The sequence below is a fragment of the Belliella aquatica genome (genome assembly GCF_014637795.1).
GTDB classification, from domain to species: domain Bacteria; phylum Bacteroidota; class Bacteroidia; order Cytophagales; family Cyclobacteriaceae; genus Belliella; species Belliella aquatica.
Window position 1 is genome coordinate 434,339 of record NZ_BMFD01000002.1, and the last position, 45,930, is coordinate 480,268.

Sequence of the window (45,930 nt, forward strand, 5' to 3'; positions counted from 1 at the left end):
TCATAGCGCTGGGGAATAAAATCTTCTCTGACACTTGTCCTTTTTACTTGTTTTTTATCTCTGATGACCGCATTGATTTCTTCGATTTCAAAAGGAATATTAGACTGATTCTCCAAACCCAATTGAAAATAGAGCACGCCATCTTTTTGATAAATCCCAAATAGATGATAGGCCATACGGTGCTTGCGCTGCTTTTTGATCGATCGCATAGGATTGCCAATAATTTGATTGACACAATTGAGGAAATCTGCCTGATCATGTGGAAAATCCAAAGTCAGTTTTTCGCTCTGCATCAGATCGTAAGTTGTTTTCATCGGATAATCTGAATACTGAACCTCAAACTTGTAAACCAAACCCTGATCTGTAACAACATGAAGGTTAGTATTTTCAAAGTAGCGCTTCCCTCCTTTGAGTTTAAGGATATTGCTTGCTGCGGCATCCTTTTGAGCTAGCAATGCTTTGCTTCCTCTATCAACTGAAAGGATATTCCCATCTAAAACCAAAACAGTTGTCTTATCCCAAGCCACTTCAAGAGGAGTTGGATGGCTGATTATTTTAGATTGTTGTTGTCCAAATACCGCTAATGGGGCAAGTACCATCAAAAGCAACAAGAACATAATATTTATACTGTTTTTCATATTCAGGAATTAAGCTTGATCAACTAGAAGTAAAGGATGGCCTTGTTTGACATTCACTTTCTTGAGTCTAGTCTTTTTACTTAGAAATCCTCTTGCTGTTTCTACACTTGTTGAAGCTAATTGTGCTTCTAAAGTAAATCCAGGTTGCACAGGTGCATAGCCTTGAACACCTTGTCCCAAGCCTTCTTTTGCAGCATCCCTACCAATGGCTCCTGGTATGGCTACGCCTGGCAAGGCATCCATTCCAAAAACTTCCAGTTTAACAGGTATCAGGTGATTTTCATAGCGGATGTGATCAACTTTTATTTTGAGTCTCTCACCATCTAATTGACAAACTCCATGCACTGCAGCACCAGACTCAAAGGTCAAACCGTTGATTTCGACAGGTTCTGTTAATGTCATTTTGATGCTGCTTCCAGATACCAATTGTTTATCTTCACCAATTATCGCTGGAAAAGAAGCAGGGACTGGCACTACCATTTGTTCAAGACTTCCCAATCCAAAAAATCCATTTTCCTCCTCACCTACCACTTCATTTTCATTCTTTAATGCTTCAGTTTTTGTATGGACTGAGAAAAACGGCTTTTCTCCTACTCCTTCTGAAACTGGAGGCGCAAATCTATCTGGATATTGCAATGCAAGAACTTTATCCATCAACCCTTCCAATTGTAACAATTCCGGATCTGGTTCTAAATGTTTGTTATGAAGTTTTTCCATCAATGCTTCAAGTCGATCAATATCTCCTGCGGTTGAAGCTCGTTCCAAAGGAATGTTATGATTTAATTCATAAGCAGGATCAAAATGATTTGGTAAACTGATGTTTGGATTCTGCTTTTGATTCAGGGTCATTGTTTCCTGTTGGGAAGTCAGCTTAATCAAGCTTTGCAGCTTTTCCTCAAGTGCTATTTCTTGAGCTTTCAGCTTTTGATCCGAGGCATGCAACTCAGAATTAAAAAGGATATCCTGATTGGAGTCCTTCAAACTCAAGTCTGGCTCCTCAACAGTTTGGGCATAAGGATCCATTCTGATTTCTTCCTTAAGTTTTCTTTCTTTATCCAAAGCTATTTCATAAGTATTCCATTTGTTGGCTTGACTTTCTTCTAGCATCACCTCAGGAATATCAGCCTTCAAGCCTGTACTTTCCTCAATATGCTGAGCAGGTTCAAGTAGCGTAATCCCAAACAGAAGCAATGGTACTGCGAATAGTGGAAATACTAAAAGCAGTACTTTTTTTTGATCGAATTTTAATCGTTGATTTTCCATGATGTATTTGTTTTTGGTTGAAATTTATTTTCTAAAGAGTCTTGCCAAACAGGGAATAAACCCACCGGTTTCATATCCCCTGCACTGATTGAAATTGACTTAGGAGACTTGGGATTGCTAGAGATTGTGCTTTTAAATAAGCCTTGTACCAATAAGCCTGAGGACACAAATGCCAAAAGGAGGTAGGTGCAGATTCGCTGTTGAATGGAGAGTCTTACTTCCAATTGATGGAGATAATGCGCAACAGCCATTTTGATTTGCTTTTCCTTGTAAAAGAGCAATTCAGCTAAACTTACTTTTTCAGGAGTTATACCTTTATGAATTATGTTTTCCATGGTCTTAGCGTTTGGTTACTTTGATGTCTTCATTCAGTAAGGTTTCCCATCGTTCAATCAAAAATCCGTGGGGATTATGTGTTGATCGGGCGACTTCTCTTAGCCTTCCTCTGGTGATAAGGACTCTTATCACTTCTGAGGTAGTCCGTACAATCTTTTGTTTGCCGTAATAAGTGAATTCATAAGGATGGGCCTCTAGGCTAATTTGAATTGAATCCATTTCAATTTCTTGAGAGACATTCCCTGCCAGCAATTGATTGTAAAAACCTTTTTCTTTGAGGTTGTCATAAGCCCTTTTTGCTGATTGGTCAGCCAAATAGAGCGCAGCATTGATTTGGTTGGCTATCAGTTGTTCGTCAGGAGACAGTTCAAAAAAGTGCTGATGAAATCTATTGATATGACTATTTGCCTCCACTTCTACTTGAGCATCTCTACTGCTTGCAAAAGCTTCCAAGACCTGCCCATTTGCTAAGACATAGACCCTTTGATTGAGTGACTTCAATTCATGGCTGTGGTATATAAACACCGCTGCTGTCATCAGAAAAGCACCTCCAGCTATCAGCAATGCAAAACCTCTGACCATTTGAAAAGCAGTCTGAATGTTCTTGAGTTGTTTGATTGGTTGCATCATCTTTTTATTCTTTTCTAATTAGAAATCACTTGATCAATTTGGTAGCAACTATGGGAGCAGCCATCGCCATTCCTGTAGCTTTATGTAGGAGACTATCTCTTCCTCCTGGACTGATGATGTAATTGGCCACAGAAGGCACTGTGAAATAGCCAATGATGGCGATGACCATAAAAATGAGATAGGCAGTATCCGCCTGTGAGAAGAAGGTCTTTCCTTCATTCCCCAATTGAGCCAAGTCAATCCGCAGCATGTTTTCCTGTATTTTGGCGATGATAGCACCGAATATATTGGCTACAGGTAGCCACATAAAAACATTGATATATCTGGCAATCCAGTTATTGAGCGTTTGCTGAAATCCATCAAATACAGCAAGTCCAAAAACCAGCGGGCCAAGAATGGCCAAAACAATCAAATAAAAAGTGCGGATGGTATTGATTGCCAGACTTGCTGCCATAAATAAAACCTGAAGGATTTCACTCATCCATCTCTTGATACTGGTTTTGAATTCATGGGCAACTCTTTCCATGGTCATCCTAATGGATGAGCTAAACCTATCAATTATTGATGAATTATTAGATTCTTCTTCAGGGTTGGCATATTTATAATATAGGTCGCTTTCATCAACACCATCGTCAAAAGGATAAAGTTCTCCATAAAATCCAGTGTCTTGTATACGCTTCTTTTCTGCCAGCAATTCAGCTATAGAGCTGTTGGTTCCCACCACCATGGCATTGGTGACGTTAGCAACAGGTTGTAAAATCCCATTCATCAAGGCTAAAACAGAAGGAAAGAGGAGAATGGCTAAACCCAGAGCAAAGGGTCTCAGCAAGGGATAAAAATCAACAGTTTCAGCTTGTGCAATGTGTTTCCAAACCCTAGAACCAATATAAAATATAGCAGCAAAGCCAGCAATCGCTCTAGAAACTCCTATCAATTGGCTGCTTAGCGGAATCATGTCCATATAGAGGTTGTCCAATACTTGATGAAATCCACCTATTTGATTATTTCCTACCTGAGCGAAAAGATCAAAAGGACTCAGTAAGAACAAAAAGAAGAATGCAAGCCCATTTTGCCTGTTTACCAAAGGTTTCCACCTTACTAATTCTATTTTGAAAAGCTTAAATTGAGGTATCTTCATTTGCATATTTTTATTACTCATCGATTTATTTCTTCAAGTGTAGCCATTGAATTCTTGTCCTTTTGGCGCATCAGCCCAAGGGCTTTAACATTGTTATTAAAAGAAATTAGGAACTTAAACATGCTGTCCGACTCCGAGTGAATGCGATCAATGGCCTTGAGTCTTTGTTCATCAGACATGGTCAAACTTCCAGAAGTGATGATCATGATCACTTCATCCAGATTTCTGAGTGATAGCTTAAAAAGGTTTTGGTAAACAGCCATCAGGTAATCCAGCTCCTCCATGCGATACACCCCTGCATTTCTAAAACTGTTATAAGCCGCTCTATAAGTTTGAAGGATGAAAGCTTGGAATCTGATGATTTCCCCTACCCTTCTGTAATTGCTAATATTCGGATTAACCTCACTGAGACCATCCATAAACACTTTGTGCAAACTGAAATTTCCTTGACTTAAATCTCTTATTCCATTATATCCTCGAGTCAGAATTTGATAACCATTGAGCATATTTGAATAGATTCCTCTGAATTGCTCTAGCTTTTCGACATTGAGCAGGAGTTGAACCACTTCTTGTTCTTGTGCTTTAGACTTTGAGGAGTTCAAAGTCAAAAAGAATAGCAGAAGTATAGCATAGGTATATGATTTCATCTGAGTAGGATGTTTTGTAAAACTTGATTTTCTCTTTTGATCTTAGAGCCATAAGCTTGATGGAAATCCAGCATTCTATTCAGCGCAAAAAGATCATTGTTGATGGCTTCTAGTTCCTCTTGCATGGATTTGATTAAGGTTAATCTCTGTTCAGGTTCCATTTGATAGTTTCCCGGTCGAATGAACGCATCCATTTTAATCGTTGCTTCCAAAGTCTTTGCGAGCATTCCCGCATAGACCTCACCTAAAAACAGCCGTTCTTCCGTATCGAGATTCATCTTTTGCATGCGTTGTCTTGAACTTCTGATTGCTACCGCCAAACCTAGGTACTCTTGTGTCAGTTGAACTGCATTCGCTAAAGGTTCCAATTGAGGACTTAATCCCAGCATTGTATGAAGGTGGTTTGAGTGTAGGCTGAATTCTCCTGATTTGATTTCCCTGACCATCCCGCTCCCAGCCTGGAAAGTCTGATACCCTTTTTGCAAAAGATTTCCGTACACTTCTAAAGCAGCAATTTGGGTAATCAGATATTCCTTTTGTGTTCTCTTCTGCCTGAACCATTCATTGAAAGTTTGTGCAACAGACATTTGGCAAAAGAACAAGAGTACACCCATGATCAATAAGGCTTTTGCTTTCATTGTTGTATTGATTTTAGCGTATTCAATTCCTTTTTACTTTGCTTCCTATATTGAGAAATCAGCAGATTATGCGTGTTGTACCTTCGGAGCGCATCATAATTCACTTGGATTTTCATCCCCAATTCATGAATCCCATCTAGCCTGCCGGCATCACCTATGTTGGTCAGTTGATTTTTCATCAAAAAAGTAAGTTGATCCAAGTGAAGAAGACTTTCTTGAAGAATACCTGAATAGATCACCTGCTTTTTCTGTAATTCCTCGAAAGTAAAATCTCCACTTTGCGTAAGAAGCCTCCAAGTTTGCTGGTATTCATTGAGTAGCGCTGCTTGAATCTTGGCAATGTCCTTCACTCTTTGATATTGGCTAATCAGATTTTTTACTCTCCAAAGCCCTTGATAATAGTCTTCGTAAAGTGTTTTTTGCCTTCCTGTCCAATCTGCTATCTCTTCCAGTCTGAGTTTTGACAGTGCATTCTCAATAGTTTTCTGAGCATTCTGAAGCCAAATACTTTCATTTTGTAAGCGCTGTATTTGAAGATCTACTGCAATAATTACCTTTTTCACTCCTTGCCTGATAATCTCAGCAATAGCTATAGGAGCTGCCTCCACTGGTTTGGGTTGAGTGCAAACCATCAATCCCATCAAGAGACAAATCATGCTTTTGGCTATAATGGAAGACCATGAACACTTGAGTATTTTCATCATTGATTTAAGGTTTATTTTGAGATCTGATTTCAGCAGCCATGGCTTTGATGGCTTGTTTTCTATCCCCCTTGTATTGCTTGGTCAATTCCTCTAGTCTATGCTTTTCTGCTTCTTCGGTGCTGTAAGTGAGGTATTCCTCCAAGCTGACTTCTGTCCGATAGACTCTACCGACTGGCCCAAGACCGATAAAAACCTCTTTATATTTCCGCTTTGGATCATTGGCCTTATTGATCGAAAGGATTTGCATCTTTTCCTTTTCGGTAAGTCCAAGTAATTCTTGAATCTGATGGAATTTGTTTTGGTATTTGGACTGATCCAAAAGGATTTTACAATCTGAATTGTTGATGATTGCATCTTTGACTACAGGTGAACTGATAATATCATCCACCTCCTGAGTGACCACGATGGCTTCTCCGAAAAACTTCCTGACAGTCTTGAACAGGTATTTGATGTATTCTGCCATTCCCTCTTTGGCAATGGCCTTCCATGCTTCCTCTATCAAAATCATTTTCCTAATCCCCTTCAACTTTCTCATTTTGGAAATGAAAATCTCCATAATGATCAGTGTTACCACTGGGAAGAGAATTGGGTGATCTTTGATGTTATCTAATTCAAAGACAATAAACCTTTGGTTGAGCAGATCTAAGTTCTCTTTGGCATTCAGTAAATAATCAAATTCACCTCCCTTATAATAAGGTTTGAGGACATATAGGAAATTGGCTAAATCAAAATCTTTGGTACTCACCTTTTCCTTGCTCAAAGCCAAAGCAAAATCCGCTTGTAAAAATTCATAGAAAGTGTCAAAGCATGGAAAGCATTTTTGATTTGCATCCAAGTGGACATAATAAGCTTTCAAGGCATTGGAGATTGCCACATATTCACTTCTTGTAAATTTCTCATCATCCTTCTTCCAAAGTGCCAAAAGCAAAGTTTTGAGACTCTCTTTTTTCTCAGTATCCAGCACTTGATCTCCAAGGAAGAAAGGATTAAAATGAATGGGGTGTTTTTCTTCGTAAGTAAAATAATATCCACCAACCAAATCGCAGAGACCTTTATATGAATGACCCACATCCACCAAGACCACATGTGTTCCCTGTTCGTAATAACTTCTGACCATGTGGTTAGTAAAAAAGCTTTTCCCAGAGCCAGACGGACCCAAGACAAACTTATTCCTGTTGGTAATCCAGCCTTTTTTCATGGGCTCATCGGATAAATCCACTTGAATTGGAGAACCATAAATCCGTTCCCCCAATCTGATTCCAAACCTTCCTGGGGAAGAGCGGTATTGTGTTTCAGGTATCAGAAAGCAAGCAGCAGTTTCTGAAAAAGTCGTAAATGCTTCATTCATAGGAAATGCACCTTGATTCCCAGGTATTCCTGCCCAATAGATTTGAGGCGCACCAATTGTTTCCAATTTTGGAAGCAAATTCATCTTAGCTAATGCAGCAGCTGCACTATTTTTCAGCTCAGGAAGTTTTTGTCTGTCCTCCATCCAACAGAGTAAATTGAAATGGGCATGTACTGGTGTTCTCCCCTCTTTGATGGCTTCATTTAAATAATCTTGGATGGCATCGGCAGCTATGGCATTTTCTCTGCTGTAAGCAGAAAGAGAAAACATGCGCAATCGCTTCGCTTCCAATTCTTTGGTCATCTTCAACCTATCATCAATAAAAATATATTGATTGAAGCAATGATTACAGGGCAAAAGCACCCCAACCGGAGCTGTGTAAGCACTATGAAATGGGCTCTTATCTGTCGTATAAGGTTCATAAACCTGAACAGGAGCGCATAGATTAGGCATATCAGCCGTATCTGCCAAAGCATACAACAAGGGATAGTTTCCTCCAATATTCCAATCAGGAAAAAACTGAATATCTGCCAACTCCTTAGACTTGCCCAAACCAGTTTGCAATAAAATCGGGCTATTCAATCCCAACAAATCAGAATCTTTCAGTCTATTAACCCCAATTCCCCCATCAACCAGGACTTGTACAACCTGTCCCAAGGTGGTTTCCATATCAGGAATAAAAGAAGAATCAAGGAGTTCTTTGCTTACCAAATGGTTTCGCAGTAAATTAGATAAAGAAGAATCCAAAGGCTTCGTTTCAGGATTTTTCTTGGTCAGCATCAAAATGCTTTGGTGAGTCAATACCCGTCTTTCATGAAAGAAACTTTCACTGCATCTATCCAAAAAACCTTGATCAGCCTCAAAATCTGCTTGATGGCTTTGTTCTAAAAACCAATCCTGTTTATGAAAGATAAACCCAGAAGGCAGGAGCTTAATTGCTTTTACAAAAGCTTCATGAAGCGCTTCAAACCTCCCTTGAGAAAGCGTGAAAACTTCAGGAAGCTGCAATTCAAAGCAAGCCGTAATGTCAGCCTGCTTTGAAATAATCAGATCCTGTTCTATAGAAAGCAAAGGAAACAGTGCTTCCATTTCCTTGGCGGACTTTTGTGCAATCATAAATAGGTAGATTTTTTTAGATTCAATAAAAACCTTCTATCTCTCAACTTGATAGCCCTAGGGACTTGTCTTAAAGCCATTTGCTTCATCATTCCATAAGCGCCAAAGGTTCTATTAAGCGCATAAACCTTAGAATACAAAGTTGCAAATGCCAACCCGCAGATGATGGCATTTATCAGCATTGGCATGCCAGTCAGATAAAAGGTGGTGAACAGCACTAACACGCCTAATAGGCCAATTCCCATATAGGCAATGTATTGTGCTTGGAATCCTTTGAACTCCATGGGTTTGTTCACCCCTTTATTGATCGGATAAGTTTTAATCATTTTATCCAAAGAAGCTGGTCAACACTGTAGCCACAATTACCAAAAAGACACAGCTTCCAAACCATGCTGCTGCAACTTTTCCAGTATCCGGTTCTCCCGAATTCCATTTGTTAAATACTTTCACGGCTCCTATCAACCCGACTATAGCACCAATGGCATACATCAGATTTACCCCTGATTGAAAATAACTTCTTACCTGCTGTGTCGCTGCATTGATTCCTGAGTTCCCGTCCTGTGCATAGGCAAGGCAAATCAGACAGCAAAGTGATAAGGTGAGTGTCCATTTCTTGTTAAGATGCTTCATGATCATTGATTTTGGTTTTTGATTTGTTGTAAACGAAGACGTTCAAGATGTTCCTTCCAGATTTCATCCAGATCTAGCTGAGACTTAAAGGGAGTCTTATTAAGAAATTCAGCGTTTTCAAGTGCTTGGATAGCTTTGACCTTTTGATCAGGTCGAAGCCCTCGAACCATATCCAGCCACTCTCTATATTCTTTTAGGGCAGCGTTCATATCCACTTGAGGAGAAAGTAAAGCCGTCACAGAAGTAAAAAATCTAACCACATCCTTTTTAAAAAAGAGAGGGATTAGGAGTGCATAGTAGAGTATTGATAAGAGTATCAGTACATATAAAGTCAAGGAAAAAGAAAGATTCAGGTAAGTGTAAAGCATAAGTGCTGATTTCTTTGATTAACAGAGGATCAAAGATGATCAGCAGGCTAAAAATTTATTCAGTAGTTATTCCTAAGAGGGGTGAAAAAAAGTGTTTTTGAATTAAAAAAGCTGAGTATATTTTCAATACACTCAGCTTTTTCTTTGAAAGGTTTAGCAAACAGTCTCTTACGCTACATACTGAAATCTAAATGGACCAGCCATTTAGAGTCAATTTTGACTAGCATCAGTTTGTCCTTGTTGCCTTTATGATCAATAAAAGTGACCCAAGCCTGTTTTTGAACTATAGAATCCTTCACCATTTTGAATTTGAAATTAGGATCAATGGGTATTGCTCCTGTACTCAAACCTAAATCCAACATAAATACCGTGGATTCAGTCGCATACTTTTTAGCCTCTTCAATTTTCCCAGTAAATAAATTTTCTGTAAAATTCTTCGCAGCTTTTTCAGGACCACTTTTACAAGCACTAAACGCTAAAAAGGCGATTACAATAATTATTATTTTTGATTTCATGATCTTTTGTTTTTAATGATTAGGTACACTTCTTCAATTGAGCCCCTCCCCTTCTTCCATCCATTTCACGAGTCTTTCTTGCATGATATCCAAGAATACAGTTCTGCTTTTTTTCCTTCCTCTAATCTCTTGGAAAGTCCTGTAATAATCGGTCAGTTTTTTATCAAAAAGACATCCCAAAGCATTTGCAATCTGTTTGATATCCGCATTTCCATTGTTGAAAACTCCGGATGCTTTGAGTGCATAAATCAATTCGATCAGCTGTACTTTTGGGGCAGTCCATGTCAATCCTTGTTTTACTGAGGTACTGATTCCCTGTTGTCCATCAAGAATCAAAATCTCCTCCTGTATCTGCTCAATTACTTGGATCCAAGCGTAGATTTTACCTAAGTTATAGCTTTGTAAAGTGACATATTTTGTATCCATATACAGGAGCTCTCCTGCTGGTTGCTTCAAATTGTTTTCCGAACTTCTTAAAAAATAAAATCGATCGAGATTAGTCTTTTCAAGCTTGACATAATAGAATAAATCTTTATGGTCTTGCAATAGCTTATTGGTTCTCCTGATGACTTTACAATAGTAAGACTTCACTCTTTTACTACTCCCAAGAGGTTTTTTGGATTCTATTGCAAATAGCTCAGCATAATAAAATGCTTCTTTGAGCAAGAGCGGATTGATCAGTTTGAAAAAGGAGATTTCTTCTTCCTCAGATTGAAATTTATAGGTATCCAAATATGATCTTATGGACAATACTGCCTTTTCAGCTAAATGAAAGGCCTTTTCCAGTTGTTGTAATCTATTGCTGTCCTCTAATGTCAGCATACTAATTTCCTGTTCAAGATTTGAAATCAAATCTTTAGCATATTCCCTCAACATAACTTTCTGCTTTAAATTAAACCTGTTTATTTATTTTTTTGATCTTAAAATCAATCCCATTAGTGAGAGATTGAACCTGTACTAAAAACAAAATGCATATACCGGCTAAGCTAGCTTCTTTAATCTAGCTGGCTCTTGTACAATTTCTTTATCAGGGAGATAGCGCTTGGTATCTTCTACTGACCAAGTCACTGTTCCACTAATTTGAAATTTTATGTTTTTGATCATCGAAAGCATCAGTGCATCTTCCAGTTTGTAATTTTCTGTAAAAAGTTTGACTTTAGATTCAAATGTATGTAGCAGTTGATCATGCCTTTGAAGCAATTTATCCATTGCTTCATTTTTACTTAATCGCTGATGTTCCATCAAGAGTGCAATCCAATTGTGACAATCATTGATTTCAGCTTCTTTATGATAAGAAAGAATATCGTTGCTGATAAAAATCAATTCAGCTGCAAGCTTTCTAAGCATTTCCAATTTTTCCCAAGACCATTTTACCTCCTCGGGTTCTCCTCCTAAACATAAGGGAATCAATTCAAGAGCTATTCTTCCACCAGAAAAATAGGGTCTCTTAGCTAAATATTCTTCCAATGGAGGAATACGATCAAAATCTTTGTTATTAGCCTCCCAAAGATTGTTCACTAGATAGGCGAGCATTTCATTTCTAAAATGTGCCCTATACCACTCCGCATTCAAATTTGTAAAGGCTTTCCACAAATCTTCAAAAGCGCTTATAAATACATTCTCGTTTACTAACGGTGCTTGATAATAAGGATCCATGATATTCCCTACCTCGTCTCCCATTATCGCCCAGAAGTTTAACTTTTTCCCTTTAGGCAACTTGTCAGTATAATCATCCATTAAGAAAAGCCATGCATATAATTTTCCTATCCAAATACTTTTCTGAGGAGATGCCTCTGGATATAACCTAGCGGCGAGATAGGTCATCTTATTTTCTCTAAACTTCCTGATTTGATTGGAATTTGCCAGTAAACCCACTTTTTTGAGCCAGGCAATAACTTTATCAGTAATCAATCTTGCATCTAGATGCAAAGCAGAGAAGAAGTCATAGTTTAGTATCTCCCCCATTTTGACCTTCGCAATTGGATATTCTTTGATTTGATGTAAGTATTTATTGTGTCTGCTAATCGTTCTCTTGTCTAGGTTAAAGAGTTGTGCTAACTGACTGGGAGTAAGTTCTCTAAAAAATCCTTTAAAATACTTATTGAGCAATGTATAGGCATCTCGGTAATGTTTCTGAGAAATCAGAACCCAGAGGTCATCTGCATTTTTTGCTTTTTGCTGCAAAGCTTGAGATAATGCACTGAATTCAGGAAGTTTATTTAAGACCTCCAACTCAGCGTTATGCGAAAGTCTAGATAAAATACTATCCTTGAGTGCAACTATACTGTACTGACTTGGCATGCCCGATTGGTAGGCATTTAAATCAAAGACAACCTGATCTTCAAAAAATAGCCTTACCATCCTTTCGTTTTTCTCAAAAGCCAAGACTCCTTCAAAGAGATAGTAGGAATAATGTTCCTGTTCTCCTGCTTTCCGAATCAAGTCTCCTTTTTTGAAAGTTTTAAATTCTACGAATTCCATCAGCTTTTGATAAGCTTCAAGGTTTACTACAGCCAATCCATCCAATTTGGCTTTTAAATCAAGCATTAATTTTTCCTTCTCCATAATTTTTAAATTAAATAATTGAATAAAAGAACCTTAGTCTCATAAAAGAAGAGCAACTCCCTTCTCACCCTTTAAAGACTAGAAAAACAGAAGGCCTATTATAAATTTAGATTCAGGATTGTGAAAAAGTCAAATTATCTTCACTTTTTTTCAGTATATAAATCAAATAAGAGACATTAACCCTATATTTAGATAAGAAAAATTCAATAAAATATAAATTTAAAGCAAAAATAAATTATTTATAACCTAAATCAGGATTAAAAGACCAGTGATTAAGTTTTAGAACAAAATTTAATCCTTCCGCTTTCTCAGCCTTTTAAAAGTTGAAATACTGAAATTGAGTAGTTCAGCCATTTCTTGAACTTTGAGTGAGTTTGCAGTTTTTCTATAGTTACTCAAAAAAGCATTGTATTTCTCAAAGTTAGACATGCTTAGTAGTTTTGCAAAAGCTGCTTCCCTGCTATACATATATTGATTAATCAATATAGATAGTTGATTCATTTTAGGGTATTGTTTAAGCAAAAGATTTTCATTGTGATTAGTCAATTCTGCTAATCTCACTTTTGTATAAGCTTGAAACCTGATGACAGAAGGATTCCCTGACCTAAGGGAGTCCAGGTCCACCACAATATCTCCTTCTTCATAAACTCTGTACATTTTCCAATCCAGTTCGCTACTCATTTCATAAGCAACCACTAAACCTTCTAGGATCATTCTGCTTTTTATTTCCCTGACTAATGAAGGCTTGAGTTCCTCACCAGCGGGATAACTTTTATCAAACAGGTAGTTCTTCAAGTCATTCCAGGGTAGTTTATTAAATTTGACTCCATTGTAAGGAAAATGATTGGATATGATGGTACAGCATTTTTTAATTTCTTCCAAAAACTCCTTTTCCATTAAAGCATCCTTTTCTCATTTGGATGAAAAATTAGAGTCCTTATTTTAAAAATCCTATCTACAAAATCATTTTAGTCCAAATGAACCAAAATTAAAGACATTGAATAAGGGTTCATTTGGACTGTTTTAAGAGAATAGAAGATTCTAGCTTTGAGAAGATGAAAAGCAAATCTTTAAAATACCGAAACTTTATAAGTGAAATCTCCTCTTGGCTATTGATATTCCTATTTATGTATACCGCAGTGAGTAAGTTGATTGATTGGGAAGGGACTAGGTCTGCTTTGTACAATCAAGTATTCCCCGTTTGGATGGCTGATATTTTACTTTTCCTGATTCCAGCTGTAGAGTTATTTCTAGTCATCTTTCTGTTCTCTCCCTCAATCAGAAGATATGGATTTCTTTTCAGCATTTTTGTAATGGCCAGTTTTACAATATATGTAGGGCTGGTTCTTACAGGAATTTTTGGTCGTATCCCCTGTTCTTGTGGTGGAGTGATTTCAGAGTTAAGCTGGATGGAGCATTTGATATTTAATTTGGTTTTTTTAGGGATAGCTGTATTTGGATATTGGAGTGTTTATAGGAATGACCAGTAAAATACGGGAACATTAAATTGATTTTTTGGCGTATAGCGACTGGAGAAATTTAATAAGAGCTAATATTTGTTTGGGTTAACGTATGCCTCCACCTAACAGTGAGTCCTAGCAATGGGTTTATTATGAAGCAGAGGTATCCCTTTGGACAATAGGGAATTAATAGATTTGGAAAGGATGAAGGTTGAGCTTGGGTAGTGAGAGAAAGTATGGGAGCTAAGGCTTTAACCTACAAATAGGTGGAGATTGATTATGGTGAGAAAATAATTTTTTACCTTACTTTTTCTCCCGAAAGCCTTCGGGACAGGCTATTGATGATCCGCCACGGCGGACTTTTAAAGAATAGAAACAAAAAATCCAATTGATGCTTTTAAATTGGGAAGGCAGATATGTAAAGTATATCGGATCTATACCCAATTTAATTTTAAGCCAATTGCTCCAACCTAAAAATGGGTGGAGATTTTTTGTAGTGAGAGAAAGTATTGAAGCACTCTATGTTGTTTCCTCTTACTTTTTTGCTTGATCAAAAACGTAACAAAAAAATCAAGTTGGGAAAATCCTTCAACCCGCAAAGGGCCACCGCCCGCCCGGTTCCCCAACAGCCCGCCCGCATTAGACGGTTCGAGTGTGGTTTGAAGATTTCATTCTTAAAATCAGAAAAAACTAACCTGGTTCTTTAAGACTAGAAGTTGAAAAAAGTGGAAAAGGGAAAGGTAAACCCTTCGGCAGGACACCCCCCGCAATTCTGCGGGGCAAGCCAGAGGGAGGAAATCTCAGGGACCGATGAAGGAAGCAGGGTTGAATTTGATTAGTGAGAGAAAGTAAGGGAGGTAGACATTCCTTTGAGATACTAGGGGTTTTATGAAAAAGTAAAAAGGTTAGAAGGAAAAAATCCGACAGCTACACCTTGCATGTTGAGCTATCGGACTTTGTTAATTAAATAGGTCGTAGCCAAAGATACATAAAAAATCAAAGGATCAATTGACCCAATGTGCTGTAAATTATTTGATTAGCTCTTTTGGACTTTTCTAGGTAGGTAAAGATTAGGAAATTAGAGGAATGAAAGAAAGGAGGAATTATGAGGGATGAAGGATGAAAAAAAAGAGAAAGGGAAAAAGAGAAAGGTTAAAGGGGTTGTCGATCCGGAAAGCTTTTGAGAGAATTAAAAATGTTGAAAGATGAAATGATATGAAGGTGTAGATACAATCTACTCCTAGATGGGAAAGAAGAAGAAATGTACGGCTTGTGAAGCTACTAGGTGGTTGCCAAGCGAAAGTAGGGGGATAAAAAAACCGGCCGTCCCTCTCGGAAGGGTGTGTGGACCCAAAACGACCGGAATTATTATTAACAATTAATACATAAAATTATGAAAAATAATATCAAAAACCTCCTACGTGGAGGTGTAATGATGCTCGCTGCGGTATTTGCTTTTGCATTTACTCAGCCAAAAACAGATGCAAATCAAGTTAGATTCGTTCCAATAGTAGATGGGTCTGGCTTGATCGTGGGCGGCACTCCGGTACAAGCTGGTTATACTTGTGACAGTGCGCCGACAGAAGTATGTACTGCTCTCTTTTTAAATGATGATCCTAAGGAGGAAAACCTGATTGAAGAGAGTATTGAGCAAGGGCTATATCAGCCTCCAATGTAAAAGTTTACCCCGGCAAATAGCCGGGGTATTTTTTTATCTAGGGTTTTGAATCATTGAACTTCTATCTATTTCCTGAGGTGGAATGGGAAACACATAAGCAAGGCTGTTAGGAGTTAATGAATAAATACTTTCACCAAAATCCCTCTGAAGATTTATCTGGTATCCTTCAAAGTTTAACCTTTTTAGATCCATCCACCTTAATCCTCGAAAAGAAAGCTCCTTTCTTCGTTCTAACAGGATCACTTCTAATGCTTCTTCTTGGCTTGAAAAAGTTATCTCCTCAAAATCTTTGATTCTGAATTCAAGAAATGAATTTAATAATTCCGATGCCAAGGTGAGATCTTCAGCTCTTACAAGACATTCGATATAAGTCAATAATACTTCATTTGTGCCTATACCGCCAAACCAAGTAGCTCTTCCTGTATGAAAAGCTTTAAAATTCAATCCATTACCTCCTCTATTGATGAAAAACAAAGCCTTTCTTGCGTCATTATCATTATAAAGAGCCAATAAATTCTGATCAATAAATGTGAGCGGTGAATTATAAAATTGATAGAGCATTAACTGACTGTGAAATATCACTTCTTGATTGAATATTCCAAAAGGATTAGAGGTAGTCACTGGGAGCTGTGTATAGTCAATCAAGGTCAGCCCTTCATTGTGTAATTGTTGACCTAATTCTAAAGCAGAAGAATAATCCCCCTCCATGAAATAAACCCTCATCAATAGTGCTTTAGCAGCACTAATAGAAGGTCGGGTTTTTAAAGGTTCATTCAATGGTAATAATTCGATCGCCTTTTCTAAGTCAGCTTTAATTAAGGACTTTACCTCTGCTACTGAGGCTCTATTCGGATTTGGAGTTACAAGGGAGTTCATTCTTATGGGCAACCCAAATTCTGAATCTTCACCATCAAATCTGGTGTATGGCGTAAATAATTCCAATAATTGATGATAGGCAAATGCTCTGAAAAATAGCGCTATTCCTTCCAGTTGTTTGGCCCGATCGTTTTGATCTTGAGTAATTTCTATGGTCCCTAAGCCATCTAACACAACATTAGCATAGAATATTTGCTGAAATGGAACTGACCAATCAGGAAGCTCTCCATTTTGATTGACATCCTCAGCCCAGATATAGGCTTGTCTCTCCCACTCTAGCCTTAAACTTTGCCAATGTTGAAATGGAATATTGAAATCAGCTGATGCCACTTCCCCAATAGCGGGAGTTTGATTGAATATTTGCTGATCATTGCTAAGGAGGGCTTCGAAATCATCCAAGTTTGTTGGAACCACAAGTCCAAGGCTTGGTTTTTCTGAGAGGAAATCTTCGCAGGAAGTCAAGAGCATCCCTATTATTATGAATATGTAAGTGTATTTTTTCATTTCTGTCTTTATTTAAATTCTCCTAAAGTGTGATGTTGATGCCCATTGAGAAGTTTCTCAATTGCTTTGTCGTCCTAAAATCAGGATCTAAAGGATCATCAGATGCTTTCCATAGAATTCCCAAATTGTCTCCATAGAAAAAGACCTCTGCATTTTCGAATGGTAATTTCCTGCCTTGGATTGAATTAAGTCTATAGCTCAACCTGATATCTCTTAATCTAATGTGATCACCTTTTTCTACAAGGATATCGGAAAACCTGTAAACATTATCCCTGTTTGCACTTCCAACATTAGGCACTGAAGGTATTTGGGTAGTTAATTCATCTCCGCTTTGTTGCCATCTATTGGCATAATCCTCGTGTCCTCCTAAGCCCCTATTGGTTCCGTAAACAATGGACTCTCTTCTATAGTAATAGCCTCCTCTATAGGATATATTGAAGGAAAGATTTAGCCCACCATAGCTGAAATCATTTCTGATTGCACCAAAAACTGTTGGTCTTGAAGACCCCATGAACAAAAGATCCTCTGGATTTAGGGAAGATATAATAGCGTTGTAATTTTCACTCGGCTCTCCGTCTAATATTCCTCTTGGGTTACCGTTATCAGGATTTAATCCTCCCCAAGGCAGCGCATAAACAGCAAATAGTGGGTTTCCTTCTAGCGGTAAAGTCAAAGTACCCACTGAAGAAAAATTCAAATACTGTAATGCTGAAGCTTTCACCTCGTAGGAAGTAACTTTTTCATTTATTGCACTTAGAAAAAAGTTTGTGTTCCAGTTGAATTTACCTCTGATATTTTCTGTAGTTAATACGATGTCCATACCGCTCGCTCTAGTTTCGGCGATGTTGCCCCTAAATAGAGTAATCCCTGTTGATGGTGGATAAGGCTCCTGACCTATTAAGTCAGTACCATTTTTAAAGAAATATTCAACAGAACCATAAACCCTTCCATTTTTACCTTCAAAATCTAGGGCAAAGTTAGAAATGGAAACTCTCTCCCAACTTAAATTTGGGTTTGGGGGATTCTGAACCCTCGCAAAAGGTCTCCCAGTTAGAAAGCTATTCCCAAAAATTTCAGCAGTAGTAAAAGCAGATAAGCTTCTATCAACATTTCCATTATAACCTTGAGTCAATCTTAACTTCAAAAGCGGCAAATATTCAAAATTGTAAAAATTCTCTTGGGAAATAATCCAGCCCAATCCTGCTGACCATAGCGGTACTCCTCTCTGATTGGTTTCTACTCCAAGAATATTTGAAGCATCTTTTCTAGCACTGAATGATAACAAGTATTTCTTATTGAAAGTATAACCTGCATTTGTAAATGCTGATGTAAATCGTTCGACATTTCCTGAGAACCCTTGGACAAATGGAATCCTTGTCACTGATATAGGAAAGTGGAAGGGATTAAAAAAGGAATTGTAATCTACAGCAGAAGTTCTCCCAATGTTGGAATCAAAACCATAGAATCTGTTACTATTCCCATTGCCTTGAAGGTCTTTCAGTTCAGCACCTGCAATGATAGATAAATCATGTTTTTCTTTCCAGGTGTTTTTATAAGACAATAGACCTCTCAATTGATGGCTATTTGTCGAGGAGTTATTAATATCCATTATCGCCCCTCTTGGAATTGGGAAACTCAGCGATCCGTTAGGTTGAACTTGCGTAAGGCGGTTAATCAGGTTTCTAGAGAAATATGAATCAGCAGAATTAAGTTGATTCCTTTCACTATCATTTTGCCAGTATTGATAAGATATATTCAGATTCAAATTTTTGTGCAGCGCATAATCCAAACCAAGATTAAGTCTTACATCAGTGGAGTTGGTTCTATAGTCTCTTTCGGAGATTTCCTGCAAGGGTCTGTATTGCCAATCTAGTAACCCTTGACCTTGTGCGTCAAGTATAAAAGACCTTCTGTACTCATGATTGATTGGTATTGGATTACCCTCTGAATCAGCCAAAGCTGCATAAGGATAGAGCCTTTCATTCCCAGCTGCCTGCATGGATAAAGTGAGCGGATTTAAAGCATTGTTTGTAAAATTTGATTTTACTAGGTAAAGGCCAGTTGAGAGATTCAGTTTTCCATCAAAAAACTTATTGTCATTCTTGAAAGAAATGGTATATCTCTTTTGTCCGTTCCCTACCAATTCATCATTGCTTCTGTCAAACCCTGCTGAGATACCATATCGAGAGTTTTGCCCTCCCCCTTGAATATTTACAGCCTGCTGTATCAAAGTGGAAGGCTGATAGAGGTAATTATTGATGTCATTTCTAACATCCATCTGAGAAAATCTTCCTATAATTTCATCTGCTTCTCCTTGTGAAATCCTGCCTTCACGTGCATCTATCAAAGTTTCAATCACTGGACTCAAAGGGGCTCTCACAATGGAATTTTCTGTACCTGCATAGAATCCTCTACCAAAAAGATCCCTTTCGATACTGATGTAATCACTTGTCCCCATCAGTGGCCTATGGAAAGCGTCCTGCCTATCAGATATACTGAAATTTGAGGTGATAGACACTTTTACCGGCGAATTAAATCCACCTTGCTTTGTTTTGATTACGATTACTCCATTACCAGCTCTCGCTCCCCAAATAGAGGCTGCTGCCGCATCTCTTAATACAGTAATACTTTCTACATCATTGGGGTTTATGTTTTCAAGTGGTCCATCATAGGGAAAGTTATCAATGATCACCAAAGGACTGGTGTTTGCAAACAAGGTTCCTCGGCCTCTGATGTTGATTTGATCGGTTCCACTTCTATTAAATCTCAAACCAGGCGTAACATCCTCAAGCCTATCGATAAGATTTGTCGTAACCCGTCTTGAAACCAGTTCGTTGTCCACCTGCACAAATGAGCCAGTCGCCCTTTCTTTTGGTAATTGTTCATACCCAGTAGAGACAATTTCTACAGCTGAAAGTGAAAGTTCATCAGGCTTCAAGGAGATCAATAATACTTCTTCCCTTGGGATTTGAACTTGACTTTTGTCAGAATTAAATCCAATGAAAGAAGTAATGATTTCATATTTTCCTTCAGTCAACCTGATGATAAATTGGCCAGATTCATTGGTCACAACTGCCTGTTGAGAATCTGTAATTTTTATCAAAGCACCGGGTAAAGGTTCACCGGTCACCGAATCTCTTACTTCACCTTTGAGGGTATGAAGTTGCTGTGCTTGTGCATTCCTTCCAATCAATAGAAGTAGCAAAATGATCATGGTAAATGTTTGTTTCATAATTGATGATATTTGGTTTATATGGTCAAGTAGTCAGTCTTTCGACTAGATTGATTGCTGTGGGTTAGTATTTTGAAAGTTTGGTTAAATTTGAGTCTACAATTTTGAGCATATTGATTTCTACCAGCTCTTCTCTCAACTCAAGCGAGTAAGGTTCCAATGCTTTATTGATAGCTTCCAAATCACTTAGATTGGCTTCTATAGATATATTTACAAGCTCTGTGATTCCTGTTTTATTTAATATTGGCCCATCAAGGTGTTGTAGATATTTGCTGGAAAGGTTATTGACGATGTAGCCCATTGCGGCATTTCTGACTGTGAATCCTGAAAAGTCAAATTCTGAATACGATTCTCCACCATCTCCAATAAAATTAGGAGAATCGCCCATGAAATAGAGGGAGTAAGCTTTGCCTTCTGTTTTTTCAAGGACCGGCTTGGCATATGGGAACATCCTTTTTACTTCTTGTTGAAGGATCTCTTGTTCTTGGTCTTTTAAGGATGGAGGAAAATCTATTTGTAAACATTTGGCGTGTTGCATTTCCCATTGCAAGCCTCCTTCACCTGTTGCCTCTGTTGTGAACATCTCAGGATTCGATAGTTCCACCTTAATTTGACTATTCGGGAACATTTTCTTGGTGTTCGGATCTTTAAAAGCAATTCTGAAATACATGTATGGAGAAATGTTTGAGGCAATTATTCTCGAACCTCCATTCTCTGCTTTAGGAAAGTATCGGTAGATTGTTTTTCTAGACTCTTGGTAATCAGTCATGATTACTTTGTAGACAGCATCCTTTTCGTCCAGTGGCGTATCATCGGAAATAGTGACCACTTTTTTGGTTCTTTGAGTGGGCAATATTCCCGATTCAAGGTAATTTTGGATGCTTTCAAAATTCATCTGATCGCTTCCTACTTCTGCTAAAAGGGTTCCTTCTGGGCTGATCCACACATAATGAGGAAGTAACTGGTGGGGCAGAATAAAGCGTAAAAACTGATCCTCATAGATCATGGGTTTCCGGATTGTCTTAAGCTTAGGTAGTCGTGTGAACAGTTTTTCTACCTCTTCTTTCCCTTGATAGGTCACAGGAAGGATAGTCAGTTTATCTCCAAAGGCCCTATCTAAGCTATCGAGTTTGGGAAAACTGGCCACACAGGGTGCACACCAAGTTGCCCAGAAATCCAGGATCAGCAAGCCTCCTTTATAATCAGAGAGCATCAGCTCATCATCGGGGTGATACAATACCTTATCATAGATAAAATCAGGTAATGTGTCTCCTTGAGTAAGCGGTTTAAACTCCTCTTGACATATCGCCGAATAGGTCAAGAGATTAAATAACAAAAGCAAAATGGGTTTATTTTTCATAGGATTATGTTTTAATGGTTAATAGACTTATTTCTTAATGGTATCTGTCCACTATAATCAGGATGTTGATCAGTGGTGGTGGATTGGTTTCTGGTTCTGGTGGTTTGTCGGGTTGCATCGGGAAAGGGGTTGGAAAGTTGGAAGATTTGAAAATTGAAAGATTGGGTCTAAATGAGTTAATTGGTTAATTGAGTTGATTTAGGGAAAAGGTGAAAGGGAAAAGGTGAAAGGTTGGGTTAGTGGTTTAGATTTCGTTTTTTAGTCGTCATATCGAACAGAGTGAGATATCTCGACTTGGTTACTAGGTGTGGATTATTTAGAACCCCTCTTCTATTTTTGTCGAGATGAGATTTTCCCGCAATTCTGCGGGACAGGCTTTGTTTCTTATATCTTCCGCCGCGGCGGAAAAGCTGCTTCTTAAAGAAAAGGGAGGCCGGCGGGTTGAGTGGAATCGTGTTTGCCGGCCTGGGGAGCTATGGAGAGAACTCCCCCACTCCGCCGTCCAATAGTGTCGTCACCTTATGTGTCTCCGAACTATTTGGGTTACTATTTATCGATTAACCTAATTATGAGAAAAGGTGGACGAGGGAGGCCCGAGGGATTGGTGATTTGAGATTTTAGAATTTAGATTGGGGGTCTGATTGGTTTCATGGTTTTAGTGGATTAAGTGATTGGTTGAATGGGTTAATTGGTTAATTGAGTTGAGTTTGGTGGTAAGTTGAGTTTAAAGGTGAAAGGGAATAGGTTAAAGGTTGGGTTAGTGGTTGGGATTTCGTTTTTTGGTCGTCATATCGGGGTAGTTAATTGGTTATCAGTTGAATAGGTTAATTGAGTTGATCTCTTAGGTCTTGGTACTTAGTACTTTGTACTTCGTACATTTTACCCTCTTGATTCCCCGCAATTCTGCGGGACAGGCTTTGTTTCTTTCCTCTTGTTTCTGAAGAAACCCCAGCACAATGGGCAGGTATGTGGTCGCTGCAAACCAGTTTAGCATCACTTGTTTTTAGGTTAGACATAGATTCCACTGGCTGGGGGGTTGAGGTGAGGCAACTTTTCTTTTTATGCTTCGCATGTCTCACGCAGATTGCGCGGATTTCACAGATTTTATTTTACCACAGATGAACACAGGTGAACACTGTTGATTGGGTATGTGATGATGGTTGGTGGTCTGGTCAGATTCATGGGATTAGTTATTGGTTGAATTGAGTTATTAGGGGTTAGAAGGTTGGAAAGTTAGAAGATTATAAGGTTGAGTTTGTAGTTGTTTCATGGTTATCAGTTGATTAGGTTATTGGTGAATTGAGGTTAAAGGATAAAGGCAAAAGGATAAAGGTTTGGTTAGTGGTTTAAATGTCATTTTATAGTCGTCACATCGACCATAGGGAGATGTTCCCGCAATCCTGCGGGACAGGCATCGTCATGAAGAACTCTTACTGAATTCTTAAATAAACCTCTCCTGCTTTTGTCGAAATGACTGGTGAAAAGAACACATAGGGGTATCCTTCAATCATCATGTGGATGATTTGGGGCTGATACTTTTCGCTTCGTTCTGGGGCTAGGGGTCCTGATTATTTTCAGAAAAGGACATAGTTGTGTCAGGGAGAAAAAAACTTGAGTTTTTTCAACTGGACAGTGAACGCGGAAGAGTTCCTGATTGCTAAGAAGATTGATTTTGGGTCTTGCCTATCGGGGCTTCTGCAGGAGCGATATGATAGGAAGATTGGCGAGCGCATCCATGACGTATGTCTGTTGGAAAAGCGTATCTGAGTAGATGGCTCTTGGGAATAATAGGTTTAAATAGGGTTCTTTGGCTTGCGCTCAAAGAGGATTTCGAAGGCTGAAAGGCCATAATTGATAAGCAGTTTAGAATTAACCGCTTTATCAGACTGGTAATTATCTTTAACCGGAGAAAATGAACTCAATGCAAACAAATCAACACCTCCAAGTCCTCTTATTGGAGTTTTTGTAAATAAGTAATTTATTGAATATCTCGCTTTCATGGTTAAGTTTATAAAAACGAGTCTGGATTAGGTCGAAAAAAGAACACTATAGTGTGGGCTTCTATCAACCGCATCGCAAGGTTCCGACGCCCCATGAAACGGATATCGATAGGTTGCCCACAGCTATAGCTTTGCAAATATAACAAAAGCTAGCTATGAGCATGTACCTACCGTCTCGTTCATGATTACAATGGTCGGATTTTGCGATCGAGACTCTTAATGTACATGTATCAAAATCAAATTGACAAAACTCTAAAATTGACAATTCCTTAATTTGATGCTTTAAATATCTAAAGAAGAAATTTAAAAAACAATAAAAAGTTTACTTTTTACAGTAAACTTTTTTATCCCTTAGGGGATGGGAAAAATTAACTCAATAAAACCTCATCAAAAAAGAGATCGGCTTTTGAAGTTGATCGATTTAACTGGATTGACATTTTTGGGCTTCGAAGTTTTATTAGGATATAAGAGCGAAGGAAAATACATCCATCAGATTAAGAACAATAACAAAGAAGTGTCTAATCTAATGATTAAAAAGATTCAGCAGTCTCTTAAAATATCAGCTGAGATTTTTAATGATACTTCAATTGAATTTGATAAAAGTGAAATTCAAAGTCAAATTGAAGGTTTTAGAAATGATAACATCAACAGTTCTACTTACTTCCAAAAAGAGGATGATGTTTTATTGGTTATAAATAAATTAATCAGAAATGGCTTTTTTGATAGCGAAAAGTCAGGCGAGGAAATACTCAAGAAATTTATAGAATTTGGCTATTTATATTCAAGTGAATACCTCTCTGGTAAATTAGTGAACCTTTTAAAAAGAGGTGTACTTAAAGCTAATAAAAGAAGAATAATTCTTAAAAATGGGAAGCTTGGAAATAAAATGGTGAATTATTACCGAACTTAGGAAAAATATTTTTCCACAAAAATACCATGTAGAGGGCATTTTTTGTTTGTTGGATAATGGATACGTTTAGGAAAAACGAGACTTATTTCATAGAATTAGGAAGCTAGGTTTTTGTTTTTCAAACAGATATCAGTGCTGGGTGTCAAATTAAAGAAACCCGAAATGAATAAAATGACAAAATTGATTAACCTGATACTCTTATTGACTCAAAACTTTTCTTGTCCTGAAAGGAAATCAACAAAAGAAATTGCCAACTTGGATATGCGAAGTTCCTGTTTCGGATGGGACAGGTTGAAAGTCATTACTATCTAGTTTTATTAGCAATCAATTAATCCTATGAAAATCGATATTATCCCTTTATTGATACTCTTCACAATAGTTGTATTAATTATCAAATCTATTGTTGATTTATATCGAATGAAATCATCTTCAAATAAGTTTAAAGCAAATTGGCTGTTTGTGATTTGTGCATTCCCCTTAGTAGGTTCTTTACTCTTTTATTTATTTGGAATCAACTCTGGAAATAACTATAAAAAGAAAAATTTCAGTTTAAGAAGGACAACTGATAAGTATCCTTTAGACTAAGTGAAATACAATATATCCTACACTTTCTACTAGTAACAAATAGATGGCCGTGAGCTATAAGCTCACGGTGCTATTATGCTACAGCGGAAAACAGTCTCACACCACCTTACGTGCTGGTCTCCCCGAATCAAGCCTGCCTGCTGGCAAAGGCAAGTTCGGGGCAGGATGTAGCCATCCCTGCATCTTGGCCCCTCGCTAAAATTTTTTACTAGAAGATTTTTTAACGCTCAGTCCTAGTTCACTGGGTTGTAGGTTGTGATTTGAGGTAGTAGGAAAGCATTTATTCGTGCCAATTTTATTCTGGTATGTGGATACATTAAAAAATTAAGAATTAAATCAATAGATTCGGTCTGACTAATTAGGAATGGCAATCAGATTAAATTGAAGGATTTTATTTACTTTAGTCAAAATGCAAAAAAATTAGAACACTTTGTAAGAGTAGATTACATTTGGTAAAAGGCAAATTGAAGAATGATTGAAAAAAGTGATTTAGGGTCAGAAGCAGCTTTGTTTGATGAAATCAGTAACCTCATCGAACAAGGACATTCAAAGGTACTTTCCTATGTAAATAGTACAATGACATTGCTTTTTTGGCAAGTAGGGAAGCGGATAAATGATTTCATTTTAGAACATAGACGAGCCGAATATGGAAAAGAAATAGTCGTTACACTATCACGACAATTAGAGGAGCGTTTTGGACGGAACTTTGAAGAGAAGAATTTAAGAAGAATGCTTCAATTTGCTAATGTTTTTCCAGACACAGAAATAGTCGTTACACTGTCACGACATTTAAGTTGGTCTCATTTCTTAATTCTTATACCATTAAGATCAACTGAAAAAATCAATTATTATGCACAACGTGTAATAGAAGAACGCTTGGGTGTAAGAGGGCTTAGGACGCAAATAGAACAGAAAGCGTATGAAAGAACAGAAATAGCAAACATCCAACTGCCAGATAAAAAGCATGATCTATCTGGTAAGTTCAAAGATCCTTACTTACTCGATTTTTTAAACCTTCCTTATGGATATCTAGAAAAAGACCTAGAAACCGCAATCTTGAAAGAGCTTGAGAATTTTATTCTGGAAATAGGAAGAGGGTTTGCTTTTGTAGAACGGCAAAAAAGGATGATAATTGATGGGGATGATTATTATTTGGATCTTTTATTTTATCACCGAAAATTAAAAAGATTAGTCGCTATTGAATTGAAGATCGGAAAATTTCAAGCAAAATATAAGGGTCAAATGGAATTGTATCTGAAATGGCTCAATAAACATGAAAGAAGGGGAAAATGCACCTGTGGAACTTATTCTTTGTGCTGAGAGCAGTAAAGAACAGGTGGAACTTCTAGAAATGCATAAAGATGGAATTATGGTTGCTGAGTATTTGACAGAATTACCCCCTAAACATGAATTAGAGAAAAAATTACACCAAGCATATTTAGAAGCAAAGGAAGTTATAGAGAAACGCAAACTTATTTGACATAAAGAAAAGAATGCACAATGTATTAATCGAGATGGCCGAGAGCCATAAGCTCGCGGTGCGCCTATACCACGGCACGGGCTACCCATTAATGAAGCAAGCTCACACCGCCGTATCCCGATAATGGGACTGGAAGTAATCGTCTCCCTCCTAGCCCTGAATCCTGGTCCCTCGCTAAAATTTTTCACTGGAAGATTTTTAAACGCTCAGTCCCAGTTCACTGAGTTGTAGGTTGTATTGTGTAATAGAATAGCCTTTAACCTCTCCCCTTTTCCTCAAATTGCACTGATTCCAATTTTTTTGGCTTAGAAAAGTACAATCTTGGAATAATTATATATTTTCTTGGTTTTTCGCCAAAAGTCGGCGAATGGTCGGGAGGGATACGGGACACGGTCGGAACACGGACGGGAGGAAGACGGAAGAAAACGTGGTGTTTTTGAAAATAAATATGATTATTTTATACTAAATTGCATTATTTTAATAAAGAGGTTTTTTGGTTTATTGATGTTTTTGGAGGAAAAATACCCTGTAGTTGGTATTTTTTGTTTGGAGGGGATTGGGTAGGTTTGTTGGGAAATAAATTTATAGCTTGGCTTTGTTTCATTCAATACTCAAAACAAATTAAGTTATTTCTGCACTGAGAAGGAACATACGAACAAGATTAAGAATGTATATCAAAATCTTACAAGTAAAAATTGAATGTTAAATTTTAGTTAAGGACTTGTTCCCTTTAAATAACAGAGTTATCATTGGTTAATTATTAAACTTTTAATACATAAAATGAAAATTTTTTCTACCGTCCCCCAAGTATATGCTAAGCTTCGGCTAAGCTTTTTCAAAAAGATGTCCTTTTTGATATTATTTGTAGTTATTTTATTTGGTAATTCCTGTATTCCAGAAGAGGAGCACGCAACTATTCCTCACTCTCAGGACACTAAAGCAATTTAGGATGCCAAAAATTGGTTTTACTCATGAGGTTCTTGATATTTCTAGTCAAGAAAAATATTTTGCAAAAGGCAAAACCCAACTTAGAGAAATCATGTGGGAGAAGGCAGTCTATTATGAAGATAAAAATATAGTAGAAGTCCCAATTCTATATAATTTCCACCCAGTACCAAGCGGAATAGAAAAGACTAAAGAAAAAATTCAGCAAAAGCAGGAATCCTCTTTTTACCGACTAATATTAGTGCCAAACGGGGAAAATGGCTTTCATAAATTAATTCTAAAATTTTTCCCTGAAAATTCTTCTCCTTTTCATAGAGAATTAACGGAAAACAACTTTTTTAACTTAAGCAAAGAATTTTCAGGAGACGTACGTCAATTCAGTTGGGATGAAAAATTTAAAAAAGGCTGGAAAATTAAAAAAGGACAGATTATAGGATTTACTAAACCTTATTATGAAGTGGGTTCCAAATCTAATATTCAAACAGAAACCTTAAATCAAGACGGTTGCTACACATATATAGAAAACGAGTGTTTGGTGATTGATAATATTTTTGATTGTTATGACATTCCTGTTGTTCAATGCCCTGAAAAAGAAGAACCCAATGAAGACTTTGACGGTGGAATAAATTCTGGTCCTATATGGTCTCCAAATAACTGGCATGGGTTCTGGCCTGGTTTTGGTTACGGAAATTCCAATACATATTACAATAGTAATACCTATTGGAATAGTGTATACGCAACTCTCACGGACTATACTTATCAAGCAAATCCAGGTATAAAAGATCACAACTCTTTGAACAAGTCTCAGAGATTATTACATATTTTAAATCACATAGAGATTGCAAAGCAGCAAAACAGAAATGTAAGAATAAGAGATATCTTTACTAATCTCCCTTCATATGCATCAGGTGGCCCTTATTCTGCTCCAGGAGGGTCATATGAATCTGGCGATGCATTTTTAAAAATAAATGGTCAAAGTTCTGTAATAGGGTTTACTTATGGATTTGAACAAGGTTATGACTATATCAATATGCAGGTTTCTCCTGACTTTCATGATGCTTCATATAAAGATCAAGTGAATTATTACTTTGAAGAAGTTAACTACCCTGGCAGATCTGCTCTAGAAATTCGTTTACCTATACCTTTAAGAAACTGGTTTGAATCAAAATTCTTTTAAAATGAATAAATATTTTATCTTTCTAGTATTAGTAATCTTTTCCTGCTCAAAAAGGGATAAACTAACTCTTGAAAACTTTCCTTTGGACGAAGTAATTGCCATTGATACCTTTACAAATACACCTGATTTTTCAGAAAGATTTCAATCTTTTGACAATGAAAGTCCTATTTGGCAATTCAATAAAAATATTGTTCCCGAAGAATTGATTGAAAAAATCAATGAAGACAAACTTTTAATTAATGGTCAAAAATTGAATGATATTTCAGAAATCAAGACTTTTTTGGAAGCAAATGATTATGACGAAATTAGACAAGAAGTTTGGTTAAGAGATAGTAGCATTACAATAATTATTCAAAACTCTAAAATAAATTCGCTTAGTTTTACCAAAAGCTCTAATCTAAAATATGAAGACCTTGATTTATTTTCACTTACTCCATTGAGTTATAAAAAGAAATTTCCAGGTTCCTATAAAATGAGAAATTTTACAACACTTTCTAATGATGTTATTCGATATAGTGAAATAGATTCTGTCAAATCTTTAGACTTCACTTACCTACATACTAACTCAGGGAAATTAACGATTACATGGGTAAATGGAAAAGTTGAAAGAACATTCTATAAATATTTTCATTGATAGAATCTTTAAAACTTAAGTACCATTTCTTAAATGGTACTTAAGTTTTCCGAAGGTAGTAGCTATTATTTTTAGGTCTTTGACATGCCGTGGTATTATAATAAAATTCCTTGAAAATTTCAATAAGGAAAAAGCCCTCTTTTTTAGCCAAAAATCGGCGAATGGTCGGGAGGGATACGGGACACGGTCGGAACACGGACGGGAGGAAGACGGGAGAAAATGGGGTGTTTTTGGAAATAAATATGATTATTTTATAATAATTTGCATTATTTTAATATGAAGAGATCACTAAGTATAGAATGCATATTTTACCAAGTAGGCGATAAAAGAAAGTAAAAAGTTTGATGACTCTCATTTGTTACCAGTATTTAAATCAGGAAATTTTCCATATTAGAATGAAAATATCAAATATGATACGGGAAGTCTAATTTTTAAAGGGTAAAGTAAATGTTGTTATTTTAATGCTTTTGCTCCACCTATCAACGATAGTTGCAAGTGGAGTATCATATTTTTGGTTATAAAAAAGGTAATGAAAAAGTTAACCAATTAATAACTTGGCTCAATAAGATTCTATCAAGTCACCTCTCCAGTATTAGCTTCATGGATTTAATTGGGTAAATGTTGGTTAAAAAGTAAAATGGATATACTTATAATTTAAAAATATTTCCCATAACTAATTTTTGCGCATTGAAAATGCAACTTTGTCCATTTTGGGAGGATTACCTAAAGCATAATTAAAGGAAACACTATTTAAATAGGCAAAAACCTTAGCAATTTCTTCCTTGCTCATTCCCAAATAATGAATGATCTCTTCCTTCTTTTCAAAAAAGCTACAACAATTGATTAATGAAATTTAGACTTGAAATTCATGGGGAATTTCAATCACCCCCTCAGGTGCTGCCTAATTCTTAACGAATTTAAAGAAGAATATAGCATATTGTCACCTATTGTAAATCTACGGTTTGTTATACCCAGTTATTTTTTTCTTTTCTCAGGTACTTTATGATTATCCGCAATCATATAAGTAAGGATAATCTTAAAATTTAACTATCAAAAAGGACCAAAATCAACACGTGGATATCTTTCCTTCAAATTTACCCAGTCAATAGTGACAAAGTCAATAGATAAATATAAAAACGAACTTGTCTCCACTTTGAATTTAATTTCTCTCTTATCCACAGAATAATCTATTATAGTAATTTCATCACCATTTTTTAGCATCCTAGGATACGCATCAAAATATCCATCGGGATGGTTTAATTTAACGATCTGATTTTTCAATGCCTTCTCCAATGTAAAAGGAGTAGTTTCTATTTTTCTTGATGACATTGTATAATCATATTTATTATCAAAATATAAAGTATCATCCCCAACTAAAACCATGGCCCAATTGTCTCCCATCTCTTTCAGAAATATTAAAGAATCATTCATTTCTAATGTCTTAAAAGCCTGCCCAAATGGCTTATCCAATAAAATAAGCTCCTCAACATTTACGAAGTGCTTTTTATTTGTTGTGTCTGTTAAGACGACTATAAAAACAACAAATAAAATAAAGCCCAAGACGAAAATTAATATTCTTTTTGGCCTCAGGAATATCCAAAATAAGCTCCTCCATAGTGCTAAAGCAACACCTATTTCTCCGATTCTCCGAAATTGACCTCCTACACTCATAGCCCCTAATTTTTAATACAAGTGATTCTATTTTAATAAAAACTTACAGCTAAAAAAATTAAATCCTCCTAACTGATGTAAGTCAATTATCCTTTCTTTTTAAGATGTAATGATAAACATTTTGATTACCAAGCGTAATAGCATACGCATTGACAAATTCATATCCATTTTCACTAAGAAAATTTAAACTATCAATCATACTATTAAAAACTAGAAGTTTGCCACTTTCATCTTTTACCTGAGTATCCTTATTTGACCAATATTTATTTTCTTGTCCGAAATCAATTTGAATTGTTACTTTATTGCTGAGTAGTTTAGAAGTGCCAACAATCTGAATATATTCAACATCTATTTCATTTATTGGAATGTCGTTTACTGTTTGTGCATTCAGATTTGATAAGAGCAACCCAAATAAAATGATCGAAGAAAAGAGTATCTTTTTCATATAAGTAGTATTTTTTGTTTCCCCAAATTAAGTTCTAATATCAATCTAAATCAAAAAAATGTCAGTAGTTGTCAGGGAATTTGATGATTTAAAAAAGATACACTCTGTTTTATTAAAAACCATTCTTCAGATATAAGAGTATACAGGATATCTCAATATTAAAAAATCACATCGAGCGATTCCATTTATCAATCTTGATATACAAATTGTACCAGCCATACAGGCCTAGCGCTAATATGATGAGCTTTATTGTAAGGTAGTTTAAGTTTTTAAAAATCGGTGCAATTCCATAACACCAAGCAACATAGGCTACCGCCAAAATCACATAAGGCAAAATAAAACGAAGCGTGTTTTTATTTTTTTCCAATTTCAAACTCGATTGATAAAATATTGTAAACTACAATTAAAATAAGCAAACGGAATATTGGCCAATTCATTGTGTTGTGATCTGAAAAATAAAGATGCTAATTCCTTACCTCCTCCTTCTAGTCTGATTTTTCAAAAGTGACAAACCAACCAGAATATATATAATCGCTCCAAAAATGATTAATAAACCCATAATTTTAAAATTTTGATTCCCTTCAATTTCAGCAATTTTCAAATAAAATGCAAATGATGAATTCTGATGAATAGCAATAACATGAACACCTATTTTAACCATACTATTCAAGAGGTCGATTGTCAACTATCAATGGCAGGTAGATCAAAGTGGTGCTGTGTAGCGTCAGACTCCTAGCATAAAGTCACTTTAAAATTATCTGATCTTCAATTTTTGTAGGTGCTTCAAATTCATAATTTCTTTCAAAAGTACCTAAAATAAAAAAACTAAAATTCTTTAAATACACGTTAAAAAGACTCACTTGAAGCTTATAAGAGTAATTTAGATCTGTTTTTTCATTTTAACACATGTATAGCCTACAGCTATAAATATAGGCTATTGAATTGATTAAAGAATAAGGCATTTAAACCTCTCAATAGCACATTTGCAACCTTGCAAATCCCAGAATGATATCGATTTATTTTCCATTTTTGCAAAATAACTCAATGAAAATGGAAAATCTTACAACAACCAAGGCACCTCAATATGGCTTACAGAAGGATTGGGAAGGCTTAGGACGATTTTACATCATCAACGATAATAGCTTGTTGATGATCACTGCCACAGACGGCTGCTTTCCGCACTATCCTATAGAAGTTGCACTTGTAATAAGAGAGGATATCAATGACATTCTTCTACAAGACGTATTCTTAGAAGAGGGAGAGAGAAATAAAGCATTAAAGCCAATAGAGGTTAGTCGACATCCTAAATTTGCCAAAATTAGGCAAGAACAGCAGATGATGAGTTTTTGTATTGCAATTGAAAAAATCATAATAGAAAAAGCCCAAAAGAACATTATAGATTTTAATTTGGAGGTAGCCCCTGATATCCATTGGGACTTGCTCTACCGAATGAGTTCCGATCCACATGCAAAAATGGATCAAATTCAAGCCTGCAAAGAATCTATTACTTGGTTAGGAGATGATTGGAAAGATTTGATAGCCAATTATGCTCAAAGTGTGGAGGAAATGAAAAAAATTAATGTCCCTTTTGTGAGGGAAAAATTGATCTTAAGACTTCAAAGATTAATCGATGAAATGACTCCATTAGAAAGGATTACAGTAAGCTTCCTCTATCAGTTTTTTCAACAATATAGCATCACAATTCCTGTATTATGGGTAAAGGGCTTGATCAGTGGAGATGAATTAGAAAATGCCTACTATGCTCTTGCTTCTGACTTTTCTTTTGAGGAAATCATAAAGATGAAAAATGAAGAAAATGACTTTGTACAAAAAAGATTATACTATCTAAAACATTACCTCGAAGAAAAAAAACTTTGTGGAGAGTCTGACTTGTCTTCAGATTTCAGAATGTTGTAAATCTAAAAATTTAAATTCCTTCTCATGAAAAAGGCTGAAAATACAATCATCTACTCCCCTTCTGATCTTTCTAACTACATCAACTGTAAACACCTGACAAGTTTAGAAAAAGAAGCGATTCAAGGCAAGCGACAAAAACCCCAATATACAAATAAGGTGATGCTGGCGCTGCGTGAAAAAGGAAATGCTTTTGAAGCTGGAATACTCGCTAAATTTCACGAAGAGAGAAAGTCTATCTACAACCTTCAACCTGGAGATCCTTTGGCTTTTGAAAAAACGATAGAAGCCATGAAAAAGGGTTTTGACGTTATTTACCAAGCGAGATTGGGCAAAGAAAACGAGTGGCAGGGATGGGCTGATTTTTTAATTAAAGTTGCTAATCCATCTGAATTGGGAAATTTTTCTTATGAAGTAATGGATACAAAATTAGCGACCGAAACCAAAGCTGCCACAATCATTCAAATCAGCTTATACACAGAGGCTGTAGGTGAAATACAGGGAGTAGTGCCTGAATTTATGTGGGTCAAAACACCTGAGGAAGATATCTGCTATCGAACAGATGATTATATGGCCTATGTGAGGTTAGCAAAAAAGCGATTCAATGAAGCTATTCTTACAGAAGTAAATAGCACCTATCCAGACCCTGTGTCACATTGCGACATTTGTACCTGGTGGGAAGTGTGTAATAAGCAAAGAAGAGAGGATGATCACTTGAGTTTTGTGGCAGGAATGGGCAATTCACAAATTAAAGAGGTCAAGCAAAGGGAAATTAATACACTAGAAGATTTTGCTCAACTCCCAAGCCCCATCCCTTTCAAACCCAATAAAGGCGCAATTCATACCTATCAAAAACTTCGAGACCAAGCCAATATCCAATGGAGAAGTAGGAATGAAAATTATCGTCCTATTTATGAATTATTAGATCTTGAAGAAAATAAAGGTTTTTACAAACTCCCTGAACCTTCTGCACATGATATTTACCTCGATTTGGAAGGTGATCCAATGATCGAGCCTGGAGGATTGGAGTATATGATTGGATGGTATTATCAAGGAGAGTACCATGATCTTTGGGCAAAAGACGAAGTAGAAGAAAAACAGATCTTTGAACAGTTTATGACAATGACAATGGCTGTAAAAGCAGCTCATCCAGATATGCATATTTATCATTATGCCCCTTATGAAGTCACAGCCTTCAAAAGACTGATGGGAAAATACAGCACCTTCGAAGACGAAATGGATCAATTACTTCGCTCCAATACATTTGTAGACCTGTATGGCGTAGTAAGACAGGGGGTCAGAGCAAGTGTAGAAAGATATTCTATCAAAGACCTTGAAAAGTTTTTTGGTTACGAGCGTGAGATTGATTTGAGGGAAGTCAGTAGGCATAAAAGTATGTATGAATTCTTGCTTGGAACAAAAAAAACGGAAGAAGCAACCCCAGAAATGCTAGAGGCTATCCGACTTTACAATCAAGATGACTGTGTGAGTACGCATAGACTGCATGCATGGCTTGAAAAACTCAGGAAAGAGTGGATAGATCAAGGAGCAATCATCCCCAGGCTAGATTTAAAAGGTATGGAAGCTGGAGAAAAAACGAATGCACACCAAGAAAGAATCAAACCTCTTTTTGATGCTTTGATGGCTGACGTACCCATAATTCAAGAAGATCGCAGCACTTTACAACAAGGTAAATTCTTATTGGCCAATATGCTCGATTGGTACAGAAGGGAAAAAAAGTCATTCTGGTGGGAGTTTTTCAAACTTATGGAACTCTCGGAAGAAGATTTGCTAGAAGAAAAAAATGCACTTAGCAGATTGACTTACACAGGACATCGTGAGCCCGTCAAAAGATCAGTCATTGATAGCTACAAATTTGAAGATCAAGAAACAGATATACGAGTTGGGAAGAGAGTGAAAAATATTGATGGTAAAAATCTTGGTGAGGTCGTTCACCTTGATCGTAAAACTCAAACGATACGCATCAAAAAAGGCCCTACAACTATGAATATTCATCCTACTTCAATTTTGTTGCTTGAAGATTTCAATGCTCAGGTCAAAGAAGAGTCGATTATTAATCTTGCTTCTTGGGTCATAGAAAACGGTCTTGACTCCGTTGAAGCTCCTTTTAAAGCTGCAAGAGAATTGCTATTAAGAAGTAAGCCTGATGCGCAACCACAAGTACAAAGTGAAGACTTATTGCAAAAAGCCACCCAATGGGCAAGTAATCTTAATCACAGCTATCTTCCTATACAGGGACCTCCTGGTTCAGGAAAAAGCTACACCGCTAGTAGAATGATCATAGAACTGATCAAACAAGGTAAGAAAATAGGGGTCACTGCTTTGAGCCATAAGGTCATCACCAACCTACTGGAAAAAATATGGGAATATGCGGAAGCTTGTCAGTTTCCTGTAAGTATCAGTCAAAAAATAGATGTAGAAGACAATCAGTTGCCATGGTTTACCAGCAACGTCAATGAAGTAATTGAATCGAAGATTAGCTCAAGCCAAATTATCGCAGGAACTTCATTTTTATGGCCAAAAACCATTTATACTGATGCTCTAGACTACCTCTTTGTAGACGAAGCAGGACAATTATCTCTGATTGATACGCTAGCAGTAGCTCAATCTACCAAAAATCTAATCTTACTTGGTGATCCGCAACAACTCCAGCAACCACAGCAGGGTGTTCACCCTGAAGGAACTGAAGTTTCAGCTCTTGCTCATATTCTTCAGAAGCGACAAACCATTCGACCAGAACAAGGAGTTTTCTTAGATAAAACTTGGCGCATGCACCCTGAAATCTGCTCATTTGATGCAGAACAGTTTTATGAAGGCAAGCTTCATGCTGTCAAACACCTGGAAAATCAAACTATCAGTGGAAATACTCCAATGTTGGGCTCAGGTCTTCGATACTTAGCCATAGCACATGAAGGAAACACCAATAGTTCTGAAGAAGAAATCGAAGTGATCAAAAATATGATTGAAATGCTTTGCAAAGGAGATGTTACCTACACCAATGCCGAAGGTAAGAGTAAAATCATAGCCCATTCAGACATTAAAATTATCTCTCCTTACAATGCTCAGGTTAGTAAACTCAAAGAGGCAATACCACATATTGAAATTGGAACTGTAGATAAATTTCAGGGCCAAGAAGCTCCTATTGTGATCTATTCTGTTGCGACATCCTCACCTCAGGATGCTTCAAGAGGAATGGATTTCCTATATAGCCCACATCGCTTCAATGTGGCAGTATCTCGAGCACAAGCTTTATTTGTTCTTGTTGCTTCTCCTTCTATCCTAGAGCCAGACTGCAAGAGCCCGATGCAAATCAAACTTGCGAACCCCTATTGCCGCTTCGTGGAGGTAGCTCAGGCTTTATATCTTCAGCAATAGTTGAGCTTTAGTTTGACATTAACTTTTGCAACCTTGCAGATTTTAAAAGGATCATCCAAACTACTTAAATTTGACACTGTCCTTAATCATTATTAATAAATGGAGATCATAGTTCAACCAAAAATAGAAATCGAAGAAGCGCTTCTTGTTGCTGCACAAGATAGAACTCAAGAAGAAAATCAAGTCATCATCCATTTTCAAGTTAGCATTCAGAATCCTCCGCTTGGAATACGCATTTGGAAATCCACTTACCTAATCCCTCATTCTGGGAGTGAAAAAGCAGCCTTATTACATGTAGATGGAATCAGCAAAGCACCTAGGTGGACTAGAATAATGGGCAATCATCACACCTTTACCTTGATTTTTGAAGGACTTCCCAAAGACTGTGGTTCATTTGACTTGGTGGAGGACGTCCCCTCCCCTTACCGATTGACCTATATGGGAATCACAAGAAATCAATCAGATGTATATAATCTAATCATGCAAGCGTAACGCATAGCTCATGCAAAGAGTATTGGCTTTAAGCTTGAATCAACGTCCACATTAAAGAAAAACTCCTTAATAAATGAAAAACTTACTTTACGAATACTTTAACAAAAGGGTAGAGATTCTAAAAATTTGAAATTGAAATTTCTTTTGAGTCCTTCTGGGAATACTTATTAGAATTATTTTTCATAGGTCAAAATGCTACGCTATCTCAATTGCTTTGTGATCTATAACAGAATTTAACAAAAGTCTCAGAAGCTATTCTCAGCACTTTGAATAAAGATCAAGCTGTCAAAAGAAGGATTGTATTAGAACTTTATTATCTGCTCGCAAAAGAAGCGCTCAATCGCATCAAATAAGGTTAGAGAATAGCAAAAATAACCTTTTAGTCATTTTGAAGCGCAAGAATAAATCATTTACTCAACTATTTTTTAACTCAGTAGATTGCATGTATTAATCTACAAGAATAGAGCATTGTAAATCCAAAAACTTTTTGATTGTAAAAGACTAACACATCTTTTACTAAAATTTACTGATTATTTCATTTAGGCCTTAAGTAGGACAACTACTGTCACAGAATTGCCTAGGTTACCAAAATACCAATTTTAGAAATAAAATTTGTACTATCTTTGGAATATTAATTTTATAGATGGCAAAAGGTCATCTAGGCAGGTGTATAACCAAGGTCCGATCAGGGTTTTTTATTCAAGATTTATCATTCTAGCATCTTACCTTCACGTATGACTGTTCATCTTATCGCTGATCAAAAAACTGCAATGCTCGCAACGAGTATCATTCAATTTTTAACGCCCTATTTCAATCATATTGTAACTTTTCTTCAAGACGATCAGCTCGTTCCTACGAGACCCTATTGGACTTGGGATCAGCTTTTCGATGTTGGCAAAAGAAGAAAAATCATGAACAATCAAGAAAATCATTACTATGTCTTCTTATTTGAAGGAGAAAATGAGCATAATTGGTTTGCTTCACTAGACTATACTGATAGACAAGTAGCCTTTGTTCAATGCTCCTATTGGGAAGATTTTGATATTTCAAAACCAAAATATGCAATTGCGTACCACTTGATTACCATCATCACAGCGATGAAATATTTCAAACATGAGAAAATTCCTAGCAAGATATACCACAATAGAAGTATCGGCTGCATGTTTGATTTTACAGGTGTCAAATCGGAAGTAATCTATAAGTTGAAATCGGCACATATATGTCAGGATTGCATACAAAAGATAGCGGATCAACCCTTCAATAAAACAGAAACGCTAGCCTATCTCACTTCCCTCAAACAAGCTCTCGAGGCAATCAAAGATGAAATATTTAGAATAAACTGGCATCAAATTTTCGGAGAAGTTGATTTCAAATTTATTGTGACCGAGGATATGAATATGATCATACAAGTTGACAATAAACTTGTCCCTGTCGATATCTCCAATGGCAGAGAAAAAGCACTCTTTATCATGCTACTCAAATACAAAAATGGCCTTAGCTATGCCGACTTTGAAAAAGAAAGGTACTTGAAAGAGTACTTGGGGATATATTTAAGAAACTTTGTTTCTCAATCGAGTATGAAAGACTTATACTTACAAGCAAAAAATGAAATTGAAAGAAAGACTTTCAGAAAAAACTTACACGCTCTAAAAAGTAAGATCAATAGAAAACTAAATGCTTCGATTAGCAATTATCCAGAAATTCAGAAGCAACTCCTGATAGACAATAATGGAAATACCAATATCATCCCTTTATGTGAAAAAAAGCTTGAAAGCTACCATGAAGATTTGATTATCAGACAGGAGGCCTGCTAAATGCAAGCTTGCAGATTCATCATGCATACTCGATATATGCTTACATTTCGATGTCATGTATAAAGAACATAAAAAAATCTTTGGATTTACAGAATTTATAGTTTTGAAAAATGAAAGAAAATTAATTTATTCATAGGCTTGATATGATTATTCATTAAAAATTTTAAACAAGAAATATTAATCTATAAATGTATGACAATTGTAGAAATTTATAAATCAGAAAACATAAGTATTCGTTCTGTTAACATTTGTCTTGATAATGGACTAAAAGACTTGTCTGCGATTTTAGATTACTTCCTAGTTAATAAAACTTTTCAAAACCTAAGAAATTGCGGGACAAAATCTAATAAAGAATTGATTTCATTATGTAAAAAATATATATACAAAAATCAAATCGATAAACCTTTGCATCAAGTAAAAAAACTTGATGTTCAAATTTTAAACTTTTCGAGAAATCAAAGAGAAATAGTTAACACTTATATAGAATTAAAGATAAATAATTTAACAAATAGAAGTAGAAATGCCATATCCCAATATTTAAATAAAAATTTTAAAATAAAAAATATTGGTCAAATAATTTTTAATAACAATGATTTCAATTATGCTAATATTAAAAATATTGGTAATAATTCAGCCTCAGAGTTAAAAATCATGTTTGACGAAATAAGAGATTATATTGAAAAAGTAGCAAAAATTGATGATGAAAATGAAATCTTAATTTTAAGAAATAGATTTTACATTGAAAGATTATTTTCAATTACTTCAATTCCTGATGAAATACTAAACTCCAAATCAATATTTACATTGATTCATTTTTTGATAAGAAAAGATGCTATTTTCGAAAAAAACGAAAAATTTATTTTTGAAAAAACAGTTAAGATATATAAAAACCAATTGACAAATACACGACATGAAATATCAAAAGAATTAAATATTTCAGTAGAAAGGGTAAGACAAATACAAAAAAATATTTTAAAAAAATTATTTGATAAATTACTTTTATTAAAAAATATTGATTCCGACTTATATGAAAAATACAGTTTAGATATAAATCAACATCTAATAATAATAGATGACGATTTTAGTAATTTGATTAATCAGAAGAATGCAACCAATTTCTCTGCGGAATTTAATGCATTAATAGTTTATTCTTGCGTATCAGATCAATTTGATCTTGTTGGTCACATCAATGATGTTCTTCAGTCTAAATTTAATAAATCAAGCAAACTTCATAACTGGAGTAATATTTATTTAATCAGTAAAAATATAAATGATCAGTTTGACTTTAATAATTATACAAATGACATATATTATAGAATAAATGATAAAATTAAGGAATCGTATCAATTAAATTTTAAAGGTTATTTGAATAATTTTATCAGAAATAAAAATAATGATTTTTTATCCTTTATAATACCTGTAGCTGAAAGAATAATAAATCATGAATTTGATCTTTTTATTGATATAAATGATAATATAGTATTTAAGAGAAATACTTTCAAACAAGTTTTTGAATATGCAATCGAAGCTCTTGAAAAACTTGGTGCGCCTTCAAATATTGAAGATATATATAGACTTATTGAAGTAGATTATCCAGAAATCACAAAAAATCAAGAGGCATTGAGGGGTAGTTTAGGACGTTCACCTGAAATAATATACTTTGGGAGAAGCAGTACTTTCGGTTTGAAAAAGTGGGAAATAGAAAAGGAAGGAATTAAAGGTGGAACAATAAAAGACATTATTTTTGAATATTTACAGGACAAAACTTACCCTATCCATATTCTTGAACTACTCTCTGAAGTTCACAAATACAGAAAAAAAACAAATGCTAAAAATATCATCACAAACCTCAAACTTGACCCTCAAAAACAATTCATGATTTTCAACCAAAGTTTTATTGGATTATCAGATAAAATATACAAATCAAATCTAACTTCTTTACCAAAGTTTTTAGGCAAAACTATTACGAATTATATAAATCAACAAGGATACACTAATCGGATAATTATAGAAGAATATTTTTCTGTACAACTTAAAATAAGTAAGATAAATATGAGATATATTGTTGATTATTTAATTGAACAACAATTTGTCTCACTTGATAACCAAAACAACTTAAGTATATGAAAATGAAGGAAATTAAGGAACAACAAGAGCAAAGACTAAATGAAATATCAAAAAAAATGGGTATTGATTATGATTCTTTAAAGTCTCTACTTGAATCTGTTAGAACAAAGAAGTTGCTGAAAAGAAATAATTATCATCAGCAAAAAATTAATGACGTTATTGAAAAAGCAACAAAATGAAATTTTCAAACATAGAAATAAATAATTTTAGGCAGTATTACAACTCTGTAAATGTGGACCTTGAAACCAATGATGAAAAGAACATTATAATTATTGGAGGTCGAAACGGTTATGGTAAAACAAACTTTCTGCTTTCAATCGTGTGGTGTCTATTTGGCGATAAGATTTCACAGATAGATGAGAATTTCAAAAAAGAGATTCAAAAGGAAAAAAACTATTCTTCCTTTATGCAACAATCTATTAATTGGACAGCCAAAAAAGAAAATAAAACCAAATTCTCAGTAAGCATTAAAATATCAGATATTGAATTACCAGAATTAAGAACACTAAATTCAAATACAGATTCAATACTTATAAAAAGAACTTTTGATGTTGCTTCAATGAATGAAGATCTTTCAATCATTGATGTTGCTTCAAACGTTGAAATATTTGATGATGAAAGTGACAAAATCAATTTTATTAACGATTACATCATTCCAATTGACGCAGCAAAATTTGTGTTTTTTGATGCTGAAAAAATTGCTGAAATCGCCAATTTATCAATTAAGGATGAAGGTAGTTTTATAAATGATGCACTTGGAAAGATTCTCGGTTTAGATACATACGAGACTTTAATTGAGGATATTGAGTTTTATATTAGCAATTTAAAAAAAGAAGGTGCTTCACAGAATCTTCAAGAACAAATAATCAACAATGAAAAGGCTATTGAACTATCTGAAAATGAAATTATCGGTGAAAACGGACTTGAAGAAAAAAATGGAGTTTTACTTAAAGAAATAGATGATTTAAAAAAGGAAATCAGAAAATATGACAACCTAATATCACAGCATAGCAAACAAGGTAATTCAACTTTTGATAGAAATGCTATCATAATAGAGATTGACAAGTTAAAGGCCAAAGAAGTAGAACTCAATGAACGATTTAATGAATTAAGTGAAATTATCCCTCTAGCTATTCTCACAGGAAAACTGGAAGAAGTAAAAGAGCATTTGGAAATTCAAGAAAAAAACGAACTTTCACAAAACTCATCAAAGGAAAACTCGGATAAAATTGAAAACTTTATTGAACTACTTTTCAATAAACCTCCTGAGCCAGAAAATTCAACAATGTCTTTAAAGGACAAAATGTTTTATTACGAAAAAGCACAAACTTTAGGTTCGCAACTATTTAAAGAAAATGGTGAATATTCAGAGCTTGAATTTGAACACGATCTAAATAATTCCGAAAAGAAGCTAATAGCAGATGCTATCAACTTAGTTAATACACAATCCAAAGATTTATTTGAAACTACAATTGAAGAATTTAACAAGATAAAAGTAAAACTATTAGATTTAAATAAAACCCTAAGTAAAGTTGATGCAGATCTTGAAGACGATTTAATTCTTGAGTATTCTTCTAAAAAAGAAAAAGCAGATTATAATATTACAGAAAAAAACAGGCAAATTGGTGAGAACAATCAACAAATCACAAAGCTGAGAAGTGATATATTAAGACTTAATCAACAATTAGTTACACTTGTAAAGAAAGCTGACATTAATGAACAGAATAAATTGAAAATCCAAAGGAGTAATCAATATATTGACGTTTTAAATCAGTTTCTTGATGAACAAAAGAATAAGCATAAAGATAGCTTACAAGAAACAATTCTTTCTGAACTTAAAATTCTTATGCATAAAATGAATGGTGATCAAAATCTAAACAAGTTCATTGAAGATGTAAAAGTAACCATATTGGCTTCAGGGCAAGGAATGAAAATCACACTTTTTGACCAAGATGATAATGAAATTAGAAAAGAAAGTCTTGCTTCTGGTGAAAAACAGATTTATATATCATGTCTTATTAAAGCAATTCTTAAAGAATCTTATAAAAATCTACCAATATTTATAGATACACCATTAGGAAGACTTGACGAAGAACACAGAGACAGCATTACTAAAAAATATTATCCATCACTTTCTGAACAGGTTGTTTTGTTCTCAACTAATAGTGAAATAACACCAAAAAGATTCAGAGAGATTTCCGGAAACATTTCAAAATCATATTTGCTTTCCAATGACGGAATCAATACAAATTTAAAAAACGGTTATTTCAATAGTTATGAGAATTAAAATAAGCAAAGAAAACGATGAGTTACTTTATAGAATTAAAACTCTGTATAACTTTAAAAATGATGGTGTTGTTCCAAGAATTGCCTTGTCTTTTAGTTTAATTTCTGGTAAATTATTTGACATAGAAAATGAAATAATTCCAAGTTCAGATGGTAAAGAATTTCGTGATGATAAAGCATTATTTGGGACAGTTATTGGAGATGGTTCAAATCTCGTGATTTTCAAAACTATTGTTGACCAACATTATAACAAGAATACTTTTGAGGATGAATTTGCAAAACTCTTCAAACTTCATTTAAATCACGGCTTAAGTATTTGGAATGAAAAAATTGAAAATTCTAACATTTCCAGTGGAGACCATATTGATATTCTTTTAAAATCCATAAAAAAAGGTCTTACGTTAAGATCAAATACTGTTAAATTAAATAGTGGAAATGTTGAAATAAATTCAATAAAAGAAATCACTTCTTTACTCTCGTTTGAATTAGGTAAAACTGAAAGTGGAGAAACAATTGAAATTAGAATAAATGATCTAAGAGAGTTTGATAACAGAAATATGGCTATCGCAGGTATGGCAGGTTCGGGCAAAACTCAATTGATGAAAGATATACTTTATCAAATTTCTAAGAATACAGACAATGCGTTGAAATTTATCTTTTTTGATTACAAAGGAGAAGGTAATCCAGCGCAATTGAAGCCATTTCTCGATGCAACAAAATGTGAATTTGTTGATATCGTAAATGACGGTGGTATAAAATTCAACCCTTTTCTATCAATTAACTTAGACAACAGACAACGTCCTTTTAGTATCAAGGCCTTTGTTGATACTATTGCTACTTTTGTACCAAGCGTTGGTGTTACTCAAAAAAATATTTTAACAAATATAATTACAGACCTATTTGATAATAATAATGGTTCTTATCCAACCATTATTGAATTGTTTAAAGCGGTCGAAGAATTTTACGAAGAAAATAATCGAAGACCAGATACGCTTTTTGCAGGTATTCAAGATTTGACAACAAATATTTTTGATTGTAACTTAAACAATCCAAATATTTTAGACAAGAGCTTATATTTAAATTTACCTCCTGCCCTTTCAGATACATTAAGGCAACTTGTTGTCTTCTTGTTATTAAGGTATTTTAACACTTATTTTAGTTCAACTAATGATTGTGAACCAGTCAATAATATTTTTCCACTTCGATATGTAATTGTAATTGATGAAGCTCATATCTATTTGAAAAACAAAAATGCAAGGAAAGCACTTGAAGAACTATTGAGGCTTTTAAGATCAAAAGGAGTAATTATAGTAATGTTATCACAAGGCGTTGAAGATTACAAGACTAAAGAATTTGATTTTGCTTCACAAGTCAAACTACCAATTTGTTTAAATATCCAAAATAAAGATTACAAGTCAATAAGCAATTTTGTAGGAACACCAAACAGCAAATACAAACTTGAATCTGAAATCAAAAAATTAGAATCAGGAAAAGGACTGATTAATATTGGGGACCCAAAAATTATTAAGCTAAGACAATGGTGGAAAACTAAAGAAGAAGAAAATATTATATAATTAAGCAATATAACTATGGTATCTGTTTATTTTACTAGTAATTATGCGAATAAATCGCTTATTGTTCATAGCCAGCCAACTGTAGCTGATTAAAATAAACGTATCCGTCCGATAAACCCCATATTTACTGATTACTGTTTAAATTGTAATTTTCCTTCATGAAAAAGATAACAGTGACAAATATTACAAGCTGTTCACCTAGTGGCTGAAATCAGGACTGAGAAAAGCTGTATTTGCATCTGATGCGGGTATTTCAATAGTGTCGTTTTATTATTGGTGCAGGAAGTTTGAAGGACAACAGGATGATTCTCTTTTTCCTTCAGGTTTTTCTTTGGTCAACCCTTAGATGATTTTTCAGAAACATCCTATTCTCAAAATTAGTTACCCTTTGGGAGGTAGTATTAATTTTTTTTGAACAAGTAGATATCAATTCAGTCAAAGAGTTTCTTTAACTCTTACACTTTCAAATTACCCAAAGATTAAAGAAGAATTGATGATTCATCATAATGGAATCAGCAATATCATCCCTCTTTGTAGAGATAAGATTTGCAATACCAATTCCTTAATTACTTTTTTACGAGATGCATCCTAATCTGCAAGGTTGCATAATCTCCTGAGCAACTTACTTTAAAAGTAAATTTGTATTCACAAAAACCATAAAAAGGAAATGAATACTTATAGAATCAAAATGACTCCAAAAAAAGGCGGTGGTATTTCTTACGCTTTAATGCTGGATATTCCGGACAATACTGACCCCTGTTCTGGACATATTGACCCCTCTAAAAATGGGTTTGGTTCTATAATCTGTTAGACTGACAATTTTACATTTTTTTT

At 35.3% G+C, this 45,930-nt stretch carries 40 protein-coding genes (1 of these 40 running past the window's edge); 18 read left to right on the forward strand and 22 right to left on the reverse strand.

Annotated elements, in window-relative coordinates; translation table 11 throughout:
- From traN to IEV57_RS04710, 16 genes are all read right to left on the reverse strand, one after another.
- Positions 1-638, reverse strand: partial view of a conjugative transposon protein TraN gene (traN, locus tag IEV57_RS04635; RefSeq protein ID WP_188440133.1) — the 5' portion only. It extends 196 nt beyond the left edge of the window; 638 of the gene's 834 nt are visible here — the first part of the coding sequence; its start codon is at positions 636-638; its stop codon lies beyond the left edge, outside the window.
- A 9-nt stretch (positions 639-647) separates the two neighbouring features.
- Positions 648-1,901, reverse strand: a complete 1,254-nt coding sequence (gene traM, locus IEV57_RS04640; RefSeq protein ID WP_188440136.1) for a conjugative transposon protein TraM — start codon at positions 1,899-1,901, stop codon at positions 648-650.
- Positions 1,883-2,236, reverse strand: a complete 354-nt coding sequence (locus tag IEV57_RS04645; protein WP_188440137.1) for a hypothetical protein — start codon at positions 2,234-2,236, stop codon at positions 1,883-1,885. Before IEV57_RS04645 ends, traM begins: the two co-directional genes overlap by 19 nt.
- 4 nt (positions 2,237-2,240) lie before the next feature.
- Entirely contained in the window at positions 2,241-2,867 is a 627-nt protein-coding gene (gene traK, locus IEV57_RS04650; RefSeq protein ID WP_229744227.1) for a conjugative transposon protein TraK, read from the reverse strand.
- A gap of 25 nt (positions 2,868-2,892) precedes the next feature.
- Positions 2,893-4,005 carry a conjugative transposon protein TraJ gene (gene traJ, locus IEV57_RS04655; protein WP_188440140.1) on the reverse strand — a complete coding sequence of 371 codons (1,113 nt, stop codon included), beginning with the start codon at positions 4,003-4,005 and terminating at the stop codon, positions 2,893-2,895.
- 17 nt (positions 4,006-4,022) lie between these two features.
- Entirely contained in the window at positions 4,023-4,652 is a 630-nt protein-coding gene (locus IEV57_RS04660) for a TerB family tellurite resistance protein (RefSeq protein WP_229744228.1), read from the reverse strand.
- Positions 4,649-5,290, reverse strand: coding sequence for a hypothetical protein (locus IEV57_RS04665; RefSeq protein ID WP_188440142.1), 642 nt, complete (start codon positions 5,288-5,290; stop codon positions 4,649-4,651). The genes IEV57_RS04660 and IEV57_RS04665 overlap by 4 nt, the downstream gene beginning before the upstream one ends.
- A complete protein-coding gene (locus IEV57_RS04670; protein WP_229744229.1) occupies positions 5,287-5,994 on the reverse strand; it encodes a conjugal transfer protein TraI in 708 nt (235 codons plus the stop codon). The genes IEV57_RS04665 and IEV57_RS04670 overlap by 4 nt, the downstream gene beginning before the upstream one ends.
- A 4-nt stretch (positions 5,995-5,998) precedes the next feature.
- Positions 5,999-8,458 (reverse strand): TraG family conjugative transposon ATPase, encoded by a 2,460-nt coding sequence (locus tag IEV57_RS04675; protein ID WP_229744230.1) that lies wholly within the window; start codon positions 8,456-8,458, stop codon positions 5,999-6,001.
- Positions 8,455-8,784 carry a DUF4133 domain-containing protein gene (locus IEV57_RS04680; protein WP_188440144.1) on the reverse strand — a complete coding sequence of 110 codons (330 nt, stop codon included), beginning with the start codon at positions 8,782-8,784 and terminating at the stop codon, positions 8,455-8,457. The genes IEV57_RS04675 and IEV57_RS04680 overlap by 4 nt, the downstream gene beginning before the upstream one ends.
- 1 nt (position 8,785) lies before the next feature.
- Positions 8,786-9,088: a DUF4134 domain-containing protein gene (locus IEV57_RS04685; protein WP_188440146.1), complete on the reverse strand. Its 303-nt coding sequence runs from the start codon at positions 9,086-9,088 to the stop codon at positions 8,786-8,788.
- Between the two features lie 2 nt (positions 9,089-9,090).
- Positions 9,091-9,456 (reverse strand): hypothetical protein, encoded by a 366-nt coding sequence (locus tag IEV57_RS04690; RefSeq protein WP_188440148.1) that lies wholly within the window; start codon positions 9,454-9,456, stop codon positions 9,091-9,093.
- A 173-nt stretch (positions 9,457-9,629) separates the two neighbouring features.
- Complete coding sequence (locus tag IEV57_RS04695) at positions 9,630-9,971, reverse strand: nuclear transport factor 2 family protein (RefSeq protein ID WP_188440149.1); 342 nt, start codon at positions 9,969-9,971, stop codon at positions 9,630-9,632.
- 33 nt (positions 9,972-10,004) lie between these two features.
- Positions 10,005-10,847, reverse strand: coding sequence for an RteC domain-containing protein (locus IEV57_RS04700; RefSeq protein ID WP_188440150.1), 843 nt, complete (start codon positions 10,845-10,847; stop codon positions 10,005-10,007).
- Between the two features lie 105 nt (positions 10,848-10,952).
- Positions 10,953-12,536: a terpene synthase family protein gene (locus IEV57_RS04705; RefSeq protein ID WP_188440151.1), complete on the reverse strand. Its 1,584-nt coding sequence runs from the start codon at positions 12,534-12,536 to the stop codon at positions 10,953-10,955.
- A 291-nt stretch (positions 12,537-12,827) separates the two neighbouring features.
- Positions 12,828-13,433: a cyclic nucleotide-binding domain-containing protein gene (locus tag IEV57_RS04710; RefSeq protein WP_188440152.1), complete on the reverse strand. Its 606-nt coding sequence runs from the start codon at positions 13,431-13,433 to the stop codon at positions 12,828-12,830.
- A 158-nt stretch (positions 13,434-13,591) separates the two neighbouring features.
- Between IEV57_RS04710 and IEV57_RS04715 the strand changes: the two genes are divergently transcribed.
- Positions 13,592-14,026 (forward strand): MauE/DoxX family redox-associated membrane protein, encoded by a 435-nt coding sequence (locus IEV57_RS04715; protein WP_188440154.1) that lies wholly within the window; start codon positions 13,592-13,594, stop codon positions 14,024-14,026.
- A gap of 1,363 nt (positions 14,027-15,389) precedes the next feature.
- Complete coding sequence (locus IEV57_RS04720) at positions 15,390-15,674, forward strand: hypothetical protein (protein ID WP_188440156.1); 285 nt, start codon at positions 15,390-15,392, stop codon at positions 15,672-15,674.
- A gap of 33 nt (positions 15,675-15,707) precedes the next feature.
- Here IEV57_RS04720 and IEV57_RS04725 read toward each other — a convergent pair whose 3' ends face one another.
- The 3 genes from IEV57_RS04725 to IEV57_RS04735 form a co-directional block, all read right to left on the reverse strand.
- The gene (locus tag IEV57_RS04725) at positions 15,708-17,054 is read right to left on the reverse strand and encodes a RagB/SusD family nutrient uptake outer membrane protein (protein WP_188440157.1); all 1,347 of its coding nucleotides are present in this window, start codon (positions 17,052-17,054) and stop codon (positions 15,708-15,710) included.
- A gap of 22 nt (positions 17,055-17,076) precedes the next feature.
- Positions 17,077-20,286, reverse strand: a complete 3,210-nt coding sequence (locus IEV57_RS04730; RefSeq protein WP_188440159.1) for a SusC/RagA family TonB-linked outer membrane protein — start codon at positions 20,284-20,286, stop codon at positions 17,077-17,079.
- Between the two features lie 64 nt (positions 20,287-20,350).
- Positions 20,351-21,646 carry a TlpA family protein disulfide reductase gene (locus IEV57_RS04735; RefSeq protein WP_188440161.1) on the reverse strand — a complete coding sequence of 432 codons (1,296 nt, stop codon included), beginning with the start codon at positions 21,644-21,646 and terminating at the stop codon, positions 20,351-20,353.
- 62 nt (positions 21,647-21,708) lie between these two features.
- Between IEV57_RS04735 and IEV57_RS19455 the strand changes: the two genes are divergently transcribed.
- The gene (locus IEV57_RS19455; protein WP_262891036.1) at positions 21,709-21,834 is read left to right on the forward strand and encodes a hypothetical protein; all 126 of its coding nucleotides are present in this window, start codon (positions 21,709-21,711) and stop codon (positions 21,832-21,834) included.
- A gap of 1,605 nt (positions 21,835-23,439) precedes the next feature.
- Here the strand turns inward: IEV57_RS19455 and IEV57_RS04740 are convergent.
- Positions 23,440-23,646, reverse strand: coding sequence for a hypothetical protein (locus tag IEV57_RS04740; RefSeq protein WP_188440163.1), 207 nt, complete (start codon positions 23,644-23,646; stop codon positions 23,440-23,442).
- Positions 23,647-24,004: 358 nt separating this feature from the next.
- Here IEV57_RS04740 and IEV57_RS04745 point away from each other — a divergent pair, with 358 nt between their 5' ends.
- The 6 genes from IEV57_RS04745 (at position 24,005) to IEV57_RS04765 (ending at position 29,377) form a co-directional block, all read left to right on the forward strand.
- On the forward strand, positions 24,005-24,556 hold the full coding sequence (locus tag IEV57_RS04745; protein WP_188440165.1) for a hypothetical protein: 552 nt from the start codon (positions 24,005-24,007) through the stop codon (positions 24,554-24,556).
- Between the two features lie 336 nt (positions 24,557-24,892).
- Positions 24,893-25,141 carry a PLDc N-terminal domain-containing protein gene (locus IEV57_RS19495; RefSeq protein ID WP_188440167.1) on the forward strand — a complete coding sequence of 83 codons (249 nt, stop codon included), beginning with the start codon at positions 24,893-24,895 and terminating at the stop codon, positions 25,139-25,141.
- A gap of 471 nt (positions 25,142-25,612) precedes the next feature.
- Complete coding sequence (locus tag IEV57_RS04755; RefSeq protein ID WP_229744231.1) at positions 25,613-26,461, forward strand: PDDEXK nuclease domain-containing protein; 849 nt, start codon at positions 25,613-25,615, stop codon at positions 26,459-26,461.
- Positions 26,415-26,621: a hypothetical protein gene (locus IEV57_RS19345; RefSeq protein WP_229744232.1), complete on the forward strand. Its 207-nt coding sequence runs from the start codon at positions 26,415-26,417 to the stop codon at positions 26,619-26,621. The genes IEV57_RS04755 and IEV57_RS19345 overlap by 47 nt, the downstream gene beginning before the upstream one ends.
- A 949-nt stretch (positions 26,622-27,570) precedes the next feature.
- Positions 27,571-28,743 carry a hypothetical protein gene (locus tag IEV57_RS04760; protein WP_188440169.1) on the forward strand — a complete coding sequence of 391 codons (1,173 nt, stop codon included), beginning with the start codon at positions 27,571-27,573 and terminating at the stop codon, positions 28,741-28,743.
- Between the two features lies 1 nt (position 28,744).
- Positions 28,745-29,377 carry a hypothetical protein gene (locus tag IEV57_RS04765; protein WP_188440171.1) on the forward strand — a complete coding sequence of 211 codons (633 nt, stop codon included), beginning with the start codon at positions 28,745-28,747 and terminating at the stop codon, positions 29,375-29,377.
- Between the two features lie 1,050 nt (positions 29,378-30,427).
- Here IEV57_RS04765 and IEV57_RS04770 read toward each other — a convergent pair.
- Entirely contained in the window at positions 30,428-31,048 is a 621-nt protein-coding gene (locus IEV57_RS04770) for a hypothetical protein (RefSeq protein ID WP_188440174.1), read from the reverse strand.
- 82 nt (positions 31,049-31,130) lie between these two features.
- On the reverse strand, positions 31,131-31,493 hold the full coding sequence (locus IEV57_RS04775) for a hypothetical protein (protein ID WP_188440176.1): 363 nt from the start codon (positions 31,491-31,493) through the stop codon (positions 31,131-31,133).
- Between the two features lie 1,050 nt (positions 31,494-32,543).
- On the opposite strand from IEV57_RS04775, the gene IEV57_RS04780 reads away from it, so the two are divergent.
- The 9 genes from IEV57_RS04780 to tnpA all read left to right on the forward strand — a co-directional run bounded on the left by IEV57_RS04780 (position 32,544) and on the right by tnpA (position 45,442).
- On the forward strand, positions 32,544-33,410 hold the full coding sequence (locus IEV57_RS04780) for a hypothetical protein (protein WP_188440177.1): 867 nt from the start codon (positions 32,544-32,546) through the stop codon (positions 33,408-33,410).
- Between the two features lie 24 nt (positions 33,411-33,434).
- Positions 33,435-36,803, forward strand: coding sequence for a TM0106 family RecB-like putative nuclease (locus IEV57_RS04785; protein WP_188440180.1), 3,369 nt, complete (start codon positions 33,435-33,437; stop codon positions 36,801-36,803).
- A 99-nt stretch (positions 36,804-36,902) separates the two neighbouring features.
- The gene (locus tag IEV57_RS04790; protein WP_188440182.1) at positions 36,903-37,295 is read left to right on the forward strand and encodes a hypothetical protein; all 393 of its coding nucleotides are present in this window, start codon (positions 36,903-36,905) and stop codon (positions 37,293-37,295) included.
- Positions 37,296-38,029: 734 nt separating this feature from the next.
- On the forward strand, positions 38,030-39,109 hold the full coding sequence (locus tag IEV57_RS04795; protein WP_188440184.1) for a hypothetical protein: 1,080 nt from the start codon (positions 38,030-38,032) through the stop codon (positions 39,107-39,109).
- A gap of 192 nt (positions 39,110-39,301) precedes the next feature.
- Positions 39,302-41,236 (forward strand): sigma factor-like helix-turn-helix DNA-binding protein, encoded by a 1,935-nt coding sequence (locus IEV57_RS04800; RefSeq protein ID WP_188440185.1) that lies wholly within the window; start codon positions 39,302-39,304, stop codon positions 41,234-41,236.
- Positions 41,233-41,415: a DNA modification system-associated small protein gene (locus IEV57_RS04805; protein ID WP_188440187.1), complete on the forward strand. Its 183-nt coding sequence runs from the start codon at positions 41,233-41,235 to the stop codon at positions 41,413-41,415. Before IEV57_RS04800 ends, IEV57_RS04805 begins: the two co-directional genes overlap by 4 nt.
- Positions 41,412-43,523, forward strand: coding sequence for a DNA sulfur modification protein DndD (dndD, locus tag IEV57_RS04810; RefSeq protein ID WP_188440188.1), 2,112 nt, complete (start codon positions 41,412-41,414; stop codon positions 43,521-43,523). The genes IEV57_RS04805 and dndD overlap by 4 nt, the downstream gene beginning before the upstream one ends.
- Complete coding sequence (locus tag IEV57_RS04815) at positions 43,513-45,096, forward strand: DndE family protein (protein ID WP_188440190.1); 1,584 nt, start codon at positions 43,513-43,515, stop codon at positions 45,094-45,096. Before dndD ends, IEV57_RS04815 begins: the two co-directional genes overlap by 11 nt.
- Positions 45,097-45,301: 205 nt before the next feature.
- Positions 45,302-45,442 carry an IS66 family insertion sequence element accessory protein TnpA gene (gene tnpA, locus IEV57_RS19565; RefSeq protein ID WP_444542117.1) on the forward strand — a complete coding sequence of 47 codons (141 nt, stop codon included), beginning with the start codon at positions 45,302-45,304 and terminating at the stop codon, positions 45,440-45,442.
- The last annotated feature ends 488 nt before the right edge of the window (positions 45,443-45,930 follow it).

Excerpts from the sequence above, each read along its gene's own strand:
- traM (WP_188440136.1), bottom strand. The coding sequence starts at position 1,901 with ATGGAAAATCAACGATTAAAATTCGATCAAAAAAAAGTACTGCTTTTA.
- IEV57_RS04645 (WP_188440137.1), bottom strand. The coding sequence starts at position 2,236 with ATGGAAAACATAATTCATAAAGGTATAACTCCTGAAAAAGTAAGTTTA.
- traK (WP_229744227.1), bottom strand. The coding sequence starts at position 2,867 with ATGATGCAACCAATCAAACAACTCAAGAACATTCAGACTGCTTTTCAA.
- traJ (WP_188440140.1), bottom strand. The coding sequence starts at position 4,005 with ATGAAGATACCTCAATTTAAGCTTTTCAAAATAGAATTAGTAAGGTGG.
- IEV57_RS04660 (WP_229744228.1), bottom strand. The coding sequence starts at position 4,652 with ATGAAATCATATACCTATGCTATACTTCTGCTATTCTTTTTGACTTTG.
- IEV57_RS04665 (WP_188440142.1), bottom strand. The coding sequence starts at position 5,290 with ATGAAAGCAAAAGCCTTATTGATCATGGGTGTACTCTTGTTCTTTTGC.
- IEV57_RS04670 (WP_229744229.1), bottom strand. The coding sequence starts at position 5,994 with ATGATGAAAATACTCAAGTGTTCATGGTCTTCCATTATAGCCAAAAGC.
- IEV57_RS04675 (WP_229744230.1), bottom strand. The coding sequence starts at position 8,458 with ATGATTGCACAAAAGTCCGCCAAGGAAATGGAAGCACTGTTTCCTTTG.
- IEV57_RS04680 (WP_188440144.1), bottom strand. The coding sequence starts at position 8,784 with ATGATTAAAACTTATCCGATCAATAAAGGGGTGAACAAACCCATGGAG.
- IEV57_RS04685 (WP_188440146.1), bottom strand. The coding sequence starts at position 9,088 with ATGAAGCATCTTAACAAGAAATGGACACTCACCTTATCACTTTGCTGT.
- IEV57_RS04690 (WP_188440148.1), bottom strand. The coding sequence starts at position 9,456 with ATGCTTTACACTTACCTGAATCTTTCTTTTTCCTTGACTTTATATGTA.
- IEV57_RS04695 (WP_188440149.1), bottom strand. The coding sequence starts at position 9,971 with ATGAAATCAAAAATAATAATTATTGTAATCGCCTTTTTAGCGTTTAGT.
- IEV57_RS04700 (WP_188440150.1), bottom strand. The coding sequence starts at position 10,847 with ATGTTGAGGGAATATGCTAAAGATTTGATTTCAAATCTTGAACAGGAA.
- IEV57_RS04705 (WP_188440151.1), bottom strand. The coding sequence starts at position 12,536 with ATGGAGAAGGAAAAATTAATGCTTGATTTAAAAGCCAAATTGGATGGA.
- IEV57_RS04710 (WP_188440152.1), bottom strand. The coding sequence starts at position 13,433 with ATGGAAAAGGAGTTTTTGGAAGAAATTAAAAAATGCTGTACCATCATA.
- IEV57_RS04715 (WP_188440154.1), top strand. The coding sequence starts at position 13,592 with ATGAAAAGCAAATCTTTAAAATACCGAAACTTTATAAGTGAAATCTCC.
- IEV57_RS04720 (WP_188440156.1), top strand. The coding sequence starts at position 15,390 with ATGAAAAATAATATCAAAAACCTCCTACGTGGAGGTGTAATGATGCTC.
- IEV57_RS04725 (WP_188440157.1), bottom strand. The coding sequence starts at position 17,054 with ATGAAAAAATACACTTACATATTCATAATAATAGGGATGCTCTTGACT.
- IEV57_RS04730 (WP_188440159.1), bottom strand. The coding sequence starts at position 20,286 with ATGAAACAAACATTTACCATGATCATTTTGCTACTTCTATTGATTGGA.
- IEV57_RS04735 (WP_188440161.1), bottom strand. The coding sequence starts at position 21,646 with ATGAAAAATAAACCCATTTTGCTTTTGTTATTTAATCTCTTGACCTAT.
- IEV57_RS19455 (WP_262891036.1), top strand. The coding sequence starts at position 21,709 with ATGTTGATCAGTGGTGGTGGATTGGTTTCTGGTTCTGGTGGTTTGTCG.
- IEV57_RS04740 (WP_188440163.1), bottom strand. The coding sequence starts at position 23,646 with ATGAAAGCGAGATATTCAATAAATTACTTATTTACAAAAACTCCAATA.
- IEV57_RS04745 (WP_188440165.1), top strand. The coding sequence starts at position 24,005 with ATGGGAAAAATTAACTCAATAAAACCTCATCAAAAAAGAGATCGGCTT.
- IEV57_RS19495 (WP_188440167.1), top strand. The coding sequence starts at position 24,893 with ATGAAAATCGATATTATCCCTTTATTGATACTCTTCACAATAGTTGTA.
- IEV57_RS04755 (WP_229744231.1), top strand. The coding sequence starts at position 25,613 with ATGATTGAAAAAAGTGATTTAGGGTCAGAAGCAGCTTTGTTTGATGAA.
- IEV57_RS19345 (WP_229744232.1), top strand. The coding sequence starts at position 26,415 with ATGAAAGAAGGGGAAAATGCACCTGTGGAACTTATTCTTTGTGCTGAG.
- IEV57_RS04760 (WP_188440169.1), top strand. The coding sequence starts at position 27,571 with ATGCCAAAAATTGGTTTTACTCATGAGGTTCTTGATATTTCTAGTCAA.
- IEV57_RS04765 (WP_188440171.1), top strand. The coding sequence starts at position 28,745 with ATGAATAAATATTTTATCTTTCTAGTATTAGTAATCTTTTCCTGCTCA.
- IEV57_RS04770 (WP_188440174.1), bottom strand. The coding sequence starts at position 31,048 with ATGAGTGTAGGAGGTCAATTTCGGAGAATCGGAGAAATAGGTGTTGCT.
- IEV57_RS04775 (WP_188440176.1), bottom strand. The coding sequence starts at position 31,493 with ATGAAAAAGATACTCTTTTCTTCGATCATTTTATTTGGGTTGCTCTTA.
- IEV57_RS04780 (WP_188440177.1), top strand. The coding sequence starts at position 32,544 with ATGGAAAATCTTACAACAACCAAGGCACCTCAATATGGCTTACAGAAG.
- IEV57_RS04785 (WP_188440180.1), top strand. The coding sequence starts at position 33,435 with ATGAAAAAGGCTGAAAATACAATCATCTACTCCCCTTCTGATCTTTCT.
- IEV57_RS04790 (WP_188440182.1), top strand. The coding sequence starts at position 36,903 with ATGGAGATCATAGTTCAACCAAAAATAGAAATCGAAGAAGCGCTTCTT.
- IEV57_RS04795 (WP_188440184.1), top strand. The coding sequence starts at position 38,030 with ATGACTGTTCATCTTATCGCTGATCAAAAAACTGCAATGCTCGCAACG.
- IEV57_RS04800 (WP_188440185.1), top strand. The coding sequence starts at position 39,302 with ATGACAATTGTAGAAATTTATAAATCAGAAAACATAAGTATTCGTTCT.
- IEV57_RS04805 (WP_188440187.1), top strand. The coding sequence starts at position 41,233 with ATGAAAATGAAGGAAATTAAGGAACAACAAGAGCAAAGACTAAATGAA.
- dndD (WP_188440188.1), top strand. The coding sequence starts at position 41,412 with ATGAAATTTTCAAACATAGAAATAAATAATTTTAGGCAGTATTACAAC.
- IEV57_RS04815 (WP_188440190.1), top strand. The coding sequence starts at position 43,513 with ATGAGAATTAAAATAAGCAAAGAAAACGATGAGTTACTTTATAGAATT.